General features: G+C 69.3%; 44 protein-coding genes (1 of these 44 running past the window's edge). 19 read left to right on the top strand and 25 right to left on the bottom strand.

Translation table 11 applies throughout. The features are described from left to right. Nucleotides 1-1,279: the 5' end (the start) of an alpha-glucan family phosphorylase gene (glgP, locus tag PLE19_06980; protein HPD14673.1), read on the bottom strand. Its footprint begins 1,295 nt before the window's first position; 1,279 of the gene's 2,574 nt are visible here — the first part of the coding sequence; it begins with the start codon at nt 1,277-1,279; its stop codon lies off the left edge, out of view. Between the two features lie 283 nt (nt 1,280-1,562). On the opposite strand from glgP, the gene PLE19_06975 reads away from it, so the two are divergent. From PLE19_06975 to hemC, 7 genes are all read left to right on the top strand, one after another. After that, nucleotides 1,563-4,592 (top strand): FAD-dependent oxidoreductase, encoded by a 3,030-nt coding sequence (locus PLE19_06975; GenBank protein HPD14672.1) that lies wholly within the window; start codon nt 1,563-1,565, stop codon nt 4,590-4,592. 11 nt (nt 4,593-4,603) lie between these two features. After that, nucleotides 4,604-5,467 carry a sugar phosphate isomerase/epimerase family protein gene (locus tag PLE19_06970; GenBank protein ID HPD14671.1) on the top strand — a complete coding sequence of 288 codons (864 nt, stop codon included), beginning with the start codon at nt 4,604-4,606 and terminating at the stop codon, nt 5,465-5,467. A gap of 427 nt (nt 5,468-5,894) precedes the next feature. Further along, nucleotides 5,895-7,181 (top strand): FAD-dependent oxidoreductase, encoded by a 1,287-nt coding sequence (locus PLE19_06965; GenBank protein HPD14670.1) that lies wholly within the window; start codon nt 5,895-5,897, stop codon nt 7,179-7,181. Between the two features lie 815 nt (nt 7,182-7,996). Next, complete coding sequence (gene coaE / locus PLE19_06960; GenBank protein ID HPD14669.1) at nt 7,997-8,581, top strand: dephospho-CoA kinase; 585 nt, start codon at nt 7,997-7,999, stop codon at nt 8,579-8,581. After that, entirely contained in the window at nt 8,557-9,963 is a 1,407-nt protein-coding gene (gene rho, locus PLE19_06955; GenBank protein ID HPD14668.1) for a transcription termination factor Rho, read from the top strand. The genes coaE and rho overlap by 25 nt, the downstream gene beginning before the upstream one ends. A gap of 99 nt (nt 9,964-10,062) precedes the next feature. After that, nucleotides 10,063-11,091 (top strand): signal recognition particle-docking protein FtsY, encoded by a 1,029-nt coding sequence (gene ftsY / locus PLE19_06950; GenBank protein ID HPD14667.1) that lies wholly within the window; start codon nt 10,063-10,065, stop codon nt 11,089-11,091. 97 nt (nt 11,092-11,188) lie between these two features. Then, nucleotides 11,189-12,088, top strand: a complete 900-nt coding sequence (gene hemC, locus PLE19_06945; protein HPD14666.1) for a hydroxymethylbilane synthase — start codon at nt 11,189-11,191, stop codon at nt 12,086-12,088. Here the strand turns inward: hemC and PLE19_06940 are convergent. The 3 genes from PLE19_06940 to PLE19_06930 all read right to left on the bottom strand — a co-directional run bounded on the left by PLE19_06940 (nt 12,076) and on the right by PLE19_06930 (nt 16,946). Next, nucleotides 12,076-14,307, bottom strand: a complete 2,232-nt coding sequence (locus PLE19_06940; protein ID HPD14665.1) for a hypothetical protein — start codon at nt 14,305-14,307, stop codon at nt 12,076-12,078. The two genes, hemC and PLE19_06940, sit on opposite strands and share 13 nt — an antisense overlap. 49 nt (nt 14,308-14,356) lie before the next feature. Then, nucleotides 14,357-15,286, bottom strand: coding sequence for a TIGR01777 family oxidoreductase (locus tag PLE19_06935; protein HPD14664.1), 930 nt, complete (start codon nt 15,284-15,286; stop codon nt 14,357-14,359). A gap of 169 nt (nt 15,287-15,455) precedes the next feature. Further along, nucleotides 15,456-16,946, bottom strand: coding sequence for a GDSL-type esterase/lipase family protein (locus PLE19_06930; GenBank protein HPD14663.1), 1,491 nt, complete (start codon nt 16,944-16,946; stop codon nt 15,456-15,458). Between the two features lie 140 nt (nt 16,947-17,086). Between PLE19_06930 and PLE19_06925 the strand changes: the two genes are divergently transcribed. From PLE19_06925 to PLE19_06910, 4 genes are all read left to right on the top strand, one after another. After that, the gene (locus tag PLE19_06925) at nt 17,087-19,159 is read left to right on the top strand and encodes a DUF5107 domain-containing protein (GenBank protein ID HPD14662.1); all 2,073 of its coding nucleotides are present in this window, start codon (nt 17,087-17,089) and stop codon (nt 19,157-19,159) included. Nucleotides 19,160-19,223: 64 nt separating this feature from the next. Continuing rightward, complete coding sequence (locus PLE19_06920) at nt 19,224-19,511, top strand: type II toxin-antitoxin system RelE/ParE family toxin (GenBank protein ID HPD14661.1); 288 nt, start codon at nt 19,224-19,226, stop codon at nt 19,509-19,511. 11 nt (nt 19,512-19,522) lie between these two features. Continuing rightward, the gene (locus PLE19_06915) at nt 19,523-19,753 is read left to right on the top strand and encodes a type II toxin-antitoxin system Phd/YefM family antitoxin (protein HPD14660.1); all 231 of its coding nucleotides are present in this window, start codon (nt 19,523-19,525) and stop codon (nt 19,751-19,753) included. Between the two features lie 166 nt (nt 19,754-19,919). Then, nucleotides 19,920-20,123, top strand: a complete 204-nt coding sequence (locus tag PLE19_06910; protein HPD14659.1) for a hypothetical protein — start codon at nt 19,920-19,922, stop codon at nt 20,121-20,123. Nucleotides 20,124-20,255: 132 nt separating this feature from the next. Here the strand turns inward: PLE19_06910 and PLE19_06905 are convergent, their stop codons facing one another. After that, a complete protein-coding gene (locus PLE19_06905) occupies nt 20,256-20,474 on the bottom strand; it encodes a DUF433 domain-containing protein (protein HPD14658.1) in 219 nt (72 codons plus the stop codon). A 738-nt stretch (nt 20,475-21,212) separates the two neighbouring features. On the opposite strand from PLE19_06905, the gene PLE19_06900 reads away from it, so the two are divergent. Further along, on the top strand, nt 21,213-22,322 hold the full coding sequence (locus PLE19_06900) for a hypothetical protein (protein HPD14657.1): 1,110 nt from the start codon (nt 21,213-21,215) through the stop codon (nt 22,320-22,322). Between the two features lie 130 nt (nt 22,323-22,452). Here the strand turns inward: PLE19_06900 and PLE19_06895 are convergent, their stop codons facing one another. The 10 genes from PLE19_06895 to PLE19_06850 all read right to left on the bottom strand — a co-directional run bounded on the left by PLE19_06895 (nt 22,453) and on the right by PLE19_06850 (nt 35,831). Then, complete coding sequence (locus PLE19_06895; protein ID HPD14656.1) at nt 22,453-23,904, bottom strand: L-fucose/L-arabinose isomerase family protein; 1,452 nt, start codon at nt 23,902-23,904, stop codon at nt 22,453-22,455. Nucleotides 23,905-24,049: 145 nt separating this feature from the next. After that, nucleotides 24,050-27,508, bottom strand: coding sequence for a hypothetical protein (locus PLE19_06890; protein HPD14655.1), 3,459 nt, complete (start codon nt 27,506-27,508; stop codon nt 24,050-24,052). 62 nt (nt 27,509-27,570) lie between these two features. Further along, nucleotides 27,571-28,554 carry a hypothetical protein gene (locus PLE19_06885; protein HPD14654.1) on the bottom strand — a complete coding sequence of 328 codons (984 nt, stop codon included), beginning with the start codon at nt 28,552-28,554 and terminating at the stop codon, nt 27,571-27,573. 185 nt (nt 28,555-28,739) lie between these two features. After that, complete coding sequence (locus PLE19_06880; GenBank protein ID HPD14653.1) at nt 28,740-29,369, bottom strand: DUF1080 domain-containing protein; 630 nt, start codon at nt 29,367-29,369, stop codon at nt 28,740-28,742. 49 nt (nt 29,370-29,418) lie between these two features. Then, entirely contained in the window at nt 29,419-30,726 is a 1,308-nt protein-coding gene (locus tag PLE19_06875) for a DNA methyltransferase (GenBank protein HPD14652.1), read from the bottom strand. Between the two features lie 64 nt (nt 30,727-30,790). Continuing rightward, nucleotides 30,791-32,245 (bottom strand): PEP-CTERM sorting domain-containing protein, encoded by a 1,455-nt coding sequence (locus PLE19_06870; protein ID HPD14651.1) that lies wholly within the window; start codon nt 32,243-32,245, stop codon nt 30,791-30,793. A 78-nt stretch (nt 32,246-32,323) separates the two neighbouring features. Further along, nucleotides 32,324-33,298 carry an acetylxylan esterase gene (locus PLE19_06865; protein HPD14650.1) on the bottom strand — a complete coding sequence of 325 codons (975 nt, stop codon included), beginning with the start codon at nt 33,296-33,298 and terminating at the stop codon, nt 32,324-32,326. A gap of 154 nt (nt 33,299-33,452) precedes the next feature. After that, nucleotides 33,453-34,718, bottom strand: coding sequence for an ATP-binding protein (locus PLE19_06860; protein HPD14649.1), 1,266 nt, complete (start codon nt 34,716-34,718; stop codon nt 33,453-33,455). An 18-nt stretch (nt 34,719-34,736) separates the two neighbouring features. Beyond that, entirely contained in the window at nt 34,737-35,177 is a 441-nt protein-coding gene (locus tag PLE19_06855; protein HPD14648.1) for an ATP-binding protein, read from the bottom strand. Nucleotides 35,178-35,204: 27 nt separating this feature from the next. Continuing rightward, entirely contained in the window at nt 35,205-35,831 is a 627-nt protein-coding gene (locus PLE19_06850) for a ThuA domain-containing protein (protein HPD14647.1), read from the bottom strand. Nucleotides 35,832-35,989: 158 nt separating this feature from the next. On the opposite strand from PLE19_06850, the gene PLE19_06845 reads away from it, so the two are divergent. From PLE19_06845 to PLE19_06835, 3 genes are all read left to right on the top strand, one after another. Beyond that, nucleotides 35,990-37,117 (top strand): glycoside hydrolase family 99-like domain-containing protein, encoded by a 1,128-nt coding sequence (locus tag PLE19_06845; protein ID HPD14646.1) that lies wholly within the window; start codon nt 35,990-35,992, stop codon nt 37,115-37,117. A 227-nt stretch (nt 37,118-37,344) separates the two neighbouring features. After that, nucleotides 37,345-37,794 carry an Hsp20/alpha crystallin family protein gene (locus PLE19_06840; protein HPD14645.1) on the top strand — a complete coding sequence of 150 codons (450 nt, stop codon included), beginning with the start codon at nt 37,345-37,347 and terminating at the stop codon, nt 37,792-37,794. A gap of 18 nt (nt 37,795-37,812) precedes the next feature. Beyond that, complete coding sequence (locus tag PLE19_06835; GenBank protein HPD14644.1) at nt 37,813-38,220, top strand: Hsp20/alpha crystallin family protein; 408 nt, start codon at nt 37,813-37,815, stop codon at nt 38,218-38,220. Between the two features lie 452 nt (nt 38,221-38,672). Here PLE19_06835 and yidD read toward each other — a convergent pair whose 3' ends face one another. The 5 genes from yidD to PLE19_06810 are packed head-to-tail and all read right to left on the bottom strand — an operon-like array spanning nt 38,673 to nt 42,927. After that, the gene (gene yidD / locus PLE19_06830; protein ID HPD14643.1) at nt 38,673-38,912 is read right to left on the bottom strand and encodes a membrane protein insertion efficiency factor YidD; all 240 of its coding nucleotides are present in this window, start codon (nt 38,910-38,912) and stop codon (nt 38,673-38,675) included. Further along, nucleotides 38,912-39,268 (bottom strand): ribonuclease P protein component, encoded by a 357-nt coding sequence (gene rnpA, locus PLE19_06825; GenBank protein HPD14642.1) that lies wholly within the window; start codon nt 39,266-39,268, stop codon nt 38,912-38,914. Before rnpA ends, yidD begins: the two co-directional genes overlap by 1 nt. A 29-nt stretch (nt 39,269-39,297) precedes the next feature. Next, nucleotides 39,298-40,425, bottom strand: coding sequence for a hypothetical protein (locus PLE19_06820; protein HPD14641.1), 1,128 nt, complete (start codon nt 40,423-40,425; stop codon nt 39,298-39,300). Beyond that, complete coding sequence (locus PLE19_06815) at nt 40,422-41,801, bottom strand: sigma-54 dependent transcriptional regulator (GenBank protein HPD14640.1); 1,380 nt, start codon at nt 41,799-41,801, stop codon at nt 40,422-40,424. Before PLE19_06815 ends, PLE19_06820 begins: the two co-directional genes overlap by 4 nt. Next, on the bottom strand, nt 41,779-42,927 hold the full coding sequence (locus PLE19_06810; GenBank protein HPD14639.1) for an ATP-binding protein: 1,149 nt from the start codon (nt 42,925-42,927) through the stop codon (nt 41,779-41,781). Before PLE19_06810 ends, PLE19_06815 begins: the two co-directional genes overlap by 23 nt. A 146-nt stretch (nt 42,928-43,073) precedes the next feature. On the opposite strand from PLE19_06810, the gene PLE19_06805 reads away from it, so the two are divergent. The 4 genes from PLE19_06805 to PLE19_06790 are packed head-to-tail and all read left to right on the top strand — an operon-like array spanning nt 43,074 to nt 50,289. Then, nucleotides 43,074-44,393, top strand: a complete 1,320-nt coding sequence (locus PLE19_06805; GenBank protein HPD14638.1) for a hypothetical protein — start codon at nt 43,074-43,076, stop codon at nt 44,391-44,393. A 57-nt stretch (nt 44,394-44,450) separates the two neighbouring features. After that, nucleotides 44,451-48,119, top strand: a complete 3,669-nt coding sequence (locus tag PLE19_06800; protein HPD14637.1) for a DUF4091 domain-containing protein — start codon at nt 44,451-44,453, stop codon at nt 48,117-48,119. 19 nt (nt 48,120-48,138) lie between these two features. After that, nucleotides 48,139-49,002 (top strand): metallophosphoesterase, encoded by an 864-nt coding sequence (locus PLE19_06795; GenBank protein HPD14636.1) that lies wholly within the window; start codon nt 48,139-48,141, stop codon nt 49,000-49,002. 12 nt (nt 49,003-49,014) lie between these two features. Continuing rightward, nucleotides 49,015-50,289, top strand: coding sequence for a hypothetical protein (locus PLE19_06790; GenBank protein ID HPD14635.1), 1,275 nt, complete (start codon nt 49,015-49,017; stop codon nt 50,287-50,289). A gap of 7 nt (nt 50,290-50,296) precedes the next feature. Here the strand turns inward: PLE19_06790 and PLE19_06785 are convergent, their stop codons facing one another. From PLE19_06785 to PLE19_06765, 5 genes are read right to left on the bottom strand one after another with little or no spacing between them, the layout of a single operon-like run. Then, entirely contained in the window at nt 50,297-51,943 is a 1,647-nt protein-coding gene (locus tag PLE19_06785; protein HPD14634.1) for a DUF6067 family protein, read from the bottom strand. A gap of 10 nt (nt 51,944-51,953) precedes the next feature. After that, nucleotides 51,954-52,973 (bottom strand): ABC transporter permease, encoded by a 1,020-nt coding sequence (locus tag PLE19_06780; protein ID HPD14633.1) that lies wholly within the window; start codon nt 52,971-52,973, stop codon nt 51,954-51,956. Beyond that, entirely contained in the window at nt 52,973-54,793 is a 1,821-nt protein-coding gene (locus PLE19_06775; GenBank protein HPD14632.1) for a sugar ABC transporter ATP-binding protein, read from the bottom strand. Before PLE19_06775 ends, PLE19_06780 begins: the two co-directional genes overlap by 1 nt. A gap of 7 nt (nt 54,794-54,800) precedes the next feature. Beyond that, on the bottom strand, nt 54,801-55,817 hold the full coding sequence (locus PLE19_06770) for a sugar ABC transporter substrate-binding protein (GenBank protein ID HPD14631.1): 1,017 nt from the start codon (nt 55,815-55,817) through the stop codon (nt 54,801-54,803). A gap of 32 nt (nt 55,818-55,849) precedes the next feature. After that, nucleotides 55,850-57,529, bottom strand: a complete 1,680-nt coding sequence (locus tag PLE19_06765) for an ADP-ribosylglycohydrolase family protein (protein ID HPD14630.1) — start codon at nt 57,527-57,529, stop codon at nt 55,850-55,852. Between the last annotated feature and the right edge of the window lie 142 nt (nt 57,530-57,671).

The following is a 57,671-nucleotide window of genomic DNA, read 5'->3' as shown; positions in this document are numbered from 1 at the left end:
TGTCCACCGAGAGCCAACTCCGCGTGTGGACGCCGTTGGTGATGGCCGCGATGGGCACCTCGTCGAGGGGCGTGTCGGGCCACAGGCGCCGCCACATGGCCCGCGACACTTTGGCGTGCAGCTTGCTCACGCCGTTGCGCGCGCGCGAGAGCTTCATCGCCAGCACGGTGAGGCAGAAGAGTTCGTTGCGGTCGCCCGGGTCCTCGCGGCCGAGGGCCATGAATTCGTCCCACTCCAGGCCCAGCGCCTGGCTGTAGCTGTGGAAGAAGCGGCGCATCAGGCCCTCGTCGAACCGCTCGTTGCCGGCCGGCACGGGCGTGTGTGTGGTGAAGACGGCCTGGCCGGCGACGGCCTCGGCGGCGGTGCCGAAGGGCACGCGATGCCAGGTGACGAGCATGCGGCACCGTTCGAGAGCGAGGAAGGCGCAGTGGCCCTCGTTCATGTGGTACAGGTCGGGCTCGATGCCGAGCGCGCGCAGGGCGCGCACACCGCCGATGCCCAGCATCATCTCCTGGGCCATCCGTTCCTCGGACCCGGCGGCGTTGCCGTAGAGCCGCGCCGTGATGTTGCGGTCGTGCTCGCTGTTCTCGGGCACATTGGTGTCGAGGAGGAAGAGCTCGATGCGGCCCACCTGCGCGCGCCAGATCTGCGCGCGCACCGAACGGCCGGGGTACTCGACGCCCACGGTGATCGGTGCGCCGTCCGCGCCCTTCACGAGCGAGATGGGTGTCGTGTAGAAGTCGGTCTCGGGGTACTCTTCCTTCTGCCAGCCATCGGCGCCCAGACGCTGACGGAAGTAGCCCTCGCGGTAGAGCAGCCCCACGCCCACCAGGGGCAGGCCGAGGTCGCTCGCCGACTTCACGTGGTCGCCGGCCAGCACGCCCAGGCCGCCCGAGTAGATCGGCAGGCACTGGTTGATGCCGAACTCGAAGGAGAAGTAGGCGATCCGGGCGCCCTTGAGCTCCGGGTGCGCCTGGGCGAACCAGGTGGGCGCGGCCAGGTACTCGCGCAGGAGCGTCGTCTGGCGCCGCACCGCGGCCACATAGCTGGGGTCGGCCGCCAGCTCGGCCAGGCGCTCTTGGGTCGCCTCGGCCAGCAATTGCACGGGGTTGTGGTTCGTGCGCTCCCACAGGTCGGGGTCCATCCGGCGGAACAGCGAGAACACCTCGCTGTTCCAACCCCACCAGAAGTTATTGGCCAGCTCCGCGAGGCCGCTAAGGGGCTCGGGCAGGGACGGGACGACGCAGAAGGTGCGAAGGTCGCCGCGAATGGGGGACATCTATTCTCCTTTGAGCCGCAGGGGCGCTGCGGCACGAATGATTGCAGGTGACGTCATGAGGATACTCGCTCAGGCCCGCTTTGTCCAATCCCGCCGATGCGTCTCCGCGGCCCGCCATTTGACGCGGGCGGGCGAAAGCGGGATGATAGGGCTTGGAGGAGCCATGTGGAAAGGCCTCCGATGCGCACTCCTGGCTCTCCTGGCTTTGGGCCTCGGCGGCAGCCGTGTGGCGGGCGCTGCCGCGGCGGGAGCCCTCCCCAAGCCGCCCGGTGGAAGGACCAACATGACCGTCGCCGTTGGCGCCGCACAGGCGATTCCCGTGATTCGGCAGGGCGACGCGCTGGTCGTCGAGGGCACGCTGGCCGGCTGCGTGGCGGCGCACCAGATGGCCCACCAGGGGCGGAGCGTGCTCCTGGCCGCCTCGGGCCTCTCGCTGCCCCACGACCTCGTGGCCACGCTGCGCCCGTGGGCCCGCGAGGCCGAGCTGGCGAAGCTGCCGGCCGACTTCGCGCAAGCCTTTCGGCGGTGTGTGAAGGAGCGGGCCGACGACGGCGAGATGATCTTCGATTTGGCCCGTCTTGCCGCGGCCGTGGAGGATTTGCTCCTGGATGCCGGGGTGAGCCTGTTCTACGACCTGCGGCCCTGCGGGGTGGCCAAGGATGGTACGCGCGTGTCGGCTGCGCTCTTCGCCGCCAAAGGGGGGCTGGCCGCTCTTGCGGCCGGCGTGGTGGTGGACTGCACGCCCGATGCCCGGCTGGCGGCGCTGGCCGGCGCGCGCTTCGCCGAACGGGTGCCGAGCGACGGCCGGCTCGACGTTCGCTACACCTTGCTCTGCAATGACCGGCCGCCGCGCAGCCCGGCCGTGGAGGGCCTGCCCGAGCTGGCCGGCGGCCAGCTCGCCGCGCACGGGCCACTGGTCGAGTTCCCCATGCGGCTGGCCACGCGGGGCGATGCGGCGTTCCGCGATGTCGAGCTGACGCTTCGGGCGCGCATCGTGGCGGCCAACGCGGGCCGCAAGCTCGAGGGCCTTAGCTTCGCCCGCGGCGGCGATGCCCTTGCCGTCGCGCCGACCCGCCGCCTCCTCACACGGTCCGAGGGGGCCGAGCTGGGCCTCGCCTCGTGCGTGCCGCAGGGCGTCGAGGGCCTCCTCGTGTGCGGGCCTTCGGCCGACGCGCCCGACGAGATGGCGCGCTCTCTGGCCGACCCTTTCGGCGGCGTGGCCCTCGCCGCGGTCATCGCCTCCGCCCCCCTCCCGCCCGGCGAGGGAGCTGGGCGAGGCTCGAGTCTCAGGGCCACCCTCGCCCTCCCCTCCTCTTCCCAGGCTGAGGGTTCGCAGCCCGTGGCCCCCGGCGTGCAGGCGCGATTGGGCATCTCCCAGGCCATCCGCCGCACGGGGGCCGAGATCGCCATCGGCGGCGCCGCTCTCCCCGTGGTGGCCGACACCGATGTGCTGGTAGTGGGCGGCGGCACGAGCGGCGTGCCCGCCGCCATCGTGGCCGCGCACAACGGGGCGAAGACGCTGATCGTGGAGAAGCACGCCGACTTCGGCGGCACCCACACCCTGGGCGGCGTGTCGAAGTACTGGTTCGGGCGGCCCACCGATTTCGTGCGGCAACTCGACCGCGACGCCCTGGCCCTGCTCTCGGGCACGGGCATGCCGAAGTCGGTGGCCATGCTGTACGCCCTCGTCGCTTCGGGCGCGAGCGTGATGCCCCAGTGCGCCGCCGTGGGCGCGTTGGTGGAGGGCAACGCACTCAAGGGCGCGGTGGTGGCCACGCCCGCCGGCCTCGCCGCCATCACGGCGAAGGCCGTTATTGACGCCACCGGCGACGGCGACATCGCCGCCTGGGCGGGCGCGGAATACTCGTGGGGCACGGGCCGCGATGCGTTGACGCTCTGGTTCTCGTTCGGCCACTTCGTGGGTCCGAAGAGCGAGGCCAGCCGCCAGTACCACTCGGCGGTGGACCTGCGCGATCCTGCCGATTTCACCCGCGCCGTCATCACCGCGCGCCGCCGCACAGGCATTTTCGGCCAGGGTGATTTCCCGCAGTTCTACCTCGCGCCGCGCGAGTCGCGCCATGTCAAGGGCCGGGCCACCGTGACCTATGGCGGCATCCTGCGCGGCCAACGCTGGCCCGACACGGTGCTGGTGGCTGAGTCGAACTTCGACATCAAGGGCATCGCCTCGAGCGACCTGGCCCTCTGCGGCTACGCAGAGAGGGAGTTCACGAAGAATTACTCGGCGCCGATCCCCTTCCGCGCGCTGGTGCCCGAGGGGCTGGAGGGCGTGCTGGTCGTTGGCAAGGCCTATTCGGCGACCCACGATGCGCTGTCGCTGGCCCGTATGCAGCGCGACCTGATGGCGATGGGCGGAGTGGCCGGCCTGGCCGCCGCGCGAGCCGTGGCCGACGGGCGGCCCGTGGCCGCCGTGGATGCCGCGGACCTCCAGAAGGGCCTCGTCGCCCTCGGCATCCTGCGCCCCTCCGACCTGGCGGAGCTCCCCGCAGCCGACCCGAAGGAGTTGGCCCAACTCGTCCACGGCCTGGCGGCGGACTCGCTGCCGCTGGCGGGTCAGGCGAGGCTTCTCGGCCACGGCCAGGCGGCGGTGCCGCTGCTGCGCAACGCCCTGCCCGCGGCGACCGACCGCGGCAGGGTGGCCTGCGCCAAGGCTTTGTGCTTCCTCGGCGACGCCGTGGGCGTGCCGATTCTGCTCGCCGAACTCCAGCGGCAACTCGCGGGCGAGAGCCTGCCCGCCAGCCCGCGCGAGAGGCACGACGCGCCTGACCACGGCTACGCGCCCGAGCCGGCCTTCCTCGTCCGCATCATCGGCCTTGCGCGCGACTCGCGCCTCGTGCCGCTGCTGGGGCCCCTCGCCGAGCGCATCCCGTTGAACCCCACGAAGGCCGATGACGCCTTCGAATACGTGTTCGCGATCTGCTACGCTTGCGAGCGCATCGCCTCGCCCGAGGCCATCCCAGCGCTTGAGGCGCTGGCCGACAAGCCGGGCATCAAGGGTTTCACTTTGCCGGTCGGCACCGACCCCAGGAGATCTGTGGACCATGTCGCCGAGCGGCACGCCTATCTCGAGCTGTGTGCGGGCCGGGCGCTCGCCCGTTGCGGCTCGCCGCGCGGCTACGAGCTCCTCATCGGCTACCTGGGCGACATCCGCGGCGTGCTCGCGCGCAGCGCGCACGATGAACTGGCCGACCTGGCCTGCGATGACCTCGGCTTCGCCCCCGAGCCCTGGCGCCAGTGGCTCGCTGCTGTGCCGCGGCCGCTGCCGCGGAAGCCGTATCTGAGGCGCATCGAATAGGAGAAGCCTCGATGAAGCGTCGTGAGTTTGTGTGCAGCGTCGTGGGCGGCTTCGCTGCCGCCTCGTTCGCCCGCCATGCCCTGGCCGAGGAGAAGGAAATGCCCCGTATTCGCCTGAGCGCGTGCGACTGGTCGCTGGGGGCCGGCGGGCCGGGCGGCCTCGAAGTCGCCAAACGCTGCACGCTCGATGGGCTGGAGGTTTCGCCCGGCGGCGCCGCCGACAAGCTCCAGATTGCCGACCCCAAGTACCGCGAGCAGCTCAAGGCCAAGGCCAAGGAGATCGGCGTCGCCATCTCGTCCGTCGCCATGGGCCTGCTCAACGGCTGTCCGCTCGCCACCGACCCGCGCGGCCCCGCCTGGCTCGACCAGTGCATCGAGGCCACCGCCGACCTCGGGGCGACCAACATCCTCCTCGCCTTCTTCGGCGCGGGCGACCTCCGCAAGAACGACGCCGAGCTGAAGACCGAGGCCGTGGACGCCGTGGTCGCCCGCCTGAAGGAGGCCGCGCCCAGGGCCGAGAAGGCCCGCGTGGTGCTCGGGCTCGAGAACTATCTCACGGCGAAGCAGAACCTGGCGATCCTCGAGCGTGTCGGGAGCCCCGCGGTGCAGGTCTATTACGACGCGCGGAACTCCACCGACGTCGGCCACGACGCCCCCGCCGAAATCCGCGAGCTGAAGGGCAAGCTCTGCCAGATTCACTTCAAGGACGGCGCCAACTACCTCGGCGAAGGGAAGGTCAACTGGGAGGCCGTCCGCGACGCTCTCAACGACATCGGTTACAGGGGCTGGGCCGTCCTCGAAACGTCGTGTCCCTCGAAGGACCGCGACGCCGATTTCAGGCGGAATGCCGCCTTCGTACGCAAGCTGTTCGCCTAGGAGCCTGTCCGAGAATCCGCGTGAGGCTGCGACGTCGCCGATTCGGGCCGCACGCAAGGAGCGAGGAGGAGGCGATGCAACGGAGCGCATCGCGGACGATGAGCGACACAGCGGGCGGCCTGAAGTCGCGGCGTCCCTTCGGGTTGCGGCGTCAGCGGGCCGGCTGCCACGTTGCGGCTCCTCAGCGATGCATTCCAGGGCATCGCCTGCGTCGCCGCGCCTCGCCTCCAGCCCGCTGACGCCGGCAACGCAGCCCACGGGGATTCTTGGACAGGCTCGTAGCCAACCTCCCGCGGGTTCGCAACCCGCGGGAGGTTCCCAAGCAAGGGGCGCCGCCACGAGCCGTTTCCCTCGCCGCACATTCCTCCAAACCCCGGCGCTGGCCGCGGCCGGCGCCGCCCTCGCGTCTGCAGGAGAGCCTCCGAAGATGGACACCATTCGCGAAGCCCCGCGCGAAACCCCCGTGGTGGCCGACGTGGACGTGTGCGTCGTGGGCGGAAGCTGCACGGGCGTCTTCGCCGCCGTCGCCGCCGCACGTCTGGGCGCCCGCGTGGCCCTCATCGAAACCAACGGCTTCTTCGGCGGCGTCGCCACGGCCAGCCTCGTGAGCGTGTGGCACTCGACCAAGGATATCCAGGGCCAGCAGCAAGTGATCGCGGGCCTCACGACCGAGGTGGTGGACCGCCTCGCCAGACGCGATGCCGTGCGCTTCGTGGGCACGGCGAGCCAGTACTTCGTCCTCAACACCGAAGAGCTGAAGATCGCGCTCGACCTGCTCGTGACCGAGGCGAAAGTGCGCCCGTTCCTGCACACGCTCTTCGTGGCGCCCGGCCTGGAGGATGGCCGCCTGGTCGCGGCCATCGTCGAGGACAAGACGGGGCGGCGGGCCATCCGCGCGAAGCAGTTCGTGGATGCTACGGGCGATGCCGACCTCGTTGCCCGCCTGGGCCTGCCCGTCTATCAGCGCAAGGACGTCCAGCCGCCCACCACGTGCGTGATCCTCCGCGGCCTGCGCGCCCTGAGCAAGGCGCACCCGGGCTTCAACATCCACAGTGTCATCTTCGACGCCCAGTACCCCCAGGCCCTTCAGAAGGGCTTCGCCTGGGGCTCGGCCGTGCCCGGCGGCGACGACGAGTACATGCTCGCCGGCACCCGCGTATTCGGCGCCAACTGCGCCGACGCCGATGAGCTGACGCAGGCGGAGCTCGAGGGCCGGCGCCAGGTGCGCGCCATCTGCGACATTCTGCGCGAGCACTTCCTGGGCGACAAGGGCACGCCGCTGGTCACCCTGCCCGCGAAGATCGGCATCCGCGAGACCCGCCATGCGCGCTGCCTGCACACGCTGACGCAGGACGAACTGCTCGCCGGCCAGCGCTTCCCCGATGCCATCGGCTACGGCACATATCCCGTGGACATCCACAGCGCGCGCGGCGCGGGCGTGACGTTTCGGCGCCTCGAAAAGGCGCCCTACTACCAGATCCCCTATTCGTGCCTTGTGCCGAAGGGGGCCACGAACGTGCTCGTCGCCGGCCGTGCCCTCGACGCCGACGAGGGGGCCTTCGGCGCCGTGCGCGTGATGGTCAACTGCAACCAGACCGGCCAGGCCGCGGGCGTCGCCGCGTGGCTGGCTCTGGATTCGGGCAGACCCGTGGCCGAGGTAAACCCCGCGAGGCTCCGCGAGACACTCAAGGGCCAGGGAGCCATCGTTCTCTGACCGTAGTGTCGCCGCGCGCGGCGAAGAGCATGGCCCCCAGGCCTGGCCACCCGCGCCGCGGAGGTCTCCAAGCCCTGCCTGCTCCTCACGTGCATCAGCCCCCCTGAGAGCACGAATGGTGCAGAGGGGCAGGAACGGCCGCGGAAGGCCCCAGACCGCCTACGCGCCATACTTGCTCACCTGAGGGGGGAGGAAATTGAGCAAGCATGGCAGGAAAGGCCGCCAAGCCGCCCGGATCGCCCAAGCGCCATACTTGCTCACCGGAGAGAGCAAGGAAATTGAGCAAGTATGGGCGGAAGGGGCTCAGAGCCGCCCGCCTGGCCCGAGCGCCACACTTGCTCACCTCGCGGCAGCGGCAGAGCCGTGCCCGCAGGGCGCCGGTGTGCCCGGTTTGGAGGATGCTGACGGCGAGCGGGGGCGCAGCCGGGGGGATTGGGAGCCGGGCTCCTCAGCGAAAAAACCCTTGACAGCGGCCGGCGTCGTGTGTTATCTTCTATTCCGCAAGCCTTTCCTTGCACTCTTAATCCTGACTGCGATTGATTCTGCCAGTCTTCTCCGTAGGAATTCTGCGTTTGCCGAGCGTTCTCCAAGCTGCGCTTTCTGCGCGTGCGCCGTCACAGCCAGTGGTCAGGTGACGCCCACCTGGGACATCCCAACCGGAGCCTGAGCATCGCCAGCGGCCGAAATCCGGACTACGTGTTCTGCTGAGTCCCAACGGCAGCTCCGGGCAGCCGCGCCGGCGGTGCGCCCGGCGGCACCCGCAATCGAGGGGTAGTCTGCCCACGCTCATGAGCTCCACGAGAAGTCGGTGTCCCGTGATCGGGTTGCTCGGCGGCATCGCAGCGGGCAAGACGACAGTGGCCAGGATGCTCGCCGAACTCGGAGCGCGTACTGTGAATGCCGACGAGATCGGCCACGCCGTCCTGGCCCAGCCGGCCGTGCGCGAGCAGGTGGTGGCCCTCTGGGGCCGCGGCGTGCTGGGACCGGACGGCGGCGTGGACCGCGCGAAGGTGGCCCGGAGAGCCTTCCGCGGACCGAAGGAGTTGGCCGCCCTCGAGGCCATCACGCACCCGGCCATCCGAGCCGAGCTGCACCGCCAGATCGCCGCGGCCCGCGCGGCGGGGGCGCCGGCCATCGTGGTGGACGCGCCGCTGCTCGTGGAGACGGAGCTGGATGCCGTGTGCGACGCTCTCGTCTTTGTGGACTGCCCGCGCGAGGTGCGGCGGAAGCGCGCCGCCGAGCGCGGCTGGAAGGCCGCCGAACTCGCCCGCCGCGAACGCCTCCAGGCGCCTCTCGAGATCAAGCGTGCCAGGGCACGCTTCGTGATAAACGGCAACGGGCCTCTCGAAACCACTACCCGACAGGTGCAGGAGCTATGGCAAGAAATTCGCGAGCGGTGAAGGAGAAGAAGGAATCCAGGAATGGCACCTCCTTCGGCAAGGGCATCCTCCCCAACGACGCCCAACTGGCCGCCGAGGAGAAGGCCCTCGAGGAGCAACTCGAGGACGCGGCGAGGGGCGGCGAGGAGCTGCACATTGCCGAACTCAAGCGCCTCAAGATCCACGAACTCCATCAGATGGCCGAGAAGGAGGGCATCACGGGCCTCGCCGGCCTCAAGAAGCAGGAGCTCATCTACAAGATCCTCGAAGAGTGGGTCAAGCGCGCCGGCCTCATCCGCGGCGAAGGCGTGCTCGAGGTGCTGCCCGACGGCTTCGGCTTCCTGCGCTCGCCCGACTACAACTACCTGCCCTGCCCCGACGACATCTACATCTCGCCCTCGCAGATTCGCCGCTTCGGGCTCAAGACCGGCACCGTGGTGGCCGGCCAGATCCGCCCGCCCAAGGACAACGAGCGCTACTTCGCCCTTCTGCGGGTCGAGGCGATCAATTACGCCCCGCCCGAGGAGCTGGCCGACCGCGTGTGTTTCGAGGACCTCACGCCGTTGCACCCCGACAAGCGCCTCATCCTCGAAACCACGCCCGACGTCATCGAGACGCGCATCGTGGACCTCATCGCGCCCATCGGCAAGGGCCAGCGCGGCCTCATCATCTCGCCGCCCAAGGCCGGCAAGACCATCCTCCTCCAGAAGATCGCCAACGCCATCACCACCAACCACCCCGATATCTATCCCATGGTCCTCCTCATTGACGAGCGGCCCGAGGAGGTCACCGACATGCAGCGCTCGGTCAAGGCCGAGGTCATCAGTTCCACCTTCGACGAGCCCGCCGAGCGCCACATCCAGGTGGCCGAGATGGTCATCGAGAAGGCCAAGCGCATGGTCGAGTACGGCAAGGACGTGGTGATTCTGCTCGACTCCATCACCCGCCTCGGCCGCGCCTACAACACCGAGTGCCCGCACAGCGGGAAAATCCTGTCGGGCGGCGTGGACGCCGCGGCCCTTCAGAAGCCCAAGCGCTTCTTCGGCGCGGCCCGCAACATCGAGGAGGGCGGCTCGCTCACCATCCTCGCCACCGGCCTCATCGAGACCGGCTCGCGCATGGACGAGGTGATCTTCGAAGAGTTCAAGGGCACGGGCAACATGGAACTCGTGCTCGACCGCCGCCTCGAAGAACGCCGCATCTTCCCCGCCATTGACGTCAACCGCTCCGGCACCCGCAAGGAGGAGCTGCTGCTCTCGCCCGAGGACCTCAACCGCGTGTGGGTGCTGCGCAAGGTGCTCAGCGAGATGAACGCCACCGAGGCGATGGAACTGCTCATCGAGCGCGTCAAGCGCGCGAAGACCAACAAGGAGTTCCTCGAGACCCTCGGCGCGCCGAACTGACCCACGCAGCAAGCCTCAGGCCACAAGCGGCAAGCCCGGAGGCATCCCGTTCCGGCCCCTTTCCCCTTGCCGCCTGCAACCGTTTGAAGGACAGTGCCCATGCCATTCTGGGGCAAGAGCAAAGGTGCGAAGTCTGCGGAGGCGCCGCCCCCCTCCCCTCCGCCACAGGCGGCCGAGCCGGCGCCCGAGCCGAAGAAGGGCCTCTTCGCCCGCATGGCCTCGTCGCTCGGGCGCATCAAGGACGGCCTGGCCAAGACCCGCAGCTTCCTCGCCGCGGGCCTCGGTTCCATCTTCTCCATCAGGGGCAAGATTGACCAGGCGAAGCTCGACCAGCTCGAGGAGCTGATGATCACCGCCGACATGGGCATTGACACCGTCACCAAGCTCCTCGACCAGGTGCGCGCCGCCTGGAAGAACCGCGAGATCGAGACGACCGACCAGCTCCACGATTTCCTCAAGGCGCAGCTCAAGGCGCTCCTCACGCAGCAGGACGTGGGCATCGGCCACGCCGAGAAGCCGCCCACGGTGATCCTGGTCGCCGGCGTGAACGGCTCGGGCAAGACCACCTCGATCGCCAAGCTGGCCAACCACTTCCGCGACCGCGGCGGCCGGGTGCTGCTGTGCGCCAGCGACACGTATCGGGCCGCCGCCGTCGAGCAGCTCACCATCTGGGCCGAGCGCCTCGGCGTGGACATCGTGCGCCACCAGCGCGGCGGCGACCCGGGCGCCGTGGCCTACGACGCCTGCGACGCCGCGCTCGCCCGCGGCGTGGACATTCTGATCGTGGACACCGCCGGCCGGCTCCACACGCAGCAGAACCTGATGAAGGAGCTGGAGAAGATCCGCCGCGTGATCGAGAAGAAGATCCCGGGCGCCCCGCACGAGGTCATCCTCGTGCTCGACGCCACCACGGGCCAGAACGCCATCGCACAAGCCAGGCAATTCAAGGAGGCGATCAAGGTCACGGGCATCTTCCTCGCGAAGCTCGATGGCACGGCCAAGGGCGGCATCGTAGTCGCCGTCAAGGACCAGCTCGGGATTCCGGTGAAGTTCATCGGACTCGGCGAGAAGCCCGCCGACATCCAGCCCTTCGACCCCGACGCCTTCGTGGAGGCCCTGTTCGCTTGACAGGCGCCGAAGACCTGCATAGCATTGGGGAGCATCGTCGGGCCGGCAAGCGCTCTCTAGGACATCCCAGATCGCAAGCCACAGATCGAGCCTTCGCATCGGCACTCGCGCGAGCAAGCTGGCGCTGACGCAGAGCCAGTGGGCCGCCGACCAGATCGCCGCCGCACACCCCGGCCTCGCCTGCAAGCTCGTCCACATCACCACCTCGGGCGACCGCCAGACGACTCAGCCGCTGCCCCAGATCGGCGGCAAGGGCCTCTTCACGAAGGAGCTCGAGGAGGCCCTCCTCGGCGGGGCGATCGATCTGGCGGTGCACAGCCTGAAGGATCTGCCCACGCAGTTGCCCGAGGGACTCGCCGTTGCGTGCGTGCCTGTGCGCGCGCCGGCGAACGACTCTCTGATCATCGCGGAGCGTCACGTGAGCAGAGGGGCATCCCGCCTCTTCGATCTGCCCCACGGCGCGCGCATCGGCACGAGCAGCCCGCGGCGGGCCGCCCAGCTTCGCGCCGCGCGGCCCGACCTGCGCTGCGAGCCGATCCGCGGGAACCTCGATACCCGGCTGAAGAAGCTGGCGGATGGGCAGTTCGATGCCATCGTGCTCGCGCTGGCGGGCCTCACGCGGCTGGGCCTCGCCGAGATGGCGACCGAGGTGCTGCCCTTCGACCTGATGCTGCCGGCCCCCGGCCAGGGTGCGCTGGCAATCGAGGCCAAGGCGGGCACCGAGGCAGCGGCCCTCGCGGCCGCCATCGCCGACGAGGCCGCCACGCTGGCCGTGGCTGCCGAGCGGGCGCTCCTCGACGCCCTCGGCGGCGGCTGCTCGATGCCCCTGGGCGCCTACGCGGAGTTGCGGGAGGGCTCCGTGCGCCTCAGGGCCATTCTCTTCTCGCCCGACGGGTCGCGTGTGGCGCGCTCCGACCGCTCGGGCAACGCCGCCAACCTGCGCGCACTCGCCCACGCTGCCGCCGAGGACCTGCGCCGCGGCGTTCACTTCTCGTAAGTCGTGATCTCGAGCTCGGGCAGCTTGTCCTTCGACGGGGTGAAGCGCACGGTCCAGCCGTCGTCCACACCGCGATTGGGCACGATGCGCAGGGCGAGACCGTGGGGCTTCGCGCCGCCAATCCAGGCTCGGACGGCCCTCGTCACGTCAATCTCGTAGCGCAGCGGCGGGTCGAAGGGCTTGCCGGCGCCGCCGCCCTGCTTGACGATGGCCGAGCCGACGATGTCGCCGAGGCCCTTGAAGTCGTAGGGCTGGCCCACCTCGAACGGGGCGTTGAGCATCACGGCCGCGGCCTCCATGTTCGCCTTGTCATGGGCCTCCACGACGTGGAAGATGAGCCTGGCCGAGGCGAGCTGCTTGGCCTCGGGCAGCTTCACGTCGTCCACGCCGATGAGCAGAATCCAGGCGGCGGGGCCGGCCGGGTCGTTGGGCTTGAGCCACTTGATGAAGTTGTGGGGGAACACCTCGCCTTTCATGCTCACATAGCTCAGCCGCTTGGGGGGGAAGGTGGCGGATTTCGTGGGCAGGTCGGCGCGGCTGGCCGGCTTGCTGGTGCCGATGAGCCAGGGGTTCGGCAGTGTCGCGAGCACCTGGTCCGCGCCGACGGTGGGCGTCGAAGGCGCGACGGGCGTGGCCATCGGCTCCTGGCCGGGCGCGAGCACCTCGCGGCGCAGGAAGACCATGCGCGGGTACACGGGGAACTTGCCCTTGGGCGTGGGCACGGGGATGTCGAGGGTGCAGGGGAACTTCTCCACCGCCTTCTGCACAACGGTGGGCGTGTCGGCCCACGCGGCGTAGTGGGCGCGCGCGACCTCGGCCCCCTTGTCGAACATCTGCTCGTAGGAGCAGTTGCGCGAGCCCGGGCAATAGGCGTAGGTGACGACCAGGCGGTTCTTGCCCAGTGCGTCGGGGTTGTCGGCCGTGATGGTCACCTTGTTCTCGCCCGGGGCGAGGAAGGGCAGCGCCTCCTGGTTATGCTGCACGACGCTCGCCAACTCGATGGCCGTGATCGGCTTGGCGAAGGTGATGCGGACCCGGTAGCTGTAGCTGCCCGCCACGGCCTTAGTGAGATCGGAGAGGTCGGTCGGAGCCCAGGTCTTGCCGTCCTTCGACACCTCCGCCTTTACATCGTCGCCTGCGACCTTGCCCGATGCCCTGGCGACGATGTACGGGCAGGCCATCTCGACGACGAACGAGGCGGGCCTCGCAGCATCCTTCGGCTTCAGCGCGCCGCCTTCGCACGCGACATTGTCGGCCTCTTTGAGGCTGGCGAGGCAGGCGTCGCTGCGCAGGTCGGGCTTGAACACGAGCGTGCCGTTCGACCAGGTCTGGCGGCGGTCCTTGCCCGCATAGGGCTCGAGGAGGGGGCCGATGGACGGGCAGTTGCGGTAGTTCTTGTCGCCGCAGGAGTGGCCGGGCGGCTTGTCCTTGCCGTTGAAGTAGAAGGCGCCCTCCAACTTGTCCCAATCGAGCGTGAGGGCGTAGCCGACGCCGAGGTTGACGGCGGTGTTGTAGCGCGGCTCGTCGAACTGCACGGTCGCCCAGCCGCGGGGGCTGCCGGCGTCGGTATTGGCCTTGCAGCCCGCGATGACGCCGGGCAGCTCGTCGCCGCACACGAGGAACGCGGGCGCCGTCCAGTTCACCTTGTCGCCCAGGTACTCGAAGCGATTGTCCCTCATGTACCACACCTTGCGCCCCTCGTCGAACACGAAGGCGTCGCTGACGAGGGACGGGTTGGCCTTGATGTCCTGCTGCCCGGCCACGGTGCGGCCGCCGGGGGCGTTGGGGTCGGGCATCCAGCAGTAGAACTTGAGGAAGGTGTCGAAGTAGTGCCAGCGCCCGCCGTAGAAGCACTCGACCGTGGTGTGGCCTGGCCAGCCGCGATAGCGCCACTTGAAGCCCGCCTTCTCCCACACGGCGGCGAGCACGCTGTGCTGCCCGCCGCAGAGGCCCCAGCCGTAGACGTTGAGGAACTTGAGCGCGCCCAGGCCGCCCGGCTCGCTGGGATAGGCGTGGTGGTAGTAGAGGTAACGGCAGGCGTTGTAGATGGCGATGGCCTTCTCGTCGTCGGTCTTGCACTCGCGGGTGATCGAGGCCACGAGGGCCTCGAGCGACGAGCAGTCGGGCGCCTTGTCGCTCACGACCTTGACGTTCGCGAGCGGCTCGGCCAGTGCGCACGCGGCCACGGCCAGGCCCACAGCCACCCACAGGCTTCTCACGGCACGGCCTCCTGACGAGGGTATTGCGGAATCCCTGTTACACCGCCGATCATAGGCGAGAGGCCACGGCGATGCAAGAGCCGGCTCCGCGCCCACCCAGCACGTGGTGCAGCGCGGCCTCGAGGTCCGGCCACGCGAACTCGAAGCCCGAGGCGAGCAGGCGGGCGGGGGCGGCCCGAATGCTCGCGAGCAGCAGCTCGCGGCCCATCTCGCCCAGCGCGAGGCGAATCGCCCAGGCGGGAACGCGGCACAGCGCGGGGCGATGGAGCGCGCGGCCCAGCGCCTTCGCAAACTCGCGGTTCGTCGCCGCCCGCGGGGCCACGACGTTCACCGGCCCGGCGAGATCGGGCTTGGACAACGCGCGCAGAATGGCGCGCACCGCATCGTCGAGCGCAACCCACGGAAAGAACTGGCGCCCGCTGCCCACCGGCCCACCGAGGCCCAGGCGGAAGGGCAGCAGCATCTGCCGCAGCGCGCCCCCGTCGCGGCTCAAGACCACGCCGAATCGCGGGTGCACGACGCGAACGCCGGCCCGGCGCGCCGGCTCGGCCGCGGCCTCCCAGGCCTGGCACACACTCGGCAGGAAGCCTGCGCCCGCGCCGCTCTCCTCGGTGAGCGGCTCGTCGCCGCGGTGGCCGTAGAAGCCGACCGCCGAGGCGCTCACCAGCACGGCCGGCGGCTGGCGCAGGCCCGCCAGCGCTTCGCTCAGCAGCGCTGTTCCCTTCACGCGGCTGTCGCGGATGCGGGCCTTCTTGGCCGCCGTCCACCGCCCCGCAATGCTCTCGCCCGCGAGGTGCACGGCGGCGTCGTGGCCCTCCAGGCGTTCGGCGTCAATCGTGCCCGCGGCCGGGTCCCAGGCGGCGTCGCCCTCTCCCGGCCTCGAGCGCACGAGGCGGGTGACACCGTGGCCGTCGGCTTCCAGCGCCGCGGCGACGGCAGAGCCAATCAGCCCGCTCGCGCCGGTGAGCACCACTCTCATCGGACGGCCTCGCGTGGGGGTTCGCCCATTACGGTGAGGAGTTCGCCAATGCCAGTGGTTGTAGTGGTTGCATGCCAACGGGCGGCGGCGTCCATGTCAAACGCTTCCCTAAGTGGACCCTTGATGACAGGTGGCCGCACGCCGGGCGCTGTGTGGCACAGCCGCCCTCTCATTCCGCCGGCAGCTTGCCGCCGAGGGCCTCGAACCAGGCGTAGGCGAACATGGCAGGCACGTGGCTCGACGGGTCCTCGGTGGGCGCGAGAGCGGTCTCCTCGGCCGGCACGTCGTCGCCGCGCGACTGCCGCATGCGCGCGAGGTTGAGCCGCCAGGGGCCGGCCAGCGTCGCCTTGTCGGCGCCCTTCGTCAGCTCGGCCAGCGGGATGGCGATCTCGGCCGCCCAGCCCTCTTTGCCCTTGGCCGTGGCAAGCTTGAGTTCGCTCTGCCACGCCCCGTTGTCGCCGCCCAGGTCGTCGAGGAACGAGCCATCGGGGTTCACGATCAGGTGGTGGTACTCGCGCGCGGGCTCGGGGCCGGGCTTGAGGAACACCTCGACCGAGTCGTCCTCCCAGATGTTGTCGTCGCGGTCGCGCTTGCGGCTCACGAGCGGCTCGGTCTCGCCGCACTGGAAGGCGACGAAGAGGGTGGTCTCGTTGGCCAGCAGCCTGGCGGTGGTGGCGTGCTTCGGCTTGTCGGTGGAGCCGTCGAGCATGCGGAAGGTGAGCGCCTGGGCCTTGGCCCAGCAGGGGTCGTCGAGCGAGCCGTCAACCTTCGGCTCGGCGGCGGGCCTGGCGACGAGCACGGCGGGGCGGCCCTTGTAGGTGGGCCCCTTCGGCGCAGCGGCGTCGCCTGCCTCGGCTTTGGCCGGCTTGCCCTGCGAGAGGACCTTCTGGTAGACCTCCCAGAGGGCCTTGAGGGTGAGGTAGTTGCGCAGCGTGTAGCCGCTCTGCTTGAGCGCCTCCTCGCTGAAGTCCTGCTGGTACTCCTTGGGATAGGAGGGATGCAGCCCGTCGCCGAGCAGGGTCTTGTGGAACTCGGTGGGCTGGCGGGACATCATCTCCTTGTAGAAGTCCACGAGCGGCACCTTCTTCTCGGCGGCCACGGTGCGGGCAGCCTCGACGAAGGTCTCGACGTGCGCCGTGTTCTTCGCGTTGCCCGCCTGGTCGCCCTTGGGCGGAATCGTGTAGAGGATGGGCACGGTGCCGTTGTCGAGGCAGGCCTGGATGATGAGCCGCAGGTTGTCGGTGTACTTCGGCGGCTTGGGGCCCTGGTAAGTGTCGTTCGTGCCCCACATCACGAGGGCGACCTCGGGGTTGAGCTTCTTGAGCCAGCCGGCGATGCCGGCCAGGCCCCAATCGGTGGTCGTGCGGCCCTCGTTGCCGAACTGCGGCCCCTTCCACGCCCGCCAGCAGCGCGGCTGCACGTACTTGCGGAGCCAGGCGTGCGCCTCTTTGAGGTCATCCGGCACGTTCTTGTGGTCCATCGAGAGCGGCGTGAAGAACGCCATCGTGATCGTGATGCTGTCGCCGAACTGCGCGACCGTGCCCGCCTGGCCCGTGAACCTGGCGTGGACGGCCTTCATCGGCTCCACCCAGTCGTCGGCCCCGCGGGCGGCCGTGGCGAGGCACACCAGCAACACAATGACGCGCATCCAATGCTTCATCGTCTTGCCCTCGGAGTGATGGGTCGAACGACGCCGTTGGCATTCTAGCGCGCCGACGGGTGGACATGCAAAATGCGGCTTGACCACCGTGGGGGCTTGAACCATAATCGGCGGGCGGGAAGACGAAGGAGACCGCTGCGATGGGGAAGCTCACACTGCTCACTGCGCTGCTCGCTGCCTGCGCCTCCTGCCAGGCCGTCGAGGGGGTGCGCGTCGCCGAGGGCACCCGCCGCATTCTCACGGGGCCGTTCAAGCTCAAGGACAAGGCACCGCAGGAACGCCTCGAAGAGTTCAAACCCGTCTCTTATCCCGCGGTGACCATCGAGAACGAGTACCTCCGCTGCACCGTCCTACCCTCGGTCGGTGGGCGGCTCTACGAGGTCTACAACAAGGCATCCAAGTCCCAGCTCTTCTTCGTCAATCCCTACCTCGAAACGCACCCCGACGACTTCGAGGGCGGCCACCCGTGGAACCTGGGCGGCGTGGAGGTGAACTTCCCCTACTTCCATCACGGCAACACCTACAACGACCGATGGGACTGGGCGCGGGTGGAGCGCCCCGATGGCACGGCGGGCGTCGTGATGAGCCACACCTCCACGCCCACCATGCAGCGGGCCGTCTTCCGCGTCCTCCTGCGGCCGGGCGTGGCCCGCGTGGACCTCGAATACGAGTTCGAGAACCTCAATCCCTACGGCTGGGGCCTCGCCGCCTGGATTGACACGATGCACCCGAAGACAATGGACACGCAGTTCATCCTCCCCACGCCCTGGGTCGCCCAGCACGGCTACAACGCCGGCCGCACCGACCTCGTGCCCTGGCCCGTCCGCAACGGCGTGGACCTCTCCTGGCAACGGAATCTGGCGCCCGGCCGTGGCGATCTGAGCGAGTTCGGCTTCATGCCCCGCGAGCGCTTCCACGGCGGCTACGAGCACAGGGCCGACCGCGGCGCGGTCCGCATCTTCGACCCCGCCACGCTCCCCGCCGCGAAGCTGTGGACCCAGGCCCTCCCCGTCTCGCCCGAGCGCTATTACCAGCACTTTGAGATCTGGACGGCCACCTCGGCGGTGATGGAGGACCCCGGGCACCAGCCCGAACTGAGCGCTTACCGTGCCGCCGATTCGTGGTATCAGGTCTGGGGCATCGGCGGCTATGTGTTCGCCAACGACCACGCCGCGCTCAACCTCGTGCGGCAGGCCGACGGCCGAGTGCTTGCGGGCGTCTGCGGCACGCGACACATTCCAGGTTGCGTCTTGAGCCTGCGGGTCGGCCGCGGCGAGGTGCTCCGCGAGGTCTTCGACCTCGACCCCTCCCGGCCCTGGCGGCGCGAGGTCGCCGCGCCCGCGGGCGACGTCGAGCTCGAGATCGTCGGCCCCGACGGCGCCCGCCTTGCCGCCTACGAACTCCGCGCCGACGACGTGCCTCAGGAACAGTGGAAGATGCCCGAGAAGCCCCGCTGGCAGCGGGGCATCAACGCCGCTTACTACGACGAGGACTACTCGACCCTCTGGCGCCGGCGCGGGCACTTCCTCGACGGCGCCATCCGCCGCTTCGCCGACGCCCTCAAGCAGGAACCCAACTCGGCCAAGCTCATGATTGACCTCGCCCGCTGCTATCTCAAGGACGAACAGGTCCGCGTCGGCCACGCCTATCCGAACCCCGGCCCCGAGGCCGATGCCCACGCCGCCAGGCGCCGCGAGGCCAGCCTCGCTGCCGCCGTTGACCTCCTCACCAAGGCCGTGGCTCTGGATAACACTGTGGGCCGGGCTGATGGCGGCATTGTGGGCGGGACGTCCCCGTCCCGCGAATCCTCATATCTCTCCACCGCCCACTTCTACCTCGGCCTCGCCCTCGAGCGCCAAGGCAAGCCTGCCGAGGCGGCTGAGCATTACCGTTCCGCCCTCAAGTGTCCCGTCCCCGCCCCCGCCGCCGCGCTTTACCTCGCCCGCCTCACCCTCCGCGATGACCCGAAGGAGGCCTTATTCCTCGCCCGCCGTGCCGCCGAAGCCTATCCCCAGAGCACTCGCGCGAAGCACATGCTCATGGTTGCCTTGTCTGCGGCGGGGCAGGCGATGGAGGCCAAACTGGTCGGCCACGCCCTCCTCGACCACGATCCCTCCCACCCCGTCACCCTCGCCCTCCTGGGCCGCGCGCCTGCCACAATGCCCGCCTGGACCGAGAGGGAACTCCAGTGGCTGCGCGGCGCGGAGAGGTAGTCACCGATCTTTGCTTGACCGGCGCAGCTAATCTGGCTATACTATTCCCAGAATGAGATACACCGTGGTAGTCGCGCGTGCCGCGGAGGAGCAGTTCAGGAAGCTGGACGCCCGGTGGCGTTCTGCCCTCAAGCGGGCGATGCGGGAGTATCTGGAAACCGGTCCGACGCGCGAGGGCAAGAGCAGGATCAAGCGGCTTCGCGGCCTGCGCCAGCCCCAGTACCGCCTGCGCGTGGACGAGATGCGCGTGTTCTACGACGTGAATGAAGCCCTCAAGCGCATCGAAGTCCTGGGCTTTGTCGAGAAGCCCCGGACGGGGCAGTGGCTTGAAGAGCACGGGGTACCACAATGAAGACTCACACGATGGCGGAAGCCAAGAACGACATCTGCCGCATCATCCGAGAGGCCGAGAAGGACGGCGTGCTCATCACCCGCCACGGCCGCCCCGCCGCATTGGTCATCGGCTTCCACGACGAGGACGACTGGTTCGACTACCGGCTCGAGCACGACGAGCGGTTCCTCCGCCGAATCGCCAGGGCGCGGAAGGACATTCGCAAAGGCCGTTTCGTCTCCCTGGACGACCTTCCCGACTGAGTCCTCCCTCTCGTCGCGGCATCGAGAGAACCGACTGGATTCCCATCGAGCGGCCCGCCTACGACACCTGCCTCGACCGCCGCGACCACCGACCAAGGACCTCGGGCGGACCAGGGAGCGCCTGACACGGGTTGACTAACCGACTCTGCGATGCTATCCCGATGCCATGCGGTACACGGTGGACCTCAAGCCGCGTGCGGTGAAGGACCTGCGCTGCGTGCCCCGCGACGACGCACGGCGGGAACTCAATGCGCTTGGGGAGAAGCTCGAGACCTCCGAGGACCTGCACGCCCTCCGCGCGGCCAAGGCCAAGGAGGCCGCCGCGCCGACCGTCTCTCTTGCCGAGGCAAGGCGCAAACTCAGGCCCTGAGGACGCAGAACTGAACGTCCTCGCCAAACAATGACGCTCCGGAGTCGAGTAAGGCGTCGCCCGAATTGCCCAAGGAAGGCTGTGGCGCGCAGCTGCTCAGCGCAGCTACAACGGGGCAAGCCGGCTCGTCGGTCACGGCTCAGTCTCGCTTGGGTGCGCGTAGGCGAGGCAGGCCAGCACGTCCTCACGCTCCAGCCACGGATAGCCTTCGAGGAGGGTCTCGATCGTGTCGCCCGCCGCAAGCATGCCGAGGACGTGTTCGACGGCCAGTCGTCGGCCCCTGATGATCGGCTTGCCGCCGAAGATTCTGGGGTTCACCGTGATGCGCTCAAGCAGCTTATTCTCGTCCATCGCCTTCTCCCGTCGCCTGCGGTATCCTCAGCTCATCCACCAGTAAGCATAGCGCGTGGGGGCCGGGATGCAAGCGTGGGCTGCCGCCCGCGCGGCGGGGATGAACCCGGGAAGGGAGCGGGGCCGGGGAGGCAGGGAAACAGGCTCCAGGAGTAGAAGGAACCTGATCGCCGCATGTGAAGGCGCGGCAAGGGGTTGGAGATTTCGCGGGCGCGCCGGAATAATTTTACCCAACAGATTTGGGGGGCAAAGTCATTGTACAGGGTGAAGGAGACTGAGTCGCTGATTGCCCCTGGCTCGCCTGAGGTCACGGCCTCGGGCGGGGCGGGTGTCGCGACGTGGCGGAGAATGACCGATCGTGCGCATGCGGGCCCATGGACGCCGCAACGATCTGGCACACAATGGTTTACGGACACTCACGGCCTCCTGCTCCTGGTTCCCCCGCGTGCCCTCCTCGGCCCGCACGAGGGGCCATGGGCGCGAACCGGGAAAGTAGGCGACCGTACGGCACCAGCGCCCTCATCTGTGGGGGACATTGTGGGCGGCGTGTCCCCACGCCGCGGACCGCGGGACGGGGACGTCCCGCCCACAAGCACAGCCGAGGATGGCTGTGCCACATAGAACCCGCTGCCCAGGAGCAGGGCCACCTGCTATTCCGGGTCGCACCCAGGGGCAATTGACCCGGTGGCGGGGTCTCGGCATGATGGGCCGTCGGGAGGGTGGCGAAGGAGTGCTGCGATGGTCTTCCTTGCAGAGGCGTCGGTGGGGCTGGCGATTGCGTTGGCGATTGTGGACGCGGTGATGGCGCAGGAGCCGGAATGGGTGAAGGTCATTGAAGATGAGCGGGCGATCAAGATCGAAACCGATCGGCTGGAGGCGGTGATCCCGAAGAACAACCCGAAGCACTGGATGACGGGGATCGAGAAGGGGTCGTTCCTGGACAAGGCGACGGGCTTCCGCGAGGCGGGCGACGGGCTGATGGTGATTGACTGGCTGATGGAGGCCGGCAGCGATGAGGCGTGGAGCGAGAAGGTCATCGCCCCTGATGGGCATGGCGTTGGGCGGTATACTTGGTTTACGAATGAGACCGATCCGACGCGGCGGAACTACGCGCTGATGGCGCACGGGAGCAGCCACCGCAAGCGGATGGTGGAGGGGCCGCAGCTCTGCCACCGAATGAAGCCGGTGCAGCCCGAGGTGATTCGCGGCAAGGACTTCGTCGCGGTGACGACGACCTACCGCTACGAGTACGCCGCCCCAGGCCGCAAGGCGGGCTCGCGCTGGACGCAGCGCATTGTGTTCCCGAAGGGCGAGCGGTTCTTTGTGCTGATGGACAGGATCGAGAGCGTGAACGATTCGCCCGAGATGTTCCTCCGCGGCGACGTGCCGGGCTGCGTGCGCCACGAGAAGGGCGACACGTTCAGCGAGATGTACCTGAGCTACCTCGGCGGCCCGAACGGGGTGCGGATTCCGGCCAGCGAGTTCTTCGCGCCGTTCCCGCCCGATCTCAAGTTCGGCTACCGCCGCGACCTGAACAAGACGCCCGAGCACTTCATCCGGGCCTATCGCCTGCGGGACAAGGCGACGGGCAAGGACGGCCCGTGGCTGGCGGGGCTGACGCTCGAGCCGAGCGTGGTGTACGAGGCGTGGTGCAGCCAGCGCCCCGGCGGGATCATCGTGATGATCGAGGAGATACACGGGCGACCGACGAAGGCGGGCGACGTGTTCAGCGCGGCGCACATCGTGGGCTGGTTCGACAGCATCGAGGAGATGCACAAGCTCGCCGACCGCTACAAGGGCCACACCGTGCTGGAGGCGGATGAGAAGGGGTGGCGGCTGGGAAGGTGAGGCCGCGCCGCCTTCTTCCGCGTGCAAGTATGCACGCTCTACCATACCACACTACCCTCCCGAAGGTATTGGAACCTTCGGGAGGGTAGTGCTATTGGGACGTTCGGGAGAGAGAGGGGGATAGTCGGCTTCACTTCGCCTCGCCCGGCCAGGGCTCGCCGCGGAGCCAGGCCTGGATTTCGGCCTCGGTGGGCTCCACGCAGTCGGGCTCGATGCCCAGGAAGCGGCAGGCCTCGTAGAGCGCCGGGGCGACGCGGCCGTGGACGCAGACGACGTGGTGGACGTAGGGACCGCGGATGAGTCGCTCCTCCCACAGCGGCCAGTTGCCCACCTTGAGCCAGACGTAGGTGCCGCGGGTGAACGGCCCGTCGGTGCCCACGCCGTGGCCGAGGAAGAGCTTGTACTGGCCGTGGTCGCCGTCGAAGCGGATGACGCTGATGGGGCCGCCCCTGACCTGCCACTCGCCGACGGCGAGCGGGGGCTTCTTGCCGGCCATGTAGTGGCCGCTGAGCTTGCGCTGGCCGCACTCGCAGGCCAGGCTGGGCGGGAAGGGGCCGCAGTGCCACAGCAGCTCGGCGTTCTCGTCGGCGGGATGCCGTACGGTGAGGTCGGCGAAGAAGGTGGCGGTCTTGCGGCCGACCGCCTCCTGGACCATGAACGACGCAAGGGCGCCGTGGATGTCGGTCTCGCAGGCCACGGGCACCGCCTCGTCGGTGACCAGGCCGTGGACGAAGCAAGGGAAGATGCCGAAGTCCTGCTGAAGGGCCGACCAGCACTGGAGGGCGATGCCGTCGAGGCAGGCCTCGTCGGCCCAGTGGACGAGGGCGAGCTTGAAGGCGGCGACTTTGGCGAGATCGGCCTCGTCCGCGCTGCCGACCTCGAAGTTGTCGCGGATCCATTTCACCTGCTGGGCGAGGGCGGGGTCCTGGCCGTCGAGCATCTTCTGGGCGGCGCGCAGGATGTCGCTGAGGGTGGCGGGCACGACCTCGATGCCCCAGCGCTCGAGGAGTTCGCCTTCGTTGATCATCATGGTCCAGAAGGCGGCGGGGCGGGTGCTCACCTGGCCGATGCGCGCGTGGCGGAAGGCCTTGACGGCGGCGGCCGCCGCCACGAAGTTGGTGACGCCGCGCTCGAAGACCGTGCTGTCGGGGGCCGAGTTGACGATGTAGGAGAAGGGCACGTTCATGCGGCGGAGGATCTTGCTGGTGGCGAAGAGGCCGCACTGGGTATCGCGGTCGCGCGAGCCGTCGGGCAACGGCGCGGCGTCGCGGGGGCCCCACAGCAGCGTGGGCTTGCCCAGGTCGCGCGCCAGCCTCGCGGTCGCGTCCTCGGTGCCGAAGTTCACGTGGGGGATGAACAGCGCGTCCACCTTTTCGCGGCGGAAGACCTCGAGGGCGGGCTCCACGTGGTTGCGGCTGAAGATGAGGCCCTCGGGGTTCACCGAATCAATGGTCACGATGTCCACGCCCAGGGCCTTGAGCTTGGACTCGATGAGGCGCTTCTGGCGGGCGGCTTCTTCGATGCTGAAGATCACGCGCCGCGTGGGCGCCACGCCGAGCTTGAGGGGTTCGGGCTTTCGCACAGGTTGCCTCCTGCTATAGGGTTTGCTGCGGTCCCGCGCGGGCAATTATAGCGGCGTCCGTCCGGCGCGCAAGCGTGGCCGGACCTCCCGCGGCTGAACCTCCCGCGGGTTCCGAAACCCGCGGGAGGCTGGGGGAGGTCGGAGGTCACTGGACCTCGGGCATCTCGACCGCCTCGCCACGGAGCTGGCGGGCCTGGGCCGCCGGGTCGTAGACGCCGTAGAAGACGGCGTTGAGGTCAATCCAGAGGGCCAGGCGGGCGAGGTCTTCGGCGGGCGGACGGGCCGCGCCCGGGCACTGGAGGAGGGCCTTCATCAGGCGGCTGCCGCGGGCGCCGTAGGCTCCGCCCGGCTCGGTGCGGTGGACGGGGTTCCAGCCGCCGTAGCGGGGCACGAGGGCCTCGGCGGCGTTCTTGGGGTTGGTGCCGCCGTGCCAGAAGCTCAGGCCGCCGCAGAGCGACCAGTAGCTGCGCGTGAAGCCGTCGTGAGGAGCGCCCGTGAGGTCGAGGCCCTTGGGGGCGACGCGGGGCGCAGAGGCCCCGCCCACAGAGTGGCACTGGACGCAGTGCTTGTCGAGCACGGGCTGGACGAGGCGGACGTAGGAGAAGGGCCTTGTGCCGTCGGGGCCTGGGGCGATGGCCGAGGGCGGACGGAGCAGCGCCGCCGCCATGCGGCTGGGCGGCGCTGTCATCCTGTGCTCGTGGCAGCCGATGCAGGTGGTCGTCTCCCCTGGCTGGACGTAGGTGATGGACCGCATGGACTGGATGGCGAAGCCGTCGGCGTCGAGGGCCTGGAAGTAGACGGGCGTGCGGGCGGGGAGCGCGAAGCGGGCCGAGCCGTCGGGCTCGACCGGCACGGTGCCCAGGACGGCGCGGGCCGGCTCCTGCCCGGCGAGGCCGATGCGCGGGTCGTCGGCCACGGGCGTGGTCTTGGGCAGAATCTGCACGATGCGCAGCGCCTTGACTGTGCCGCGCGGCACGTCGCCCAGGCCCTCATACACATCCAGCAGCACCATCTCGCCGATCGGCGGCATGTCCCTTGTGGGCGGCGTGTCCCCACGCTGCGAATCTTCGCGGGACAGGGACGTCCCGCCCACAGTGATGTCAGGCAGGATGGGCGGGACGGGACGCGGGACGATGGGGATGGGGTTGCTGCTGCCGATCTCGGGGTCGCGGTAGAGCAGCTCGCGGTTGCCCCAGCGGTCGAGCAGGTAGATGCCCAGCGCGGCGGCGTCGTTGGCCCCCGGCTCCATGACGAGCGGCTTGGGGCTGTAGCCGACGAGGAAGTAGTCCTCGGAGAGCGGCCACGGCGAGTCGTAGTACTCCGCGATCCCGCCTTCGGCTTCGGGGAACTTGACCTCGGGGGTGATGCGGGTGAGCGCGTGCTCGCCGTTGTTGCCGAGGCGCGTGTCCACGATGGCAATCGAGCCGCCCGTGATCGAGTGGTGGGCCGAGGCGGTGAAGACGACCTTGGTGGTGCCAGGGATCGGCTGAAGCTGAAACGTGCAGTGCGGCGTCTCGGTGTGGTTGCCCCAGAGGGCGACGGGATTCGTGCCGTCGGGGCGGCAGGCCCACAGGTTCTGGTGCAGCACGGGATGGCGGTCCACGTAGTCCCAACGGCTGTAGAGAATGTGGCCGCTTGGGGCGACGGCGGGGAACCACTCGTTGGTCTCGTGGAACGACAGGGTTCGGATGTTCGAGCCGTCGGCGTCCATGCGGTGGAGCGTGTAGACGTGCCAGCGCGGGCCGAACTGGCCTCCGAAGCAGCGGGCGTGGCCCTTGCGGCGGGTCGAGGAGAACACGATGCCGCCGTCGGGCAGGTAGCACGGCATCAGGTCCTCGAACTCCCCGCTCGTCAGTTGCCGCAGGCCAGTCCCATCCACGTTCATCTCGAAGATGTGGTAGAAGGGGTCTTCCTTCGTGCACTTCGAGTAGGAGAAGACGACGCGCTTCGCATCGTAGGACACCCGCGGCTCCAGCACGTTGCCGGTCGCGGCATCGAAGAGACGACGGGTCTTGAGCGAGTGCCCCGGTCTCTCGAGCGCGAAGATTCCGCCGCCCGGCCTCGCCCGCCAGCCGAAGTACTGCATCACGAGATGGCTGTACGAGGTGGGCACGCGCTTGACGAAGAGGAGCGGGGCGCGCGGCGGCGCATCTGCGAGCATGGTCTGGCGCTTCGCCCACCAGGCTCCCACGAGTGACGCCCCGGCCAGCCTGCGGGGAATTGGCTTCTTCTCCTTCGCGAACCAGTCGTCCTGCATCATTGCCCAGAGAGCCAGGTCGGGCGGGCCGCCGGAGCCAATGTGTACGTCAAAGACATCGGCGAGTTGCTTCCTGAGCTCAGGAGCTTCCTCATCCACCAAGCGTTGCAGTGCGGGCACGCCCGCGGTCCACGGCCCGCGGTAGGCGCCGATGGCCAACCGCGGCAGCGGCGCGGATTCGCCTGCCTTCAGGGAGGGCCGGCTCAGGTCGTCCACCTCGATGACGAGGCGACCGTCGCCAGGCATCACACAATCGAGCGTCCACGCGGCGGACCGAGTTACTGCGATGACGACACCGCTCTGATCCCGTCCATCGGCCAGGACGAAGAACGGCAGGGCGTCCGACGCCGAGAAACCAGCCGCCAGCCCGACGGCTAGTGCCTCGTGGCGCAACACGAAACTTGCGTCGAATGCGTGCAGCGCCGGCAGGCCCGCCTTCTCTTGCGGGCCGGCCTCCATCTCATACGACCAGCCGCCCTCGCCCTGGCGGGTGGTGGAGAAGCCCTTGGAGGCGAGGAAGGCCTCGCCGTCGGCGTAGGCGACGAGGGGGTCCCAGCGGGTGGTGTCGCAGAAGATCTGGCCGCGCTTGTGGACAACGAAGCGGATGGCGTCGCCTCTGCGGACGTCGAGGGTCAGGCTCGGCTCGAGGCCCTTGGCGTCGCCGCCGTCGAGCTCGGCCTGCCACACGATCTTGTCGCCGTGCCGAATGCTCACGCGGACGCCGTCGGTCTTGGGGTCCACGTGGGCCTTGGCGACGCGGCCGGCGACGGTGACCTTGCCGTCGCGGGGACAGGTGAAGCGGCGGACGCTCGGGGTGTTCTCGCCGGGGTGCTGCCAGTCCTTGCCCACCCGCGTCCAGTCGGGGCCGGTCCAGTAGGTCGAGCCGTACCAGGCGTCCTCGCGGTAGGAGAGGAGCCTGTAGGCGGCGTCGCCCGGCGCGGCGACGCGAAATGCCCAGTCGGCGACGGTCACGCGGTCGAGCTTCGCGGGGGCGTTGCCCTGGTTGACGACGGTGCTCTGGATGAGGGCGAAGCCGAGTTCGGGCAGCCAGCGGGTCTCCTGGCGGAGAACGAGTCCCTCGGGCAGCTTGGGCGGCGCCGCGGGCGGCTCGAGCTGGCGGATGAGGGAATCGGCCGGCTCGCCCTCAAAGCAAGCCGGGAACGGCTGCTCTGCCGCAAGGAGCGACGAGACGGCCAGCAGGGCGAGCCAGATTGGGCGCAGCGCAGCCAACGGGAAGCTCCCAGAAGCGCCGGTGATAGCGAGCAGCCCCATGAAGGTGTCATCGTGAGCCTGTCGAACGACCTTCCAGGGGCTTGCTGCCGCGATGCGAGCGCCAGCCCTCGTCATGGCTGCGAGCCCCTGAAGGGTTCCTCGACAAGCTCGGAATGACAAGTCACGGCGCCGGCTCCTCACTCTCCCGACGGCTGGGCCAGGGAGAACTCGAGGCACTGAAGCCGGTGGTCGCTCACGCCCGTGCTCACGAGGTCGTAGCGGATCGGGCGGATGCGCGGGCCGAGGATGCACTGGTCAATGTCCCAGAGCGGGAAGCCGTCGGGCCACGAGTAGCACCAGCCGACGCCGGCCTCGTCGTAGGCGTGGGCGTAGCCTTTGGGCAGATGGCCGAGCCAGTGGGCGCGGCGCCGCGCGTTGAAGTCGCCCACCACCAGGTCGGGCTTGAGAAAGGCGATGCGGTCGTAGACCTGGCGCAGCCACGGGGCGCGCGAATAGAAGGGCCGGCTGGGCAGGTCCACGGCCAGGAGCGAGAGGGGCCCGCGCGCCGATTGCCATTCGATCAGGTAGGCGCGGCTGGGCATGCGCTCGTCGGGCCGCGCCAGCTTGAGCGCGCCGCGCGCGAGGACGGCGATCTGCCGCACGTGGCAGACCGTGAAGTCCTCGCCCAGGGCCTTGGCCACGGCGTTCGAGACCTCGGGGCGGACGATCTCCGAGAGCACGTAGGCGTCGGCCCCCATCGGCGCGAGGGCCTGTGCAATGGGCTCCCAGTGGTCCATCACCGGCCCCACGTTCCAGTGCACGAGGCGCAGCGCGGCGCGCGCGTCGCCGCGCGGGCGCGGGCGAATCCACTGGTTCTCGACGAAGAGGAGCCAGAAGGTGGGCAGGAGCCAGAGCAGCGCCGCGGCGCCCGCCACCCGGCGGCAGCCGCACGCGTAGGCCAGCAGGGCCGCCACCAGCAGGGCCGCGCTGGCGAACGACGACGGGATGATGAAGCACAGCCCCGTGAGGCTGAAGGCGTCGCGGAACAGCTCGCCCACGGCCCACACGCCGAAGGCGCCCACGGTGACGTTGGCGAAGAGCCACGCGGCCACCGTGCGCGCGGAACGCGCCACCTGGGCGGCGGAGGCCGTGTCTTCGGGGCTGATCGGGTCCAACGCCATGCCTGGCTGCACCTGAAAGAGCGACCTGCTGCCTCCTCTGTCATCGTGAGCTGGTCGAACGATCTTTCAGGGGCTTGGCGCACCATCGCGGTGTACCCACTACGCGTGCGTCAAGCCCCTGAAAGGTTCCTCGACAAGCTCGGAATGACAGCCCCCGCCTTTCGCTCGGCGCTCGTGGCTCGCAGCTACTTCACCTCTTTGATCCGCAGGTTGCGGAACTGCACCTCCATCGGGCCGCCGGAGTGAATCTGCACGGCGATGATCCCCTCGCGCGCGATCTTCTCGTCGGGTTCCGCGTAGTCCACGGTCACGACGCCGTTGATCGAGAGCTTGACCTTGTTGCCGATGGCCTCGACCTCGTAGTCGTTCCAGTCGCCGACCTTGAGGGCCTTCTTGAGCAGCTCGTCGGGCGGGCCGGCGAGCACCTTGTTGCGGCGGGCCTCGTCGTAGAGCTTGCCCCACCAGCCGGGCGCGATATCGGCCTGGTAGCCCGACACCTCGTGGCTGGGCGGCGGCACGCGCTTCGAGCGGAACTGCACGCCGCTGTTGCCCTTGTTCTCGACCAGCTTCACCTGGAAGCGCAGGATGAAGTCGCCGTAGGACTTCGTGGTCGCCAGGAAGTCGTTGTACGTGATGCCGGGCGAGCGGCCGATGAGGGTGCCGTCCTCGACCAGCCACAGCTTGGCATCGCCCTCCCAGCCCGTGAGGTCCTTGCCGTTGAAGATCGGCGTGAACCCCTCTTCGGCCTCGGCGGCAAAGGCGGCTGCCGCGCCCAACACGGCCAGCCCGAACACCAGTGCTTTCGTCACTCTCATTCTCCTTTCCTCTTTCGCGTCTGTTCGCGTGTTTCGCGGGCGCCCCTCTTCACGCCAACTCAAACCAGAAGATGCTTTCGAAGTAGGTCGTCGTGTCACGCTCCGTGCGCATGGGCACGGGGCGGTGGAACGTATCTACAAGCCTCAGCCCGGCCATCTCGCCGATGGCGGGATAGAGGCCGTGGCGGTCGTTGGCCACGACGAACAGCTTGGCCTCGGGCTTCAGCCAGGGCCGGATGTGGCGGAAGACCGCCGCCATGTCGGCCTGGTAGGCGCGCTGCGCCTTCTTGCCCTTGCCGAGCGACATCGGGCCGATCTCCTGCTCGTCGCGTCGCTCGAGTTCCGGGAACAGCTCGTAAGCATAGCGGTGCTGCTCGTGGTAGTCAATCATCCCCACGTACGGCGGCGAGGTGAACACGCCGTCGAGCCGCACGCCCTCGGGCAGGGGCGTGGTGCGGGCGTCGCCCTCGAGCACCGTGACCGCGGCGTCGGAGCGGAGCTTCTCGAACTCCTCGAGCCGCCGCACCGTGTCGGCGGAGTAGCGGCGGAGGAACTTGCGCGCCTCGGCGATCGGCTCGCACAGGCGGCGGTGCTTGACGCAGTAGTATTGCTCGCCGACCTTGAGCGGCGCCTTGGGCCGCGCCAGGTCGAAGTGCGGGATGAGGCGGCACGAGCGCGCCGCGCGGCTCAGGATGATCCGCATCACATCCCGGCTCGCATAGTCGGCGATGAGGCTGCGATAGAAGAGCAGCTCCTGAAGCGCCTGCGGGGCGAACCAGGTGCTCAGGTACTCGCTGTCGCCCGCCAGCGTCTCCGATGGCTCGTTGGCTCCGTCGAAGGGCAAGAGGCCCGTGGCCGACCGCGCCTCGGCGAATGCCTCCAGGCGTTCGAGGGCGTCGCGGGTCTCGCGGCGCAGCAGGGCGAGGTCGTGCCGTCGCGTCTTGGCCCCGATGATCAGGCAGTTGAAGGGCGACAGCTCGATGCCGAGGGCGTGGATGCCCAGGGCGTTGGCCTCGACGAGCGTGGTGCCCGAGCCGCCGAAGGGGTCGAGGATCGTGTCGCCCGCCCGGAAGAAGCGGCGGAGGAACAGCTCGACGAGCTGGGGCACGAACTTGCCGAGGTAGGGGTGGAGTCGGTGGACGTGTTTGGTGCGCTGCCACTCGGGGAACTCGATGAGCGACAGGTCGCAGCCGAAGGTGCGGAGGTTCTTCTCGATGTCGGGGTGGCCGGCGAAGCCGCGGCCGTCGAGGAAGATGCGCCGCCGCTCGGCGCCCGTGAGGCCCATGGTCGAGCGGGCGGGGGGCTCGAGTTGCGAGAAGGGCGTGCGGACAGGGCCAGGGCGGACGTCGTCGCTCACGATGCGTCTCCGCCGGCTGGGATGGGCCGGCACGGAGGCATTATAGCGGAGACGCCGCGGGGCTTCAATGCGTGCGCCGGCGGCGCAGCAGGCCCAGCGCGCCGAGGCCCAGGAGGGCGAGGCCTGTGGGCTCGGGGACGAAGATGCCCGTGAAGTGGTAGAGAATCTCGTCGTAGGTGAGCGCGCGGTTGTAGAGCACAATCTCGTCGAGCATGCCGTTGAAGTAACGCCCGGCCGTCGTGGGGGTGATGCGCCCGAGGGTGAGGCTCAGGGCGCCGGCGATGGTCGAGGCGTCGCTCGCCGTGGCGGGGTCGAGCAGGCTGTCAATGTAGAGCTTCATGTCGGCCCCATCCTTCACGGCCACCAGGTGGTGCCAGGCGCCGGTGCTGTAGAGGGTGGTCGAATAGAGGTCGGTGCCCCCGCTGCCGCCGGCGGGCCAGCGGTGGAGGAATCGGATGCGGCCGTCGGTCTCCAGTTCGAGCAGGATGGCGTGGCCCGCCGCGGTGGTGAAGGCGAGCAGGTCGCCCTGGTGGCGCGTGGCGGCGTTGAACCACAGTTCCACCGAGTAGGCGCCGCCGCCCGCGAAGTCGGTGGAGAGGATGGCGGCGCCGGTGGTGAAGTAGCCGTTCGCGCCGTCGAAAGCCATGGCGCGGTTGTTGGGGTCGTAGAACAGCGGACGGGGGATGGCCTTGGTGAGGCCGGTGGCCGAGCCATTCATGTGGTAGTCGTTGCCCGACCAGTCGCCGGCCCCGCCGCCGGCGATGGTTTCTTCCAGGCGCCAGTAGCCGGCCGGGCCTGCGGCCTCGATGGGGTTCTGCGAGAAGGCGCTTGCGGGCGGCAGGGTGGCCGGCGTGTAGGCGCCGCTGGCGAGGGCGAGGATCTGCCGCATCTTCAGGGCCTCGTTCCAGAGGGCCGGCTCATCCACGGTGGCGGCGACGAATTGGCTGGCGTTGTGGGAGCCGAGGTTGATCACCGCCGTGTTCACGGTCGAGACGCCGTTGTCGGCACGCGTATCGAGCACCTCGCCGTCGCCAAAGTAGGTGACCTTGCCGTTGCCGCGGAGGCCCAGGTGGAAGTGCCACTGGCCGTCGAGGCCCCAGTATTGCGGGCCGTCGGGGCGGAAGTCGCCGCCCGTGCCGCGGATGACGAAGCCGAGGTAATTGGCGTTGATCCAGCCAATGCCCCAGAAGGGCGTGCCGCCGAACTTGGAGAACAGGCTGCGATACCAGGCGCCGGCGGCGGTGGTCCTTGCCCACAGGCTGGCGGTGAGGGGGTTATCAATCGCGTCGAGCGTCGCATTGGTGCCCAGGTTCACCCAGTCGTTGGAGCCATCGAGGTCGAGAGCGTAGCCCGAGCCGTTGTAGCCCGTCACCCAGTCGGTCGAGGGGTCAATGTTCGTCAGTGTGCCCGTGGGCATGCCGGCCACCGCGTTGGCGGCGGTGCTCGAGCCCGGCCCGTCGTTGAGGGGCCAGTAAGACACCAGGGTGGCTTGGGCCGTTCCCACCAGCGCGAGCGTCACGACGAGGGCACCAGTCGGTCCCCGGACACCAAGGGTTCGCGACATCGCGGCAACACCTCCGGAGTTGGGCATGTGTTTCTACGGCGCGGGCCGGGGGAGCTGCGCCGCGCGGCCGCCGAGGGCCTGGTCAACGAAGCCGTATGCTACCAGACCATGCCACTCGTGTCCAGCAGAAAAAACGTCCTGCTTCACGTTCTCCTCGGCGCCGAAGACCTTGTAGCCGGCCCGCACGCGGGCGTAGCCTTCCCGTGTGTAGCGGATGGGGAAACAGCCGTCCTGCTCGGCGCTCTCGAAGAGCAGAGGACGCGGCGCGATGAGGAGGTGCGCCTCGCACACGTCCATCAGCTCGACGAAGCCGGGCAGGCACCAGCAGGCGCAGTTGGGCACGGAGAAGACGCCCTCGGTGGTGCACATCCAGCCGCTGACCACGGCCACGCGCAGGCGCTCGTCGCAGGCGGCGAGCCACATCGTCCACTCGCCGCCCATCGAGAGGCCGGCCACGCCGATGCGCTTGGGGTCCACCTCGGGCCGCTCGGCCAGGATGTCCACGCACCGCATCAGGTCCCATAGCGCCATCGCCGCGTACTGGTGGTGGGGCAGCGACGGGGCGGCGACCACGTAGCCGCCACGCGCGAAGCGGTCGGCGAAGCCGTGGTAGATGGTCTTGGGGTCGAAGACCTCTTCGGCCTTGCCCCCGTGGCCGTGGAGGCACAGCATGGCGGGGAAGGGGCCTTTGCCCTTGGGGATGGCGAGGCGGAGGGGATAGAAGACGCCCGTGCGATTGCTGCCGCGGAAGCGCTGCGGGTAGAGCGTGTAGTCCCCCATGTCCTTCGGCTCGCCCGAGCGGACGTCGAGGGCGACCTCATCGGTCGAGATGCGGGTCGTCTGCCGCTCGACGAGGTCGAGCAGCCGTGCCCGCGCCTGCTTCTGCCAGGCGAGGGCCTGGTCCTTCGTCGTGGCCGTGAAGGGCAGCTCGAACTTGGCGGGCACCTGGGCGGCTCCAGACATGGCGGCTAGGCCGACAATGAGGAAAGAAACCGCCAGACTGTTCACTCGGGCAACTCCTTAGAGCTGAGCGACCACGCCGGCCGCAGTCAACTGCTAACGCTCTGCTAACACACACCCAAGACCTAAGTGCCGTGTGGGCAGCACCTTGTGGCCATGTCTTGTGCCGCGCGATGGCGCGGGTGCAGCGCTAACGCTCGTGCTAACGCTCCGTGGCCGGGTGATAGCGAACCTTGGGTGGCTTGCCGTCTCGACGGAGGAAGCCCCCTTTCTGGGACCACTGCGTCAGGTACCGGGAGACCTCGACACGGGCGGACTGTGACTCGCCGAGTCCAAGTAGCTCACGGCACTCCTGAGGCGTTATCGAGCCGTGATCGTCCAGGTACGCTTTCACCATCTCAGCGTAGCGGATTGGGTTCAGCCCCCGCGTCTTTGTGTAGGCGGCTTTTCCAAGGAGGTCCTTGGCGACCCCCTTTGCCAGATGGTAGGTGGCGGCCTTCGTCCTACCGCGCCTTTCCAGAATCCCGGCACGCGGCTGCGCCAACTGGTCGAGGACGGCCCGCGCTGCGTCCCGGGATAGCTGCAAGAGCCGAGATGCCGACGGTGTATCAACAAATGCGTTCTCCCGCAGAAAGGAGAGGATGAGGAGGACATCAAGGCCGATGTCCCTGCCTTCGTTGCGCCACTTGGCGACGAGGCGGGCCATGCGCTCGTCGAACCCGCCATCGAAGATGCGCAATGTCACCCGAGTACCGTCTGTCTCATACTCGGGTGTGCGCTTGCCATAGGAGAGCGTGGGGATGAATATGCGATGGCGCCCGATCCCTGCGCGCTCCACGAGCCGAAGTCGCTGGAGGGCCTGCGCAAGGGTTCCGTTCCGGCTTACCGGCTCGGCGCGGAGGATGTTGCTCGGCGTGATATTGGCCAGGAATCCCTCCGGGCTCGTCACGACGAGCTCACGCGGCGTGTGGCGGACCAGGACCTCGCCGGGATCAGAATAGTCCCTGTGGGTGACTGCGTTGAGCAGGGCTTCGCGCACGACCTCCAACGGGAACGCGGGAACGCGCAGCTTGAAGAAGCCAATCTCGAGTTCCTGCTCAGGGTTGGCGGGCCCCGAGAATGCCTGCTCAAGGCGCTCCAGGACATTCAGGAGCCCCATCCGATAGGCGTCGTTCCGAGCGAGTTGTGTGTCGGAGACCTGGTGCACGTAATGCACCTGATGCTGCGGGCAGACGGCCGAGAGCACCTCCTCGCGGCCGTAGAGCAGAAGTCCGGTGTGGGTCACACGGTCGCCGCGTACCGCGCCCAGACCGGCAAGGAGCGCCCGATCGTCGAGCCGCAGCAGTTCTGATGAAGCGTCCATCCGCCGCAGTATGCCACGGGCCCTGGCGATCTCCACAGGGTCCAGTTCCGCAATCCCGACCCCCTCCGCCGCTTCCCCGCTCCAGTCCAGCGCGCCAGAGGCCACCTTGCCTTTCGCAAAAGCCTAGGCGTCCATTGGCATGCAGTTCTTGCCCACCCGTCTGCGGAACACACCTTGGCTCGTGCCGTATGGCGGGTCGGCCCCCTTGGGGACGCGGACGACGAGCAACCGCCCTGTGCCTTCTGGCACGCGGAGTTCCTCAACCTGGACGACGAGGCTCGGTGTCGTGGAGTCGTAGATGCCTCGGCGCCACGTGTCCAGAACGTAGCCTTGAGCCCCATGGATAGCGGCGGTGCGCCCCCGTGTGCGGTCCGCCACGCCGAACACAATCACTCCGCCTTCGGAGTTCGCCATGCAGATGGCGTACTCTGACGCAATCCTCATGCAGTCCTTTGGATCCCCCCACGGCTTGAACTCTAGCCAGACGGTCTCAAGGTCATCTGCAGGGACTGTCTCAAGGCAGTCCAGTAGGGCCAGGAGTTCCGAGTTCGTCGGAGCGCTCATGCGCGAATGTCCTGCTTTCCCCCATTGTCACGCCCTTGCCGCGGCCCACACGGTGGCGCGGGCGAGCAGGGTCTTGAACGTCTCGTCGCGGCAGCTCTCGGCGTTGTGGCCGAGGGCGATGTAGGCGACGCGGCCCTTGCCGTGGCCCTTCGTCCACACGACGGGCACCGTCTTGCCGCGCCAGAGGGCCGTGGCCAGGATGTTGTTGTTCGGGTCGTAGCCCGTGATGTATTGCTCGTCGGTGACGAAGAACTCCTCGATGTCCTTCGTGATCGGGTGGGTCGTGTCCACCACGCTCACCTGGTACTGGCGATAGCGCGGGTGAGTGACGAAGTAGCCGCCGACGAAGTAGCGATAGGTCGAGCACTCGCGGAACGAGTCGGCCGCCGAGTGGATGCCCACGTAGCCCTTGCCGCCCTCGACGAACTTGAGCAGGCCCTTGAGCTGCGGCTCGGTGATCGAGCCGACCGTGTGGTAGAAGACGATGACATCGTAGGGGTCGAGGTTCGGGGCGACCAGGCAGTCGAGGTCGTTGTTCACCCGCGTGATCTCGAACTGCCCTGCGGCCTCGAGCGCCGCCTGGATCGCGTCGCCGCAGCCCTTCCAGTCGTGAATCTCGCCGCCCGAGTACACCAGCGTCTTCAGCTTCGCCACAGCGTCGTCCTCGAAAGATTGCCCTGAGACACCGAGGCCCCGGTTGCCTCGAGTGGCCTATCAATACCATGTCGGCAAGGCCGGATCAAGCCGATTGAACCGCGGAAGACTTTGCGATAGACTGCCGACGATCAGTTCCTCAACCCAAGGAGCAACCGATGGCCAGACCCGCGCGCCGACCCGAGGTGGTGGCGATCTACTGCCCGCTGTGGCACAACTACGACCACGCCAGCTCGTGGAAGGGCGAGGGCTGGTGCGAGTGGGAACTCGTGAAGTCCGCCATCCCGCGCTTCCCCGGCCATCGCCAGCCGTTGCGCCCCGAATGGGGCTGCTTCGACGAGAGCGACCCCGCCTGGGCCGCCCGCGAGGCCACCCTGGCCGCCGACCACGGCATTGACGTGTTCCTCTTCGACTGGTACTGGTACAGCGGCGTGCGCATCATGGAGGAGGCGCTCGAACAGGGCTTCCTCAAGACCCCCGCGCGCCGCCTGAAGTTCGCCCTCATGTGGGCCAATCACGATTGGGCCGACTACTTTCCCCCGCCCTTCGGCAAGCCGTGGAACATGTGGCTCCCCAGCCGCCACTCGGCCCGCGACCTCGAGCGCGTGATGGACTACTCGATCGAGCACTACTTCGCCCAGCCCAACTACTGGCAGGTGGGCGGACGCCTCTTCTACAGTGTCTTCCAGCCCGTCAAGTTCGTCAACGAGCTGGGCGGGGCGCCGGCCACGCGCAAGCTCCTGGCCAAGATGGACCGCAAGCTCCGCGCCGCCGGCCTGCCGCCCCTGCACTGGAACGCCATGCTCTGGTCGCCCGACCCCGTGCCCATGCTCAAGGAGGCCGGCTTCCGCAGCACGACCACCTACGTGGTGAACTCGTCGGGCAAGGCCGGCCCCGACCTCCTTGACCGCTACGAGGACGTGATGGCCGCCCACCGCGCCTCGTGGCAGCGCCTGAGCGCCGCCCCCCTGCCCCACCTGCCCGTCGTCTCGATGGGCTGGGACGTCACGCCCCGCTGCGTCGCCGACCTGCCTTGGCCCTTCCCGCCCTCCCCCGCCACCGGGCGGCACGACTACCCGTACATGTCCCTCGTCGTGGGCAACACGCCCGAGCTCTATGGCCAGCTCTGCGCCGACGCCCGCCGCCACATCGAGGCCGACCCCGCCAAGCCCTTCGCCGTGATGCTCAACGCCTGGAACGAGTGGACCGAGGGCAGCTACCTGCTGCCCGAGGAGCGCACGGGCACGGCCTACCTCGAGGCCCTGCGAGCCACGTTCCCCCGCTAGGGGCCTGCCATTTTGGCAGCCGACGCCGTCCCGGTGCACTGCCCCGATCTGCTACGCATCGAGCGCCATATTACACAAGTCGCTCTAGAGTATACACTTAGAAAGCAGGCCCTCCTCGGGGTCAGTCTGTTGGCACACTCGTTGCTTTGGCGATTTCAGGCCGACGAGAAAGAGCGAGCGGCTACGGTGGCCGCTCGACGCAACCCCTAGCACAAGGAGGGATGAACATGCTGTGGCCAAGGAGAGTGCGAGACCTGTGGCCGTGGGAGCCCCTGCGCGAGATGCAGCGCCTCGAGCGCGACATGCACCGCCTCTTCTCGGGCCTCATGCCCGCCACCGCCGCGCGCGTCTGGCCGCCCGTCAACGTGTGGACCGGCCGCGACGACACCGTCGTGACCGCTGAGCTGCCGGGCGTGGCGCCCGACAAGCTCGACATCTCGGTCGTGGGCGACACCCTCACCCTCAGCGGCACCCGCGAACCCGTCGAGGCCAGGGAAGGCCAGGTGGTGAACCAGCTCGAACGCGAGTCCGGCAGCTTCACCCGAACCATTCAGCTCCCCTATCGCGTCGAGCCCGAGAAGGTCGAGGCCACCTACGCCAAGGGCGTGCTCCGCATCCGTCTCCCCCGGCTCGAAGCCGACAAGCCCAAGCAAATCGCCGTCAAGGCGAGCAACTGAGAAAGGAGGGACACCCCCATGGCACCCGACAGCAAGGAACTCCAGAAGCAGGCGGCCCAGACACAGCCCATCGAGGCCGAGCGCGCCGAGAGGACGCCCGTCTTCGCCCCCGCCGCCGACATCTACGAGACCGACCACGGCGCCGTGCTCCTCGTGGACCTCCCCGGTTGCGACGAGGGCGCCGTGGACGTGCGGGTCGAGGACGGCGTGCTCACCGTCACCGGCCGCGTCGCCCCCGAGGCCGTGCCCGACCACGAGCTCACCTACTGCGAGTATCGCCAGGGCAACTACGAGCGGGCCTTCACCGTGTCCGAACTCATTGACACCGAGAAGATCGAGGCGACCGTGAAGGACGGCGTCCTGCGCCTCGCCCTGCCCAAGGTCGAGGCCGCCAAGCCCAAGAAGGTCAAGATCAAGGTCAACTGAGCCCGCTTCTGCACCATCCGGCCCGGGAGCTCCCTGGCGCCCCGGGCCGGACCCTCTCCACACAATGCCCGGCGCTGCAACGCGGCAGAGGCCCTGTCCCCCTCCCCCCATACCTGCTCACCGCCAGGAGAGGCCCCGACTGGCCGGAACCACGAGAACCGCCCGTTCTCGCCCCTCCGCTCATACCCGCTCATCGCCCGGACGGGCGCGGTATGGCCGGAACCGCGAGAATCGCCAATCCTCGCCCATCCACCCATACTTGCTCACTTCCTCCCCTCAAGGGTGAGCAAGCATGCACGAGCCGCGCCGGGCCGCTCGGCTCCGCCGACTCCACTTGGCTCCCCAGAACGCCTCATTCAGTTATAACGCATTGGCATTACGATGCTTGCAACTCCATCGAGCGTCGAGTGCCAGGCACCGCGTCGCACGGGCAACCCGGCCGGCCTTCGCGCTCAGGCGCTCTTGCGCGGGCCGTCTTGGGCCGGCTCCACGGGGTCGTAGCCGCCCTTGCTCCAGGGGTTGCAGCGCAGGATGCGCCAGGCCGTGAGCAGGGCGCCGCGGAGGAAGCCCTTCTTGCGGAACGCCTCGATGGCGTAGTTCGAACAGGTGGGCTCGAAGCGGCAACAGGGCGGGATCAGGGGCGAGAGGCACGCCTGGTAGCAGCGGACGAGGAAGATGCCGACACGCCTCATCATGGCGCGGCCTCGCAGCGGCGGCCGAGCAGGCGGAGGAGCTCGGCCGCGATGGCCTCGGGGGCGGGCTCCGCCCAGTTGGTGGCGGGGATCACCACGAGGTCCAGCCCCCCGGGCAGCTCGTGTTTGCGGGTGCGGAACGCCTCGCGGATGAGGCGCTTGGCGCGGTTGCGGGCGACGGCGGAGCGCCAGCCGCGCCGCAGGGCGATGCCCAGCCGGCTGTGCGCCAGGCCGTTGGGGGCGTAGCACACGACGAGGGCCTGGCCGCGGCCGCGGCGGCCCTGCTCGAACACGCGGTCGAAGTCGCGCGTCGCCCGCAGGCGCTCGTCGCGTGAGAAGCCGTGTGCCTTGGCCATCGCCGCTCGGTTCACGCCGCCGGGCCGCTTCAGGGCTTGCGGGGCAGGATTCGGGGGAAGTAGATCCACAGGTGGCCGAGGTCGTCGTCCTCGCCGAAGTAGAGCTGCCCGTCGCGCCCCACGGCCGCGTCGCCGAACACGTAGCCGTAGCGGCGGCGTTCGAGCACGGAGACGGCGCAGCCCAGGTCGGCGAGGCTCCTGGCGGCGGGGTTGTAGCAGAACAAGCGCGCGATCCCCTCGCCGCAGGGGCCGTAGAGCCGGCCGTCGGCGGTCACGGCCATCGGGCCCACGGGGGCGTTCCGCGCCGTGCCCAGCCTGCCGCTGAAGCCACGGCCCTCGGCGAACGAGTAGAGGTTCCCGTCGGAGTCGGCCGTGTAGAGCCGGCCGCTGGCGGCGTCTCTGCCCCACATCAGGGCGGCACAGGCATCCTGCCCGTGGGCATTGCCCCACGAGCCCTCGGGCAGGCGCACGGCCCGGCGCTTGAGCTCGCCCTGCCGCGTGTTGAAGCGCCAGAGGGTGTTCCCCTCGTCGGGGCCGAAGACGTTGCCTCGGGAGCCCACGGCGAGGCGCGCGCGGCCGGGCACTTCGGCGGCAAGCTGGGGCTTCCCCTCGTCGGGGTGCATGGTGAAGAGGTGGCCCTCGGTGACGCCGACGATGAGGCCGCGGTCCGGGGTGCGCACGGCGTGGAGGATGCGTTCGCCGGGCGCGGGCGCGCCCAGGTCCTCGAGGGGCTGGCGGCTGAAGCCCCACTCCTGGAGGAGGTCGAAGGGCAGCCCATGCAGGCCGCGGGCGACGGCCCGGCCGCCGCCCGGGCCGTTGACGAAGGCCACCACCCGCCTGGCGCCGCAGCAGACGGCGGCGCACTGTGTGGCCTCGGGCGGCGCGCCCAGGTCGAATACCATGCCCGTGGCGCCGTGGAACATGCCGACGAACAGGTGGCTGGCGCGCCCGCTCGTGCCGCCGTAGACCATCCAGTTGGGGGCCACGTCGAGCGCGGTGATGTGGCTCTCGTCGGCCACGACGGGCACGCTGGCCCCCGGGAAGCAGAGGGGGAAGGCCACGAGCGTGCCCTCCTTGACGAAGGTGCCGTGCACGATCTCGTCGCGCAGGGCCTGGGCTTCGGGCGACTTGAGGTCGAAGGGCTGCCGTTTGCTCATTCGGGGTGTCCTGAGGGGATGGGGACCTTCTTCATGCGGTAACGGAGGGCCTCCCGGCTGATGCCGAGGTAGCGGGCGGTGCGGCTCTGGTTGTAGCCGTGCTTCTCGAGGGCGCGCTGGATGAGGCGGCGCATGGTCGCCTCGAGGTCCAGGCCCGACTCGGGCAGCGGGGCCTCGGCCGGCGGCACGCTGGCGGGCGGCGACTCGCCGCTCAGGAACGCCAGGTGCCGGGCCTCGACGACGGGGCCCCGCTGCGTGAGCACGACCCGCTCGATGACGTTGCGCAGCTCGCGCACGTTGCCGTGCCAGGGCGATTGCAGGAGGATCTGCTCGGCCTCGGGCGCGATCTGGCGGAAGGGGTTGTCGAAGCGCTCGGCAAACTCCCGGAGGAAGTGCCGAGCGAAGGGCAGGATTTCCTCGCGCCGCTCGCGCAGCGGCGGCACGCGCAGGTGCCCGACGTGGAGGCGGTAGTACAGGTCCCGGCGGAACAGCCCTCGGGCCACCGCCTCGCGGAGGTCGCGGTTGGTGGCGCTGAGGATGCGCGCGCGCACCGTCACCTCCCGCGGGCTGCCCACGGGGTAGAAGGTGCCCTGCTCGAGGAAGCGCAGGAGCTTGACCTGGCTGCCCATGTCGAGCTCGCCGATCTCGTCGAGGAACAGCGTGCCCCCATCCGCGGAGCGGATCATGCCGGGCGCGCCGTCGGCGCGCGCGCCGGTGAAGGCGCCGGGCGCGTAGCCGAAGAGCTCGGCCTCCACGAGCGTGCGCGGGATGGCCCCGCAGTTGATGGCCACGAAGGGGCGGCTGTAGTCGTCGTCGCGGTGGTGGATGTAGTGGGCCACCAGGTCCTTGCCCACGCCGCTCTCGCCCTCGATGAGCACGGGCATGTCGGGCAGCGCGCGGTAGCGGTCGGCCAGCTCGAGCAGGCGGCGCGTGGCGTCGGAGAACACGAGGATGGCGGCCGGCCCCAGGCGGGTCTGGTAGGCCTGGCGCAGGAAGGCGTTCTCGGCGCGCAGGTGGCGCACCTCGAGCGCGCGCTGGAGGCTCAGCAGCAGGGCCTCGTAGTTCAGCGGCTTCTGGATGAAGTCGTGCGCGCCCCGCCGCATGGCCTGCACGGCCTTCTCGATGTCGCCGGCGCCCGTGTAGATGATCACCTGGCACCGCGGGCACGCGGCCTTGAGCTCGGGGAGCAGGTCGAGGCCGTCGCGGTCCGGCATCATGAGGTCGAGCACGGCGGCGTCGGGCTGGAACTCCTGGGCCGCGCGCGCGGCCTCGCGGGCGTCGGTCACCGCGCGCACGGTGTAGCCGTGCTGGCCGAGGAAGCCGGCCAGGTACTTGGCCACCGTGGGGTCGTCGTCAACGATCAATGCGCGCGGCATGGGCCGGCTCCAGCGGCAGCTCGATGCGGAACGTGGTGCCCTGGCCCGGGGCGCTCTGGACGCGGATGGAGCCGTCGTGCGCGGCCACGAGGCGCTCGCACAGCGAGAGGCCCAGGCCGACCCCCTGGCCGGTCCCGGAGTAGAAGGGGCTGAAGAGGCGGCCCAGGTCCTCCGGCGGAATCCCCACGCCCGTGTCGGCCACGGTGATGACCACGCGCCCCGGTTCGCCGTGGGCGCACAGGGTCAGGCGCCCCCCGCTGGGCATGGCCTTGCAGGCGTTGAGGATGAGGTGCACCAGCACCTGCTCGAGCTGCGCGGGGTCGGCCACCAGGTCGGGCAGGTCGGGGGGCAGCGAGACCTGGAACTCGATGGCGTGCCGCCGAGCGTGGCTGGCCGCCAGTTGGCGGGCGTTCGCCACGATGTCGGCCAGACGGCACTTCCGCAGCACGGGCGGCCGAGCCCGGGCGAAGTCCAGCAGCCGCGACACCGTGTCGTTGATGCGCACCAGGCAGTGGTCGAGGTCCGCCAGGCACTCGCGCCCCTCGGCGTTGCCGCCCACGAGGCGCTCGAGGGCGCGCAGGGCGAGCGCCATGCCGGCCAGGGGGTTGCGGATCTGGTGCGCCATCATCGTGGTCATCTCGCCCACCACGGCCAGGCGTTGCGAACGCAGCAGCTCCGCCTCCAGGCGCTTCTGCTCCGTGATGTCCATGATGATGCTCTGGCGGCGCACGACGCGGCCGGCGGAGTCGGCCACCGGCACGGAGACCTCGCCGGCGTGGTAGACGGGGCTCCCGGCGCGGTGCACCGCGCGGTACTCCATCCGGTAGGGCGCGGCCGAGGCCATCGCCCGGCGCATCTGCTCCGCCACGCGCTCGCGGTCCTCCAGGTGGATGCAGCGGAGGCCCAGCTCGCGGTCCGCATAGAAGTCCTTCGGCGCATAGCCCAGAAACCGCTCGACGTTGGCGCTGATGAACTCGATGGCGGGGGGCCACGTGGGCTGCATGACGCACAGCACGCAGGGCAGATGCTCGATAAAAGAGCAGAACCAGGGATGCTCGATGACGCTGGCTACATCGGGATCCACGGCTCGTCCCTTGAGAACAAATGCCCCCCAGTTGTCGGCCATTCTAGCGCGCGCCGTGCAGCCGATCAAGGATTCCGCGCGCCCCGCGGGGACCGGCGCGGATGGCGGCGTTTGACCTCTGCCGCGAGGTGTGGTATCAGTGAGGGGGGAGATGGCGCCCCCGCGGCGGCCAGATGCAGGAAGCCCTCGTGAGCATGCCGCACGAGAACCCGCCCAGACCCCGCAAGCTCAGGCGCAAGCCGGCGAAGGCCGGCGCCGCGCGCCCCGAGCCGTCCACGGCCCGGATTTACGAGCTCATTCACGAGGCAGAGGCCCTCTACCAGAGCGGCCACTACCGCGAGGCGATGGCCACGTGCCGCAAGCTGGCCAAGCTGGACCCTACGAATGTCATGCCCGAGCAGATGATCGAGGGCTGCCGCCGCGAGATTCTCAAGCGCCGCGGCATGCTGCTGGTCCTCCTGGTGGCCCTGGCCGCCGCGGGCCTCGGCGTCGCCTTCGCCTATGCCTTCATCGTGCGGATCAACATCCGCCCCGCGCCCGGCACGCTCCGGCTCAGGGAGTTGCAGTCGCAGAGCTTCGTCGTCTCTTCGCCCATCGGGCGCCACAGGGGCCTCGAGTACCGATGGACCCTTCTGGACGCCGACGGGCAGCCGGTGCCCGCCCACGAGCGGGGCACGCTCTCGCAGCACGACTCGGTGCCGTGGGACTGCTGGTATGTTCCCCCGCACAGCCTCGTGCCCGGCGCGAACGGCGCGGAGCCGGTCGTGCGCCGGCTCGTGATGTCGGCCAGCGACGCCTCGCACCGCGAGGTGGCTCACGCGGAATGGGTGATCCAGGTCTTCGACACCCCGCAGCCGCCGCGGGTGCTGGCGCACAGCCCGCGGAGCGACGAGCGGCTCTCCGTGGTCGCGGGCGGCGGCGAGCGCACCTTCCAGGTCGCCGCCGCCGATGGGGACGGGGGCTCCGACCTGACCTACGAGTGGCTCGTGGGCGGAACGCCCGTGCACAAGGGGTCCGAGGCGTCGTGGACCTATCGCCCCGCCGCCGATGCCCTGCCCGCCGGCAGGACGGGGCGCGAGACCCCGGGCGACCCGCCCCTCGAGTTCACCTGCCGCGTCACCAATCGCCACGGCGACCCGACGCCTGTCTCGGTCACCTGGAGGCTGCGCCTCGTCCGCTCCAACGCGCCGCCGCAGCTCCTCGCCTTCGAACCCGAGCTGGCCGGCCTCGTGCTTCTTCGCGAAGGCGAGGAGCGCAAGATCAAGGTCCGGCCCTTCGACCCCGACGAGGGCGACCTCGAGACCCTGCGCTACGCCTGGGAGCTGGATGGGACGCTGCTCTCGCGCAGCCCCACGTGCACCCTGTCGTTCCCGCACGACGTCACCGACAAGGAGAAGCGCTTCACCCTGCGCCTCACCGTCACCGACTCCTGCGGGGCGAGCGTCGAGCGGTCCTGGCAGATTGCGGTGCTGGACGCGCCGAGGCCCGCGGCCCCCTCGGGCTACTGACCGGGGCCCGGGCTGCCGGCTGCGTTTCGCCCCACCCACAAGCTCAGGAGGTGCCGCATGTTCCAACGAGCACACGCGGTCCTGTCGGGGACGCCTCGCCGCGGCGGGCGCGTCCTCCTCGCCCTGGCCCTTCTCGTGGCCGCCGGCCGCGGGCAGGCGGCCGCGTTGGTCAACCCCTCGTTCGAGCAGGGCGACGTGGCGCCCCTCGGCTGGCGCCTCGAGGGCCAAGGCGTCTGGGAAAAGACCGGCCGCACCGGCGAGCGCGCCGTCAGCGTGACCGGGACGGGGCAGGACTCGGGCTTCTGGCGCACGACCGGGCCGCTCTTCGACCCGGGCGCGCTCTACCGCGTGGCGTTCTGGGCGAAGGGCGAGGGGGCCACGGGCGGCTGTGTCATCGCCGGGCCGAGCTTCTGCAACCGCGACTTCTCGGCGCAGCCCGCCTGGCAGCGCCACGCCTTCGCCTTCGTCGCGCCCAACGACACGGCAGACGCCTTCCTGCGCTTCGGCCACTGGCAGGTGAAGGGCAAGATCGTGTTCGATGACATCGAGCTCAAGCCCACCCAGGCCGTCCACGAGCGCTTCGGCTCCGGCGGCGGGGTCGTGGTGGCGGGAGGCGCCAACGTCGTCGTCAACGTCATCGGCGGCCCGGGCGGCGTGCAGATCGCCGGCCTGCCCGGCCAGCAGACCGGCCTCGTGCTCGGCGAGGGCGAGGAGATCGTGGGCAACCGCTACACCTTCGCCGCCCCGCTCGCCGGCGAGGGGGCCAACCACTCGCACCCGCTCGAGACCTTCCGCTGCGGTTTCAACTCGCATCGCTGGTGCTTTGACGGCAAGGCGGAGGTCGTCTACAAGCACCTCATCCCCGGCCATCCGCACCAGGCCGCCACCGTCGAGGCCAACTGCAACTACCACACGGGCGGCAAAGGCTTCGTGGACGTGGGCACCGACGGCGCCGACTGGACGACGGTGGCCACCTTCGAGAAGGTGGGGCGCATCCGGGCCGAAGTTCCCAAGGACCTCCTGCCCGCCAGCGCCCTTTTCGTCCGCCTCCGAGCCGATGAGAAGGCCAGCTTCCAGGTGGACGATTACCTGTTCACCTCAACCCTCGACGCGGACCTCGGCGAGATGCGCGGCTCGACCGCCTACCTCGACATCCAGACCGCCGACCCCGCCTTCCCCGTCACCGTCCTCTCCTTGCCCAGCGCCGCGCCGACCAGCGGCTGGAGCGTCTCGATCCGCAACCTGGCGGGCGTGCCCGCGAAGTTTGCGCTCAAGGCCACCGTGACCGACGAGAGCGGGCGCGAGGTGGCTCAGCAGGGCGGGGCCTCGGTCTCGGCGTCCGTCTCCATCACCGTCGGCGGCATGGGGCCGGGCGAGCCGCCGCCAGTTCAGGAGTCCACCACCCAGATGAGCGCCGGCGGGCCGCTCCGCACCCCGGGCAACAACACTGTCACCCTCATCGTCACCGCCGATGGCCGCGAGGTCTTCAAGGCCAGCGCCCTGCGCAAGCTGCCCGTCCTCCACGATGCCTCCTACGGCTACGCCCTGCCATCCGACCCGAACTGCCCCCTCTGGTGGTGCGAGGGGCCGTACAAGGTGAGCCGCACCCGCCCCGTGCCGACCGCGCAGAAGCCTGCCATCGAGGTCGCCGCCGCTCGCCATGATTACGAGCCGTTCCAGCTTGTGCTGCGTCCCAAGGCCGAGCTGAAGAACCTCCGCGTTCAAGTCTCGGCCCTCAAGTGCGGCGAGGCCACGCTCGCCCCCGAGCACATTCGTGTCGAGCGGGTCGAATACCTCCGCGTCGCGCGGCCCACCGATGCGGCAGGCGTCCGTGGCTGGTGGCCCGACCCCTTGCCTCCCTTCGAGCAAGGCGCCACCCTCGCCGCCGACCGCAACCACCCCCTCTGGTTCACCGTCTACGTGCCGCCCGGCCAGCCGGCCGGCGACTACCTCGGGAACATCGAACTCAGTGCCGAAGGAGGGAAGGTGTGGGTGGCCCTCAAGCTCCGCGTCTACGACTTCGCGCTGCCCAAGACCACCCGCCTCCAGACCGCCTTCGGCCTCGACCATGGCGTCATCCGCCGCTACCACAACCTGGAGACCGAGACGGAGCTTCGCAAGGTCCTCGACCTCTATCTCGCCAACTTCGCCGCCCATCGCATCGCCCCCTACACCCCCGCCCCCCTCGACCCCTTCAAGGTCGAGTTCTCCACCGGCCCCTGGGACGGCGGCACGATTGACCCCAAGGACCCCAAGGAGGGCAAGCAATGCCTCCGCGTGGACGACGCGGACCCGCGAAGCTGCGTGGCTGCGCACAACACGACGCCCATCGCAGTGGACGTGGCGAAGGGCTACCAGTTCTCGTGGTGGGCCAAGACGGCCAAGCCCGGCCAGAAGTACCTCGTCACCCTCGAGCAGCGCGACGCCGCCGGCCAGTGGATCTGGGGCAACAACATTGACTTCCTCCGCGAGGGCAACGGCCAGTGGCAGCAGGAGCGCGCCGGCGTCATCGGCCAGGGCGGCAAGCCGCTCAACCCGAAGACGAAGAGCATCCTCATCGCCCTCCGCCCCGTGCCCTGGAGCGACGAAGGCACCGACACCGGCACCGCGTGGTTCGATGACGTCCGCTTCGAGACCGCCGAGGGGCAGAACCTCGTGGCTGACGGCGGCTTCGAGCAGGGCACGGGCGAACTGAAGGCGACGATTGACTTCGCGGCCTTCGACCGCGAGTGCGAAAAGTGGCTCGGCGAGGGCGGCTTCAACGCCCTCATGGTCGGCCTCAAAGGCATGGGCGGCGGCTCGTTCCACTCGCGCGCGGCGGGGCGCATCGGCGGCTACGTCCAGGGCAGCCCCGAGTACGACCAGCTCATGGCCAGCCAGGGCAAGCAGATTGTGGACCATCTGAAGGCGAAAGGCTGGCTCGAGCGGGCCTACATCTACTGGTTCGACGAGCCGGAGCCGCGCGACTACGAGTTCGTGATTGACGGCATGAAGCTCCTCAAGCGCGTGGCCCCCGGCCTCACCCGCATGCTCACCGAGCAGCCCGAGCCGCCGCTCTATGGCTACGTGGACCTCTGGTGCCCCGTCGTGAGCGCCGTGAAGCCCGAAGCCATCGCCGAGCGGCGGAAGGCGGGCGAGCGATTCTGGTGGTATCTGTGCTGCGGCCCCCACGCCCCCTACATCGGCCTCTTCATTGACCACCCCGCCGTGGACCTCCGCGTGTGGGCCTGGCTCAGCCGCAAGTGGGGCGTCGAGGGGCAACTCGTCTGGACGAGCAACTACTGGACCAGCTCCGCCGCCTTCCCCGACCCCGACATTCAGAACCCCTGGGCCGACCCGATGAGCTACGTTTCGGGCTACGACTTCACCCCTGGCAAGATCGGCTACTGGGGCAACGGCGACGGACGCTTTCTCTACCCGCCCAACCGCGACCCGAAGACAGATAAGGCCAAGCACCTCACCGGCCCCGTCAACTCGATCCGCTGGGAGATGCTCCGCGAGGGCATCGAGGATTACGAACTGTTCGCTCTCCTCGACACCCTCATTGCCAAGGCCAAGGCGTCGGGCAGGGCCGCCGACCTCCTCCCCGAGGCCGAGAAGCTGGCCGTCGTGCCCGACGAGGTGATCAAGGACGACAAGACCTACTCCAAAGACCCGCAGCCCCTCCTCGCCCATCGCCGCAAAGTGGCCGAGATGGTGGAGCGACTCACCCAAGCCATAAGATGACCCGCTTGGAGGCAATGCTTTGGACGCAACCCGCAGAGAGTTCCTCGCCTGTGCCGCCTCGATGGTCGTTCTCAGCGGCCCGCTGGCATCGGCCGGAGAGCCGCTCCTCACCTTCGCCGCCGTTTCCGATACGCATCTGGGCAAGGGGGGCGACGGGCCGGCCAAGGTGCTCGCCGAGGTGGTGCAAGAGATCAATGACTCGCCGGCCGAGTTCACGCTGTTCCTCGGGGACCTGGTGGACACCGGGGCGAAGAACGAGGAGCAATACCCTAAGTGGCTCGAGACCGCGAAGGGCCTCCGGAAGCCCTTCTACGCCATCCCCGGCAACCACGACCCCGTGGAGTTCTTCAGGAAACACGTCCGCGCCGAAACGGACTATGCCTTCGACCACCAGGGCTTCCGCTTCGTGCTCTTCAACGACACCGAGGCGGACAGCCACGACGGCGCGGTGACGCCCGAGCAGCTCAAGTGGCTGACCCAGCAGGTGGACGATGCGGCGGGGAAGAAGCTCCGCGTCGTCCTGTGCGCCCACATTGCGGCGCACCCCAACAAGCACCCCGACGTCGGCTGGTGGGTGCGCAAGGGCGAGAAGGAACTCGACGCGCTCCTGACGGCTCGGGGCGGCGACCCCATCGTGGCGTTCCTCAGCGGCCACTTCCACTGCGGCCTGCGTGGCTGGAGCGACCGCAGCGGCGTCCACGAGATTGTGTTTCCCGCGCTCGCCTGGAACGGCGACCGCAAGCTGGAGACGGCGCCCGGTTTCTCCCTGAAGGAGTCGCGCAAGGGCTACGCGCTCGTCGAGGTCCACGCGAAGGAGCTCAAGGTGCGCTACAAGCCCGTCGGCGCGCCGCCGCAGGGCGACCTCGTTCTTGGCCTGCACTGACCCGGAGGCAACGTGCTGCGCCGATTCCTGCCCTTCCGCATTCCGCACTCCGCACTTCGCACGGCCCTGGCTTGCGGCTTGTGGCTTGCGGCTTGCGGCCTGGCCGCTTGTTCGCGCCCGCGAGCGCCGCAGGCGTGGCAGCCGCGGGAGTTCCTCATCGCGCTCCGCGGCGCGCCGCCCCCCAAGCCGGCCCTCTATGCCCAGATCGCGCAGGCGGGGTTCAATGTGGTTGCCGAGGGGGTGGGCTCCGATGCCCTCGATCTCGCGCACCGCTACCGCCTCAAGGTCATCCTCGGCCAGATCGGCCTCGACGCCAGGACGCTGAGCAACCCAGCCGACCAGCGGAGTGTGGCCGACGCGATCCGGCGGTTCGATTCCCATCCCGCGCTCTGGGGCTACTTCGTGGGCGACGAGGCGCTGGAGGGCCAGCTCGCCGACCTTGCGGCGCTGGCCGAGTTCGCCCGCCGCCACGACCCGACGCACCCCGTGTTTCTGAGCCTGCTGCCGTGCGACGCGTGGGTCGGCCCCGCGCTGGCGACAGCCGATTACGCGGGCTACGTGGAGCGCTTCATCCGCGAGGCGCGGCCCTCGTTGCTCAACTTCGGGCACTTCCCGTTCCGCGAGAAGGGCGACAGCGAGTTCTACTTTGAGAACCTCGAGTTGATTCGCCGCGCGGCGCTCGGGCACGGTTTGCCTTTCTACCCGACCCTCCAGGCCGCGAGCTGGCCGGGCATGCGCCCGCCCACCGAAGGCGAGATGCGCTGGCTCGTCTACACGGCGCTGGCCTATGGGGCGAAGGGCGTGGTGTGGTTCCGCTATTGGGGCGCGCCCGCCGGCAGCCGCGAGGGGATCGTAGAGCCCGACGGCCTGCTCACCGAGCGCTATCGCATCGTGGCCGATCTGAACGCCGACCTCCGCGCGCTCGGGCCGGTGGTGCTGCCTCTGCGGTCGGCGGCCGTGTACCACACGGGGCCGACGCCCGTCGGGGCCACGCGGCTGCCGGTCCACGGCCTCGTCGGCTCGGTGGAGGGGGGCGGGTTCGTTGTCGGCGAGCTCGAGGACGCGGCGGGCGGGAAGCACGTGCTCGTCGTCAACCGCGATGCGGCCCGAGCGACGACCGTGAGGCTGACGCTCAACCGCCCGTGCAAGGGCCTCGCCTGGTTCGACCCCGCGGCGCGTGCGTGGGCGCCGCAGGCGGCTGCCGTGGACCGGTTCCAGTCCGTTGCAGAGTTCTCACTCCCCCCCGGCGGCGGTCGCCTGCTGCGGCTGGGCGAAGCGGCGAAGTAGCCCCTCCTCACTTCGCCGCCGCTCCGGCGGCCTGGGTGGCGCGCTCGACCAGCGACGCGAGGGCCGCGCGCGCGGCGCGCAGGGCCCTGGGGTCCTGGGTGAAGTGCGTCAGGTCCTTCACCACGGAGTCATCAATGGCGAGGGCTTTCTCGGCCTCGGCCACGAGGGCCTCGTGGCCGCCTGCCTTCTTGAGCTTCGCCACGGCGTCGCGGAGGAGCCAGAGGGTCTCGTAGTCCTCGATGCCGTCGCGGAAGTTCTCGAGGCGCACCGACGAGAGGGGCCGGCCGTCGGGGCCGGGGTAGAGGAGCTGGCCGTCGCCGTGGTGGCGGCCGCCCTGCTGATTGACGAACGTGGCCGGGTCCCACGCGCCCTCGGGCCAGCGCGGCTCGGCCTTGTAATTGTCGCGCCAGCAGTTGAGGCTCCAGTAGAGGAAGCCGGTGACGCCGAACTTCCAGGTTTGCCAGAGCAGGATGCGGTGGTCGAGGCCCGGCCACTCGATCATCAGGTTGGCGTAGGGCTTGCCCGGGCCGCAGCACACGTACCACCATACCACGTCGCCCTTGGCCTGCTGGGGCTGCATCTCATCCTTGCGATAGCGGCCGGTCACGGGCGCCCAGATGTCGAGCACGTCGTCGAGGGCGGGAACGGGGTTGTCCTTGTAGAAGGTCTGAAGCAGGCGCAGGCCGGGCGTGGCGGCCCGGAGGGCGGAGTAGAGCTCGCGGGCGATGTCGTAGTGCTCCTTGCCGATCTCGTCGTGGCAGTAAACATAGGCCTTGGGCAGCCAGCCGCGGGCCTTCACGCGGTCGTAGAGCTTGCGGATGGCGGCGATCTGCGGTTCGTTGTGTTTCCGCCGCTCCTCGGGCGTGCCCTGCTTGGGCCAGGCATAGGCGAGGCCGAAGCAGGCGCCGCCGCGCTCGAGCTGGCGGGCAACGAGGCGCTCGAGGTCGCGCTCCAGGTGCGACCAGTCGTAGAGCGCGGGGCAGATGCGGCGGTCGAGGCAGAAGTCCATCCACGCCTCATACATCTCGACGGGCACGTCCTTGAGACGGTAGAAGCGCTGGAGCTCGTCGGGGCGGAGGAGGAAGCACGTTTCGAGGTGCTGTTGCTTTGGAATGGCGAAATCCCACACGCGGAGCTCGATGGGCAGGGACTGCTGCGGCTGCCCTTCGGCCCTTACGGTGACCTTGCCGCGGTAGAGGCCGGGCGGGGCGTCGCCCGGCACGCGTACGCTGAGCCATACGGGCTGGACCTCCCCGGCCTTCACATCGAACGGGGCCGCGGGCATGAGCGGGTCGGGCCACCAGCCTTCGCGGGGCGCCTTGTAGGCGGGCTTCTCGGTCTTCACGTAGCCGACGACGTTCCAGGTGACGTTGGCCTTCGGGATGAGCGAGCGGCCGCATCGCAGATCGCTCGCCTCAATCGAGACGGAGCGCAGGCCGGCCTTGCTGGTCGGCGCGACGACGAGTTGGATGCCCTCGACCTCATGGCGGGCCGCTTCGAGGGTGAGCTTCTCGGCGGGGCCGCGGGTCCACGCCTCGTCGCGGAAGACCTTCTCCATTGTGTCGGCCGAGCCGAGCGCGAAAGCTGCGGGCCGCGTGAACGGCAGCCGGCAGGCGGGCAGCAGTAGAAGCAGCGCAGGAAACAGCCAACGCATTGTGACCTCCTCACTCCCTCCCCTGCCTGGCCATTCGGCGGCGGTAGTAGTCGGCGATGACGGCGGCGATGATGACGCCGCCCGTGATGAGCCGCTTGGTGGGCTCCTGGGCGCCGAGCTGCACCAGCCCCGCGCCCAGCACGGCGATGATGAGCACGCCGAAGAAGGACGCCACGACCGAGCCGCGCCCGCCCATCAGGCTCGTGCCGCCGATCACCACGGCCGCGATGGCCTGAAGCTCGCAGCCGGTGCCGGCGTTGGGGTCGGCCGACGACAGGCGGCCCGTCTGAAGCAGCGCGGCCACCGCGGCCAGCAGGCCGCACAGGCGGAAGACGGCCCGTTTGACGGGACGCGGGTCTATGCCCGACAGGCGCACGGCTTCCTCGTTGGTGCCGATGGCCACCACGTAGCGCCCGAACACCGTGCGGGAGAGGCAGAACTGCCCCACGACCACAATGTAGAGCGCGAGCACGAACGGGATGGGCAGGCCAAAGAGCCGGGTGCTCGCCACGATCTCGATGGCCCGGCCGATGTACTGCGTCTGGGAGGACGAGACCAGGTAGGCGCCGCCGCGCGCCATCTCGAGCATGCCGAGCGTGACGATGAACGAGGGGAGGCGCCAGCGGACAGTGATGAACCCGTTGGCGAGGCCGCACGCCATTCCCACCCCCAGGCAGGCCGCCACGGCGGCGGTGAAGGTCCATAGGCTCAGCGCATGAAGCGGCACGCGGGAGAGCGAGAGCATCACGCCCAGCACGGAGCTGCTGAGGGCGAGCACGGAGCCGACCGACAGGTCAATGCCGCCCAGGATGAGCACGTAGGTCATGCCCACGGCGATGATCACCGAGTCGGGCACCTGCGCGGCGATCAGCTCCAGCACGTTGACGGTCACGAAGTGGCGGCCCGAGCGGACCCAGATGAGCGCCTCGAAGACGCCGAGCAGGCCAAGGAGCACGGCGACGAGGCCGGCGTACTCGAAGGCGGCACGCGCCAGGTGCCGCCGCCAGCGTGGGGTCTCGTCCTCGCTCATCATACGGCCGCCTTTGCAGCAGAGGCCGCGTAGCCGCTCAGGGCCGCCGCCATGATCTTGTCCTGCGTCCACTCGCCGCGCGCGAACGTGGCGGCGAGGCGTCCCGCCGACATCACGGCGATGCGGTCGCACATGGCCAGCAGTTCCAGCAGGTCGGAGGAGGCCATCACGATCGCCTTTCCCTGTTCGGCCAGGCCCGAGAGGAGCTGGTAGAGGGCGAACTTCGTCCCCACGTCAATCCCCCGGGTCGGCTCGTCGAGCAGCAGCACGCGGCAGTCGCGGTAGAGCCAGCGGGCCATGACCACCTTCTGCTGGGTGCCGCCGCTGAGTTCGGCCACGGGCTGCTCGACCGAGCGGCACTGGATGCCCAGGGTCCTGGCGAGGCGCTGGGCCACGGCCTCCTCCTCGCCGCTCCGCAGCACGCCGCCCGGTCCCGCCAGGGCCTCGAGCCGCGCGAGCGTGACGTTATGGCGGATGGGCAGTGGCAGGAGGAGGCCCTGCTGCTTGCGGTCCTCGGTGACGAGGGCGAGGCCCAGCCGCACGGCGTCGCGCGGCGAGCGGATGCGGGCCGGGCGGGGCGAGCCGCCGAGGAACACCTGGCCCGCGTCGGGGCGGTCGGCGCCGAAGATCGCGCGGAGCGTCTCGGTGCGGCCCGAGCCCATGAGGCCGGCGAGGCCGAGGATTTCGCCCTCGCGTGCCTCGAAACTCACGTCGCGGATGGCCGCGCCTCGCGAGAGGCCGGCGACACGGAGCGCGATGGCGCCGGTCTGCGGGCGGGCTGGGCGCTGGACCTCGCCCAGGTCGCGGCCAACCATCAGGCGGATGATCTCGTCGAGCAGTGCCGCGCTCGTGGGCCGCGCGTCCTTCCTGGCGGCCGGGGGGGCATGCCTCGCGGGCGGCGTGTCCTCACGCCGCGAATCGGGGGATGAGGACGTCCCGCCCACAGTTCCTGCTGGGGCTGTGGCCGATGTGTCCTTCCGCGTAGCCGGCGTGTCCCCACGCGGCGCCGGCGGGGGCGCGGGGATTGTCGCGCTTTCGCGCGAAAGCGCGACGGTCCCATCGTCCCACTGGTGCCGCGCGGTGCCGGCCTCCTGTGTGCTGCCCTCCCGCGCGGGGCCGCGGGGCCGGGAGGCCCCACCCACAATCCTCATGCCGACGATGCGGCCGTCGCGCAGCACGGTGATGCGGTCGGCGATCTGGAGGATTTCCTCCATGCGGTGCGAGATGTAGAGGATGGCGGCGCCTTGGCGCCTGAGGCGGCGAATCTCGCCGAAGAGCCGCGCGGTCTCGGCCTCGGTGAGCGCGGCGGTGGGCTCGTCGAGGATGAGCACACGGCAGTGGCCCGCGAGGCCCGCGGCGATCTCGACGAGTTGCTGCTGCCCGACCCCGAGCGCGCGGACCGGGCGGTCGGGCGGCACGCCGTCGAGCCCCACGCGGGCCATGGCCTCACGGGCCTGGGCGCGGAGCCGGCGATTGCATACCATGCCGAGGCGGCTCGGGAGGTTGCCGAGGAAGAGGTTCTCGGCGATGGACAGGTTGGGGATGAGGTTGAGTTCCTGCATCACCATGCGAACGCCGGCGCGCTCGGCATCGTGCTTGGAGGCGGGAGCGTAGGCCTGGCCGGCGAGCGTCATCGCGCCGGCGTCGGGCCGCGTGAGGCCGGCGACGATGCGGGCGAGGGTGGTCTTGCCGGCGCCGTTCTCGCCGACGAGGGCGTGGACTTCGCCGGGGCGCAGGTCGAGGGACACATCGAGGAGCACCGGGCCTGCATAGGCCTTGGAGAGGCCGGCGAGGGTGAGCAGGGCCTCGGCGGGTTCCATGGCCGGGTCACTTCGTCTCCGTCGGGGCCTTGCGTTCGGCCTGCTTCTTCAGGTCGTCGGCGGTGATAAGGTCCACCTGCGTTTCCTTGTAGTCGGATGCCTCGGGGGTGAGGTGTCCGCCGAGGATGTCGAGGGCGTGGCGGATGCCCTCGACGGCGATCTGGTCGGCGTGCTGGTCCACGGTGCACAGGATGTTGCCGGCGAGGATTTCCTTCTGGACGGCTTCGATGTTGTCGTAGCCGACGACGAGCACGGAGCCGAGCTTGCCGGCGGCGCGCAGGGCGGCCACGGCGCCGAGGGCCATGTTGTCGTTCGCGCAGAGGATGGCCTTGAGGTTCGGGTGCTGGGCGAGCAGGCCCGAGGTCACCTTCTCGGCCTCGTCCATGTGCCAGTTGGCGGTCTGTTTGGCCACGATCTTCATGCCGGCGGCGTCCATGGCGGCCTCGAAGCCGAGCTTGCGCATGATGCCGTTGACGGCGTTGGGCATGCCCTCGAGGATGGCCACTTCGTCGCCGGGCTTGAGCTTCTTGGCGAGGTATTCGCCGGCCATGCGCGCGCCTTTGCGGTTGTCGGGGCCGACGAAGGGGATCTTGACGGCCTTCTCCTCGAGCGCTTCGTCGTCGAACTTGTTGTCAATATTGACGACCTCGATTCCGGCGTCCTTGGCCTTCTTGCAGACGGGGACGAGGGCCTTGGAGTCGGCGGGGGCGATGACGAGGGCGTTGACCTTCTGCGCGATCATCTGTTCCACGAGGGCCACCTGGGCGGCTACGTCGCGCTCATCCTTGATGCCGTTGGAGATGAGTTCGTAGCGGGTGGGGTCCTTCTGCTGGTGCTTGCGCGCCCCTTCTTCCATGGTCTTGAAGAACTCGTTGGCGAGCGATTTCATCACGAGCGCGACCCGCTTGGGCTGGCCGGCGGGGGGCGGCGCGTCGTCGCCGCCGCCGCAGCCGCCGAGCAGGCAGGCCGCCGCGAGCGCACACCATCCGCCTGCCACCCGGTGGGAAACGATTCGTTTGATCATTGTGGCGTTCCTTTCTGTCTGGCGGCGATCGGTCACTCGCTGACAAGTTTGATGACGGCCCAGAAGCCGGTCTCGTATTGCCAGCCGCTGGGCGCGTTGAGGAGTTCGACGAGGATGCTCCGGCCCGCGTAGGCCGAGAGGTCCACCTTGGCGTCCATCCACCCGCCGTAGGCGGTGGTCTTGCCCACGGGCTTGCGGAAGAGCTCCTTGTGGTCGGCGCGGACCACAAGGTCCCAGTTCCCCTTCGGGTCGTGGCCGACGACGAGCTGCACCGTGGTCTTCTTGCCGACGGGCACGTCCACCTGGCGGCTCAGCACGCAGGGGTTTCCCTGGCTGAGGGGGTGGGTGACGAGCACGTTTTTCTTGCCGCCCCATTCGGCGCGCAGGCCGGGGTTCTCGGCGTCGCCGCAGTTGGCTATCGCCCAGCCGGGGGCGAACTTGGCCACGTCGGCCTGGATGTTCACGGCCCCGCCGGGCGTCTGGATCTGTTTCATCTCGTCCTCGGTGAAGCGGCTGTTGGCGATGGGGCCGGGAGCCCAGCACTGCTCGAGGGCCGACGGCTTTGGGGCCTGGACGGGGATCAGCAACACCTCCTCGCCCTGGCCGTCCCTCTCGATCTTGCCGCCCGCGCGGGCGACGGCCTGGCGTGCGAGCTTCTCGCACACGGCGATGAGCGCGGGGAAGTTGTAGGGGGTGTGGCTGAACTTGCCTTCGGGGTTGAGGGCGGACTTGAAGGTGTCGGGCAGCTTCTCGAAGCCGAGGGTGGTGAAGAGCACGCCGGCGGCGCTGGAGGGGTTGCAGTCGGAGTCCTGCCCGCAGCGGCACGAGATGAGGATGGTCTGGTCGGGGTCGCGCTCTCCGTAGAGCACGCCCATCACCACGTAGGCGCCGTTGATCTTCGCGTCAATGTTGAAGTCGCCCTTCGGCCCGCTGCACGAGGCTTTGCGATAGTCGGGGTTCAGGTGGTACTTCTCGTTGAGGAGGCCCCAGGTCTTCTCCCAGTCCTTGGGGTTCTCGTTGTACCACTTGAGCACGTCGCGGATGCATTCGGCGTACTGGCTGCCGTCGGGGATGCAGGCGAGGCCGGCCTCGACGAGCTTGACGGGGTCGCTCTCGAAGAAGGCTTCGGCGTACATGCCCCCGATGAACTGGCCGCCGTAGAGGCCGTCGCCGTAGTTCATCAGGCGGCCGAACTTCTCGCCCAGCTCGATCACAGTGTTGGGCAGGCCGGGCGCGAGGAGGCCCGAGAAGTCCGCCTCGATCTGGTAGTCAATATCGTCGGCGTGCTTGTTGAAGTGGGGGTGGCCGCTGTCGGGCGGGGCGATGCCGCGGCGGAGGCTGTCGCGCCCCGCCTTGTTCGCGTGCCAGAGGGCGTAGCCGCTGTTGGCGAAGTCAATGCCGGCCTGGCGCGCCGAGGCGTCGAAGCCGTGTTCCTCGAGCGTGCGCAGGAACGTCATCTCCACGTAGATGTCGTCCTGATTGAACTGATTCACCATTCCCGGGTTCCACTTGGGCATCTTATCGGCGGGGATGATCTTGCCCTTGTAGCGGAACTCGGTGGGCGCGCCCCAGCCCACGCCGGCCATCTGGCCGATCCAGCCGGCCTTCATCCTGTCGAGATACTCGCGGACCGGGAGCCGGCGGAACTCGCCCGCCACTCCCGCGGCGGCCACAACGCCCATGAGACCCAGGACTGCGATCGGCTTGCGCATGGCTTGACTCCTCGGGCCACCCTCACCGGATTGCCCCATGACTATACCAAGCTTGTCCGTCCACTGCAAGAAGGACCCGCGGCTCAGGAGGCGGTTGCGTTGTGGGGATGTGTCGAGAGGGCAGCGAGTTACGAGGGAAGGC

Source organism: Planctomycetota bacterium, assembly GCA_035384565.1.
Taxonomy (GTDB): Bacteria; Planctomycetota; PUPC01; order DSUN01; family DSUN01; genus DAOOIT01.
This window is presented reverse-complemented; position numbering and strand designations above follow the sequence as displayed.

Bases quoted from the DNA above. Each gene is read 5' to 3' on its own strand.
- PLE19_06900 (HPD14657.1), top strand. From the start codon at position 21,213: ATGGTCTTCCTTGCAGAGGCGTCGGTGGGGCTGGCGATTGCGTTGGCG.
- PLE19_06855 (HPD14648.1), bottom strand. From the start codon at position 35,177: ATGAGCGCTCCGACGAACTCGGAACTCCTGGCCCTACTGGACTGCCTT.
- yidD (HPD14643.1), bottom strand. From the start codon at position 38,912: ATGAGGCGTGTCGGCATCTTCCTCGTCCGCTGCTACCAGGCGTGCCTC.
- PLE19_06810 (HPD14639.1), bottom strand. From the start codon at position 42,927: ATGGCCGACAACTGGGGGGCATTTGTTCTCAAGGGACGAGCCGTGGAT.
- PLE19_06845 (HPD14646.1), top strand. From the start codon at position 35,990: ATGGCCAGACCCGCGCGCCGACCCGAGGTGGTGGCGATCTACTGCCCG.
- PLE19_06765 (HPD14630.1), bottom strand. From the start codon at position 57,529: ATGCGCAAGCCGATCGCAGTCCTGGGTCTCATGGGCGTTGTGGCCGCC.
- PLE19_06770 (HPD14631.1), bottom strand. From the start codon at position 55,817: ATGATCAAACGAATCGTTTCCCACCGGGTGGCAGGCGGATGGTGTGCG.
- PLE19_06975 (HPD14672.1), top strand. From the start codon at position 1,563: ATGACCGTCGCCGTTGGCGCCGCACAGGCGATTCCCGTGATTCGGCAG.
- PLE19_06775 (HPD14632.1), bottom strand. From the start codon at position 54,793: ATGGAACCCGCCGAGGCCCTGCTCACCCTCGCCGGCCTCTCCAAGGCC.
- PLE19_06965 (HPD14670.1), top strand. From the start codon at position 5,895: ATGGACACCATTCGCGAAGCCCCGCGCGAAACCCCCGTGGTGGCCGAC.
- ftsY (HPD14667.1), top strand. From the start codon at position 10,063: ATGCCATTCTGGGGCAAGAGCAAAGGTGCGAAGTCTGCGGAGGCGCCG.
- PLE19_06800 (HPD14637.1), top strand. From the start codon at position 44,451: ATGTTCCAACGAGCACACGCGGTCCTGTCGGGGACGCCTCGCCGCGGC.
- PLE19_06835 (HPD14644.1), top strand. From the start codon at position 37,813: ATGGCACCCGACAGCAAGGAACTCCAGAAGCAGGCGGCCCAGACACAG.
- PLE19_06935 (HPD14664.1), bottom strand. From the start codon at position 15,286: ATGAGAGTGGTGCTCACCGGCGCGAGCGGGCTGATTGGCTCTGCCGTC.
- PLE19_06815 (HPD14640.1), bottom strand. From the start codon at position 41,801: ATGCCGCGCGCATTGATCGTTGACGACGACCCCACGGTGGCCAAGTAC.
- PLE19_06885 (HPD14654.1), bottom strand. From the start codon at position 28,554: ATGGCGTTGGACCCGATCAGCCCCGAAGACACGGCCTCCGCCGCCCAG.
- PLE19_06785 (HPD14634.1), bottom strand. From the start codon at position 51,943: ATGCGTTGGCTGTTTCCTGCGCTGCTTCTACTGCTGCCCGCCTGCCGG.
- PLE19_06780 (HPD14633.1), bottom strand. From the start codon at position 52,973: ATGAGCGAGGACGAGACCCCACGCTGGCGGCGGCACCTGGCGCGTGCC.
- PLE19_06930 (HPD14663.1), bottom strand. From the start codon at position 16,946: ATGAAGCATTGGATGCGCGTCATTGTGTTGCTGGTGTGCCTCGCCACG.
- PLE19_06820 (HPD14641.1), bottom strand. From the start codon at position 40,425: ATGAGCAAACGGCAGCCCTTCGACCTCAAGTCGCCCGAAGCCCAGGCC.
- PLE19_06915 (HPD14660.1), top strand. From the start codon at position 19,523: ATGGCGGAAGCCAAGAACGACATCTGCCGCATCATCCGAGAGGCCGAG.
- PLE19_06840 (HPD14645.1), top strand. From the start codon at position 37,345: ATGCTGTGGCCAAGGAGAGTGCGAGACCTGTGGCCGTGGGAGCCCCTG.
- PLE19_06890 (HPD14655.1), bottom strand. From the start codon at position 27,508: ATGACGAGGGCTGGCGCTCGCATCGCGGCAGCAAGCCCCTGGAAGGTC.
- PLE19_06910 (HPD14659.1), top strand. From the start codon at position 19,920: ATGCGGTACACGGTGGACCTCAAGCCGCGTGCGGTGAAGGACCTGCGC.
- rnpA (HPD14642.1), bottom strand. From the start codon at position 39,268: ATGGCCAAGGCACACGGCTTCTCACGCGACGAGCGCCTGCGGGCGACG.
- PLE19_06970 (HPD14671.1), top strand. From the start codon at position 4,604: ATGAAGCGTCGTGAGTTTGTGTGCAGCGTCGTGGGCGGCTTCGCTGCC.
- PLE19_06925 (HPD14662.1), top strand. From the start codon at position 17,087: ATGGGGAAGCTCACACTGCTCACTGCGCTGCTCGCTGCCTGCGCCTCC.
- PLE19_06905 (HPD14658.1), bottom strand. From the start codon at position 20,474: ATGGACGAGAATAAGCTGCTTGAGCGCATCACGGTGAACCCCAGAATC.
- PLE19_06880 (HPD14653.1), bottom strand. From the start codon at position 29,369: ATGAGAGTGACGAAAGCACTGGTGTTCGGGCTGGCCGTGTTGGGCGCG.
- rho (HPD14668.1), top strand. From the start codon at position 8,557: ATGGCAAGAAATTCGCGAGCGGTGAAGGAGAAGAAGGAATCCAGGAAT.